Source organism: Pseudoleptotrichia sp., from assembly GCF_057270515.1.
In genome coordinates this window covers 1-57671 of record NZ_DBHIXS010000007.1, presented here as the reverse complement: position 1 = coordinate 57671, position 57671 = coordinate 1, and the positions used below count along the sequence as shown (strand labels likewise).

Genomic DNA, 57671 nt, shown 5'->3' with positions numbered 1-57671 from the left:
AATGATAAAATAAAAGAAGTTCCCTTATAAAGATAAAAAGATGCATTATAGAAATTATATAATATAATAAAAAATATATTTATTCATTTGACAAAATTTCACTCATAAAAAATATTCATTCACTATTGAAAAAATGAAAACTCGCTTTCGCTCAAACAGTTCATTTTTTCTACTGCTCATATCATATTTTTTATTGTTAAATTTTGAAGAACTCATAAATATATTTTTTACATAATTTCATTATAAACTTCTTATGTTTAGGGAACTTCTTTTATTTTGTAACACTATTTCCATAGTTTATCAACACATTTTCCACGTGAAACAAAATTATATTCCACAAAATTATATATCTTAATATTATTTTTTAATTTTTATAGTCTTAATCAAATAATAATACTTACCTTTCCAGTTTCAGCTTAACTGAATCACTGAAAAATCTTCGTCGATTAAAATAATGATACTGTATTATTTCAATTTTAGACTACTCAATTATAATCTTTTCTTTTTTGAAAATCTTTCAGAAAAAGGCAGATACATCAAGAACATAATAAATAACATACTTATAATCAAAACGATAATATATAAACCGAAAGGTTTTATAAAACTCACCATTGGAGCGATATAATCGTTTAAAAACATGGCATTTGTTCCAAATCTCAAATTATAAAAATAAGAAAATAAGAACAGACCTAATAAAACTGCGCATGAACCTATAAATCCTTTAAATGTAATTTTTTCCTTCAAATACACAAATCCATAAATAACTCCTACAAACTCAAGGGCGTGCATAATCATAAAAATATAGACATACACGGGATAATAATAATAGGTTACTCCCGGTAAAACCAAAGCAAAAGCCGCTCCGAAACTTAGAAAATACATCAGATTAAAGAAAAATCCTTTTCTTGTAATTAAAAATATGCCAGCAGCTATAGCCGCAAAATTACATAAATGGATAGGAACCGTATTGTAAACTGGCTCATATTGATACACTATCCTGTATACGGAGTCCAGAAGCTTAAAAAGTAAAATAAAAATACCTAAAAAGACAGAATATTTTTGTAAATTTATATTTTTATACAGTTTCGGAATAAATAAGAGTATTATACATATTACGGCAGATACTATAAAACTGTATAAATGTATCTGACTGAAATATGAAAAGTATAAAGTTTCAGGTTTCAAAATATACCTCCATAAAAAATAATTTAAATTAAAACAAAGGTATTATATCATTTTATTAAATAAAAAACTACCTTTGTACGAAACAAAGGCAGTTAGTAGTTTAAATATAGAAATCTTTTTAATTAAAATCCGAATGAATATCCTAATCCTAAAGTAAGAGTTCCATGGTTAAGGTTGAATTTATCTTCATAACGTGTAAAACCTGTATTAACAGTTCTATTAACTCTCATTGAGTTCCAGTTGTAAGATAAATCAACTACGAAGTTTTTATATTGTATACCTGTTCCGATACCTGTATATAGTCCTCCTTTTATTTTAGCTTCTCCTCTTTCTAAAATATTTCTCCATTTCATGCTTCCTGAGTTAAAAGAATATCCTAAATTAGCTTTAACATAAGGAGTTACTTCTGAAGAGTTTTTAAAATTATATCTTGTAGTTAAATATAAAGGAACTTGATGTATACCTTTTTTCTCAAAAGAACCTTCTTCATTTAACTTGTTGTGTTTGTAGGCAATTCCTCCTCCAAATTCCCAAGCATCTGTTAAGGAAGTTCTGTATTCAGCGGCAAGTTCAAAACCATTTTTTGTAGATTTTTTGTTCAATTCTGCTCCGTCACTGAATCCTCCTTTAAATTTTCCGCTATGAGATAAGTCTGCACCTGCTCTAAGTTCAACAGTGTTAGCTGCCATAGCAACTGAGCTTATTAAAGCTCCTAATAATAATAATTTTTTCATTGATGTTTCCTCCTGTAATAAATAATTTACTAAATGAATTAGGTATATTATAACTCTTTTCAAACGAAAAAGCAATATAAGAAATAAAAATCGACGAAATATTCTAAATAATTTTATAAAACTTGTAATTTGATGATTTTAATTTATATACAATCGATAAGTAAATAAATTTATGATATACGACTTAAGAATTTCTGAAAATAAAAAATTTTTAAATAAGAAAGTTTTGAATAAAAAAGTTTTGATAAACGAAAAAATAAAAGTATATTTTTAATAGATTAATATATAAAATATATTTAATAGCCAGTTATATTTATAATTTTAAAATGATTAATAAATATTAGAAAAAAATTATGAAAAAAAGAGTAATTTTAAATTCAGGCTGTTCATTGTAATAATTCAAAACAAAATAATAAAATATGTTTTAAAAAAGATTTTTAAATATAGATAAATTTTTAAGAAAATTCTAAAATTAGATTTTTTCATTTTGGAAAATATCAAAGAATTGAATAATATAAATTTTATATAATTATCAATAATTTAGCGACGAAATAAAAAAGAAATTAAATAAAAACAGGGATTATAAGCTATTATATAAATTTTTCATTGTTAAATTTTATATATTCATATTATATAAAGGTTCTTTGCGGATTATTGTTCATAAAGATAAGAAAAACGGGTGTAATTGTAAATAATATGTTTGTATATAAAAACATGAAAATAATACTCCAAGTTGTAAAAACAGAGAAAAAGTGTTATAATCTCTATAAATAATTTTATAAAAATTTCTTGAAAAGAGGAATTTATGAAAATTGAGAAAAATACAAAAATATCATTGATTTATATAGTTTTACTTTATTTATTATACAATTTTTTATTTCAGAAATTTGATTATACTATAAGATATCTTATAAACTTTGTATTTTTGGTTCTAATTTTTGTTAAATTTGTATTCGGACAGCTGGATTTTTATGCCGAAAGATTTAGATATAAGGATGTATTTATAAATCTCGGGATAAATGCTATTTTTTCTGTTATAATTTTCGTATTTTTAAGAGATTGGGACATATTCCTGATTTTTGCGATAATTTTTATGTTTGATTTGATATTCAGAAGACTGGTATGTTTAAAATATGTAAAAAAACGGAATGTACTCATTTTCGGCTCAAATCATATTAAAAATAATGTTCAGAAAGATTTGATAAACAGTCCCGATTACCAGTATATCGGTTACATTTCTGACAATAAAAGTAGAGCTACTGAATATTTAATAGGTAGATACGATGATATGGAAAAAATAATACAGGAAAGGGAAATAGATGTTCTTGTAATAGTCAAAGATATAAAAAGTGAAAGTTTTAAAAAATATTTAAAAAGAATATTTGATTTGAAAATAAACGGAATGAAAGTATTGAGCTATGATGAATTTAATGAAAATATACAAAGAAAAATAGATGTAGACAAGATAGATGAAGAATGGCTTTTGGAATCTAACGGATTTGATATATTGAGCAATGAAAGCCAAAGAAATATAAAAAGAGGGCTTGATCTGATTATAGCAATTATTCTTATGATATTGACATTTCCGATATGGATTATAACCGCTTTAATCATAAAAATTGAGTCGCCCGGGCCTGTGATATTTAAGCAGGTTCGTATAGGTGAAAATATGAAAAAGTTTAAAATATACAAATTCCGAAGCATGAAAATCCATGATATGGAAAAATATCCTAAATACACTATGGATAATGATGATAGAGTTACAAAATTCGGAAAATTCATAAGAAAAACAAGAATAGACGAATTGCCTCAACTTTTCTGTATTGTAAAAGGTACGATGAGTTTTGTAGGACCGAGACCTGAATGGGAGCTTTTAGTTGAAGAATACAAAGAAAAAATCCCTTATTATAACTTAAGACATATGATAAAACCCGGAATTACAGGCTGGGCACAAGTTATGTATCCTTACGGAGAATGTATAGAAGATGCTAAAAGAAAACTGGAATACGATTTATATTATCTTAAAAATCAAGACCTAATAATGGATGTTCTGACTGTAATAAAAACGGTAAAAATTGTATTGTTTGGAAAAGGGAAATAATAAATTTGATAAAACGAAATTTCGGAGGAGGAAAAATGAAAGGAATTATTCTTGCAGGAGGAAGCGGAACAAGACTTTATCCCTTGACAAAATCAATTTCAAAACAGATTATGCCTATATATGATAAGCCTATGATTTATTATCCCTTATCTGTTCTTATGTTAGCAAACATAAAGGAAATACTCATAATTTCTACGGAAAGGGATTTACCTGTTTTTAAAGAATTACTTAAAGATGGAAGTGGGTTGGGATTAAAACTTGAATATAAAGTTCAGGAAAAACCCAACGGACTTGCAGAAGCGTTTTTAATAGGAGAAGAGTTTATAGGAAAAGACAACGTCGCCCTTATACTTGGAGATAATATCTTTTACGGAAGCGGATTTACAGGACTCGTAGAAGAAGCGGCAAAATTGAAAAAAGGAGCAATAATATTCGGTTATCCTGTAAAAGATCCAAAAGCTTATGGAGTAGTGGAGTTTGATGAAAATGGAAAAGCTGTTTCATTAGAAGAAAAACCAAAAGAACCTAAATCAAATTATGCAATACCGGGATTATATTTCTATGATAATACAGTTATTGAAAAGGCGAAAAAAGTAAAACCTTCTGCACGGGGAGAGATAGAAATAACTACAGTAAATGAAATGTACTTATCCGAAGGTAAACTTAATGTCAAAAATCTTGGTAGAGGTGTAGCATGGCTTGATACAGGAACTCACGATGCCCTGCTTGAAGCTGCAAATTATGTGGAAGCTATACAGAAAAGACAGGGATTTTATATTGCCTGTATAGAAGAAATTGCCTATACAAAGGGCTGGATAAATAAAGAACAGCTTAAAAAACTCGCAGAACCTATGATGAAAACGGAATATGGGAAATACCTTAAAGATTTAATAAAAGGGGAATAAACCTTGTGGAATACAAAGTAGAAATATTAATGGCGACCTATAATGGAGAAAAATATTTAAAAGAGCAGATAGAATCAATAATAAATCAAAGCTATAACGACTGGACATTATTAATAAGAGATGATAAGTCAAAAGATAATACAGTATCAATTATAGAAGAATATGAAAGAAAAGATAGCAGGATTAAATTATTAAGGGATAAAAAAGAAAATCTTGGATTTGTTAAAAATTTTGAAGAATTACTTAAGAGCTCCCATAAAGAATTTATAATGTTCAGCGACCAGGATGATTATTGGGAAAAAGATAAAATTAAGAATTATATTGAAATTTTGAAAAAAAATGAAAATTTAATACAAAAGCCTTTATTAATTCATTCAAATTCTTTTGTCTGTGATAAAAATTTAAAAATTATGAAACAAAAATTTATTAATTCTTTTAATGCAAGAGAAAAAGAAACAAATTCATATTTTTTTTCCTATATAGTTCAAGGGTCTACAGCCATGATTAATAAAAAGATGAAAGAAGTCAGTATGCCTTTTCTAAAAACGGTAACATTGCATGACAGATATTTTCATTTACTCGCAGAATTTTTTGGAAACAGAATTTTTATAGATAAAAGTCTTATGAAATACAGACAACACACAGACAATAAAATAGGAGCAAAAGGAAATATCCTAAGAAAAATATTGAAAAAGAGATATTTTGACAGTAATGACAGAAAACTGATTTTAGAAATAAAAGAAAAATATAAAGAAAAAATGAAAAAAGAAAAAATAGAGGAAATAAATAAATATTTGAAAATAACAGACATAAAAAGAAGCAGATTTTCAAGATTTATTCTGAGTTTAGATTTTAAAATAAACCTGAAAAAAAGATTGTTTCTTTTATTAAAAGGTTAAATAAGTAACAGAAAGGGAAAATATGAGCAAAAAAAAATTAATTTTTGGGTTATTGTTTCTATTAATGGGAGTAATTTCAAACACGGTAATTATAAAATATTTGGATATTGAGAAAATAGGATACGTAATTTTTCAGCAAATTCTAAAAATATTTTTCTGTTTCATAATTGATATTGTACTGTATGCTATTTTTAAAAAACTGAAAAATATATATTATTTAATAATAGAATTGAAGAATAATAGAAAATTAATTATAAATTTAGCTAAGAATGACTTTAAAACAAAATATGCAGGCTCATATTTGGGAATAATATGGGCATTTGTAAACCCTATTATAACAATTATTGTATATTGGTTTGTTTTTGAATATGGACTGAGAGCCGGATCGCCTATAAAAGGAGTACCTTATGTTTTGTGGCTTATGGCAGGTCTAATCCCTTGGTTTTTTTATTCTGATGGAATAAATAGTGCTACTAACAGTATGTATGAATACAGTTACCTCGTAAAAAAAGTTGTATTTAAAATAAGTATTTTACCGATTGTAAAAATAATTTCAACATTATTTATACAATTAGTCTTTATAACTTTTTTATTTGTAGTCGCATTTATTTATAAAATGTATCCTACAGTATATATGTTGCAGCTGTTTTATTATTTATTCTGTCTATTTTTTATTATTTTGGCTACATCTTATATAACATCGTCAATCATTTTGTTTTTTAAAGATTTAGGACAGCTCATAAATATATTTTTACAAATTGGTATATGGGCAACTCCGATAATGTGGAGTTATAATATAATTCCTGAAAAATATCAGTGGATTGTAAAACTTAACCCGATGCTGTATATTGTTGAAGGATATAGAGATTCTTTTATTAATAATATATGGTTTTGGGAAAAACAGATACAGACAATATATTTCTGGCTTATAAGTTTAAGTCTGTTTTTTATGGGAGCTATAATTTTCAAAAGATTAAAACCACATTTTGCTGATGTTTTATAAGAGAAAGGAGAAAAATGTCAAAAATAGCAATTAGTGTAAGAAATTTAACAAAAATATATAAATTATATGATAGACCGATTGACAGATTAAAAGAAACATTGAGTATTACAAAAAAGAAATATCATAGGGAGCATTATGCATTAAGAGATATTTCTTTTGATGTGAAAGAAGGAGAATCAGTAGGTATAATAGGGACGAACGGGTCAGGAAAATCAACAATATTAAAAATTATTACAGGAGTATTAAACCAGACATCGGGAGAACTGGAAGTTAAAGGTAAAATATCTGCTCTTCTGGAGTTAGGGGCCGGATTTAATTTGGAATATACCGGAATGGAGAATATTTATTTAAACGGAACAATGATGGGTTATACAAAAGAGGAAATAGATAATAAATTAGAGAATATTATTAATTTCGCAGATATAGGAGAATTTATAAACCAACCTGTGAAAACTTATTCTTCAGGAATGTTTGTAAGACTTGCTTTTGCAGTCGCAATTAATATTGATCCTGAAATTTTGATAGTAGATGAAGCATTATCAGTTGGGGATGTATTTTTTCAGGCAAAATGTTATAAAAAATTTCAGGAATTTAGAGATATGGGAAAGACTATAATTTTTGTAAGCCATGATTTGAAAAGTGTTTCAAAATACTGTGATAAGGTTATTTTATTAAATAAAGGTACTTTTATAGAAGAAGGCAATCCTAAAAAAGTAATAGATACATATAAAAAAATACTGGTAAATCAATTTGATAAGGAAATTAAGAACGAAAAAGAGAAAGAAAAAAATGTTGAAAGTAAAATTTCATGGAAATCTAAAATGAATTTAAATTCCAATAAACTGGAATATGGTAATAAAGATGCGGAAATAATCGACTTTGGAATATTGGATGAAAATAATATCCTGACAAATACAGTAAATAAGAATGAAAGTTTTAGAATAAAAATGAAAGTAAAATTCAACAAAAAAATTCAGGAACCTATATTTGCTTTTACAATTAAGGATATTAAGGGAAATGAAATTACAGGTACAAATACAATGATTGAAGAAGTTTACTTTAAAAATCCTGAAAGTAATGACGTAGTAGAAGTTGAATTTGAACAGATAATGAATTTACAGGGAGGGGAATATTTATTATCACTTGGTTGCACGGGATTTAAAGATGGAGATTTTACAGTTTATCACAGATTATATGATGTCTGTTCGATATCAGTAGTATCTTCAAAGGATAGTGTAGGTTTTTATGATATGAATTCAAAAGTTACGGTAGAAATATAAAATATTAGGAGTGGTTATATTGAAAAAAAAGAGTGATTATGAAATTTTAAAAAAATCAAAACTATTTAATAAAAAATTTTATTATAAAAATAATATTGAAATAAAAAATCAAAAAGTGGATCCGATAAAACATTTTTTAGAAAAAGGTTGGAAAGAAGGAAAAAATCCTTCAAATTTATTTGATGTTAATTTTTATTTGAATAATAATAAAGATGTCAAAGAATCAGGGATTAATCCTTTAATTCATTATATAAAATTTGGAAAAAAAGAGAATAGAAAAATATCCAAAGTAGCAGGAAAAGAAAAATTGAGCTATTCAGAGCTATTCAGATTATTAAGGCAGCCATTATTAATAAAAAAATTTTTTTTGATTTGTAAAAATGAAGGGGCAAAAACAGCTTTTGAAAAATTTATAAATAAAGTACAAAAAATAGAAACTAATAAAAAGCAAGAAAATATAATGATTAATATAAATCAGATATTATCAAATATAGGAAAAAATAATATAAAAGAAATACAGCAATTCTATAGTAAAAATCCTTTAGATACTCCAATTGATATTATTATCCCGATTTATAACGGTTATGAATTTTTAGAAAAATTATTTGAAAGTATTCTAAGAAATACAACTCTTCCATATAGATTAATTATAGGAAATGATAATAGTTCGGATGAAAGAATTGTTCCATTTTTAGAAAATTTTACTGCTAATAATAATGGAATAAAAATAATATATGAAAATAATAAAGAAAATTTGGGTTTTGTAAAAAATATTAATAAATTGATTAAACTGGCTAATAATCACTTTGTTATTTTAAATACAGATACGGAATTACCTGATTATTGGCTTGAAAGATTAATGTATCCAATTTTAAGTAATAATAAAATCGCAAGTACAACTCCTTTTACTAATTCCGGAACTATTTGCAGCTTTCCTAATTACTTAGAAAATAATGAAATATATAAGAATTTAAAATTAGAAGAAATAGACAGTTTTTTCAAATATATAGATATAAATAATACAAGGTTGGAGATTCCTACAGGTATTGGTTTTTGTATGGGAATGAATTTTAATGTTGTTAAAGAAATAGGAGTATTTGATGAAATATATGGTAAAGGTTATTGTGAGGAAAATGACTGGTGTCAGAGAGCAATTCAGGCCGGATATAAGAATATTCATGTAACAAATTTATTTGTTTATCATAAGCATGGGGGCTCTTTTTTATCAGAAGATAAGATTAGATATATAGAAAATAATCATAAAATCTTATTAAAGAGATATCCGGACTATGATGAACAAGTTCAAAAAATAATACAAAATAATGATTTGAAAGAAATAAGGGAATTTATAAGACTGTTATTAGATTTTGCTTATAATGAGAATGGAAATATTTTAATTATAGACCATGATTTAGGGGGAGGGGCAAATTTTTATAGAGATCAAAAAATAAAAAATAATCTCAAAAACAAAAAGAAATTAATTTTATTGGAATATAATTATCACACAGATAGTTACAAAATAACTTTCTTTTCAGAAACAATTAAAAAGAAGTATATAGCTGAAAATTATACGGTGTTGTCTAATATATTGGAATATATCTCCATTGAAGAAATATTTATTAATGGACTAGTTTCATTTGTTGATGTTCCCAAAATTTTGGATTATATTATTAAATTAAAAAATAGCGGTAAAGCTAAATTAATCTACCCGGTTCATGATTATTTCAGTATATCTCCTGATTATACTCTATTAGATGAAGGTAATAAATATTCAGGTGTTCCGAATGATCTAAAAAAACACGAGCAATTTTTGAAAAAAAGTACTTATGAATTTAAACTGCTTTGTCAGGAAACAGATATATTTTTATGGAGAGAAAAATGGGGAAATTTTTTAAAAAATTGTGATGAGATTCTCTGTTTTTCACATTCATCAGAAGAAATTATGCTAACTGCCTATCCATTTTTAACTCAAAATTTGGTATATATACCACATGATATAAGTGGGACTTTTGAAGAAATATATTCAAAAAGAAAGAAAAAATCGGAAAAAAGTAAAATTATAGGTGTTTTAGGAAATATTAACTTAGCTAAAGGAAGCTTAGTATTAAAAGAATTGGTGGAGTATATTGACAAGAATAAGTTAGAAATAAAAATAGTCCTTATTGGAAATATAGATAATGAAATAAAATCAGATAATTTTATAAAAACAGGAGGTTATAAAAAAGAAGAAGTTCCTGAATTAATACAAAAATACGAAATCGATGAATTTTTAATTCCTTCAATATGGCCGGAGACATTTTCTTATACAACGGATGAAATTATGCAGTTGGGATATCCTTTGACAGTGTTTGATTTAGGAGCACCGGCAGAAAGAGTAAAAAATTATGCTAAAGGAAGAGTGATTTCATTGGATGAAGATTATTTAAAAATATTGTGTAATCTATAGAAGAATGAGAAAAGAGGTTCTAAATAAATGATAGAAAAAATAGGTAAAGTAAAAATGAACTTAACTTACTATAATGGAATTGATACCTATACAGATGGTGAAGTCGAAGATGAATTACTGGAAATTGTAAAAAAAGAAAATACAGATATAGAAGAAATTATTTCTAAAAGCAATAAATGGCCAGTAATATATCATTTAAGTAGAATTCGTCATAATATACTGGAATGGTATGATTTTGGAGAGAATAAGACAGTTTTAGAAGTTGGTTCAGGTTGTGGAGCAATAACAGGGCTTTTTACTAAAAAAGCTAAAAAAGTTGTAGCTGTTGAAATTTCTAAAAAAAGGTCTTTAATAAATGCTTATAGAAATAAAAATTGTGAAAATTTGGAAATATTTGTTGGGAATTTGAATGATATAAAACTGGAAGAAAAATTTGATTATATAACTTTAATAGGAGTATTTGAATATTCAAGAGGATTTACAGTTTCCGAAAAACCTGAAATAGACTTCTTAAATAAATTAAAACAATATTTGAAACCGGATGGTAAAATAATAATAGCAATTGAGAATAAATTTGGATTGAAATACTGGGCAGGAGCATTAGAAGATCATACAGCTGTATTATTTGACGGTATACAGGGATATTTAAATACAGAAAAAATCGCTACTTATTCAAAAACAGAACTCGAAAATATTTTAAAAGAAGTAGATTTATCAGAATTTAAATTCTATTATCCTTTTCCTGATTATAAAATGCCTAATACGATTTATTCTGAAAAATATTTACCAAAAATAGGAGATTTAAGAGGATTAATTCATAATTATGATATGAAGAGATATGTGTTTTTTGATGAGGGAATAGTGTATGACCAGTTAATAAAAGATAAAAATATAGAAAAATTTTCAAATTCATTTTTAGTTATAGCTGAAAGAAGTAATGAAATAAAAGATATTAAAGGATGGAAAAAATATGGAAACATTATTCGTAAAATATTCCAATATAGAAAGAGATGAAAACTATAGAATAAAAACAGAAATAATAAAGGAAAATGGGGAAAAAAAGGTACTAAAGCAAGCTTTGAATGAGGAAAGTCAGAAACATATTAATGATATCTTCTATAATTATGGAAAATTAAAAAAAGCAAAATTCAAATTAAATTTGGCAAAATGTTACTTGAAAGAAAAAAAGATTTATTTTGAATATGTTGATGGAAATAGACTTGACACAATTGTAATGAAAATTTTTTTTGAAAATGGAAAAGAAAAATTTTTTGAAAAATTAAAAGAAATAAGAGAAATTATTGATGAAAATTGGAATGAGCAAATAGTCAATTTGGATTTAACTTTAGATAATATGATTATGAATAAAGAAGGCATAATAACGGTTATTGATTATGAATGGATATATGAAGGAAAAATAGAAAAAAACTTTGTTTTCTATAGATTATTGGAAGTACTTTATACAAAATACGATGCTTATTTCAGTAGTAAGTTTTCTTTTGAAGAATTACTTGAGAAATTTAATTTAACTGAGAAAGAAATATCGGAACTAAAAAAATTAAATACAGATTTTTATAAAGAAAAATTGACAAAAAAAACAAATCTAAGTATGAAAAAACATGAATTTTTAAATAAAGAAGAATATTTACAAATTTATCATGATTATGGGAATGGGTTTGATGAGTCAAAGTCATTGAGATATGATTACAATTATGAGAATGAAATCAGATTAGAGATTCCAATAAAAGAAGGAATAAAATCAATAAGAATAGATCCGAAAAATAAAGCATTAAATTTAAAAATAAAGAGCAGTATATTTAGAGGAGTAGACGGAAAAGAACAGCAGTTAGATTTTGAATCAAATGCAGTATATAATGATGAAAAAAATTATGTATTTACAACAGAAGACCCGCAAATGTATTTCAGAAATTTGACGAAAGGATTTATAATTTTAACGTTTAAAGAAACAGAATTGGAAGAAATGTTGGAAGATACACTGAAAATAGTAGATAAAAAAGATTTTTTAGAAAGACAGGAATATTTACAAATTTATTATGACTATGGAAATGGATTTGATGAATCAAAGTCATTAAAATATGATTACAATTATGAGAATGAAATCAAATTGGAAATTCCAATAAAAGAGGGAATGAAATCAATAAGAATAGACCCGAAAAATAAAGCATTAAACTTAAGAATAAAGAGCTGTGTATTTAGAGATATAGACGAAAAAGAACAGCAGTTAGATTTTAAGTCAAATGCAGTGTATAATGATAAAAAATATTATATATTTACAACAGAAGATCCTCAAATATATTTTAAAAATTTATCAGAAGGATTGTTAGTTTTAGAATTTAAAGAAGTAGAATTAGGAGAAATGTTAGAAAATGCAATAAAAATAATTGATAAGAGAGAATCTTTAGATAAGCAAAAATACTTACAGATTTATTATGATTATGGAGATGGTTTCAGTGAGGAAAATTCTTCAAAATATGAGTATAATTATTTAAAAGAAATTGAATTAGAAATTCCAGTAAAAAAAGGAATAAAATCATTAAGAATAGATCCAAAAAATGAAGCATTAAACTTAGAAATAAAAAAAAATATTCTTAAAAAGAATAATAAAGAAGAAGAGATTTTGGATTTTGAAACAAATGCAGTATATAGCAATAAAAATTATTATGTATTTACAACAGAAGATCCTCAAATGTATTTTAAAGATTTATCGGAAGGTATGTTAAATTTAATATTTAGAGAAACAAAATTAAAAGAAGTATTTAAATAAAATTATAAATTGTTTGATAATAATCTTGCATAAAAATAACAATTAAAGTACAATAATTAAGAATATGTTTTTTAATTAAAAAATAATAGGCTAACATGGAAAGGAAATATTAGAAATATGAAAAATATAAAAAGATATATGTATATACTATTTTTATTATCTCTATTTATATCTTTTGTTTTTACTTTTTTGTTTTATAATGCTACTCAAAAAGTAGAAAAGATATCAACTGAAAATATTGAGCTATTTAATCCTCGAAATACAAAAATATCTTATAATTATAATATTGAAAAAATTGAAACAATTGAAAATAAATTATTTATAAAAGGCTGGTTATTAGAGAAAGGAAAAAATAACGCTTATATAAATAGGATAATTGTTGTAAAAGATAATAAAAATGATTATTATAAATTATTTACTAAATCAAATGATAGAGAGGATATAAATGATTATTTTGGAAGAAAGTATGATTATAATAATGTAGGTCTAATTGCAAAAGGAAAACTAAGAAAAGATATGGAATATCCTCTTAAAATCTATTTTTTAATTAAAGAAAAAAATAAGAGTATTTTAGTTGATACAAATCAAATAATAGAGAAAAATCAAGGAATTCAAAAAATATCAGTTGAAAATTTTGAAATGCTTAATTTACCAAAAGAAAATGATTTGTTCCCATATACTATTGAAACAACTAAAATAATAGATGATAAACTATTTATAGAAGGTTGGTTGCTAAAAAAAGGAGAAAATAATAATTTTATTTATAAAACAATAGTTATAGAAGATAGTAAAAATAATTATTATAAATTAAATGCAAGAGATAATCTAAGATTGGATGTAGACGAAGCGTTTAATGAAGAATACGATTATAGTAAAGCGGGTATAATTGTAGAAGAAAAATTGAAGAATAATATGGAATATCCTTTTAAAATTTATTTTTTAATTAAGGAAGAGAATAGAAATATATTAATTGATACAGGTCAAAAAATAGAAAGGAAAAAAAATGATAAAAAAGATAATAAATAAGATAAATCTTAATAAATATTATATACTTTTCGCAATTATTATAGGTATTTTTATTATACAATATGACTATAGAGGTGGAGATGATTTATTTTATAAACAAAAAGTATTAAAAATGGGAGTGTTAAATTTTACAAAGACAGAATATTTAAATTGGTCTGGAAGATTATCAATGATAATTATTCCAGCATTAATCAGATATAATCTTTTTGTTTGGAAAATATTGAATGTAGTAGTTTCCTTTCTATTTATAAAAGGTTTTTCATATTATTATAAAGCTACTGTAACAAATGAAAAAAAATTAGAAATAGATAAAATTATTTTAATTTGTTTCTTTTTTATTTTTCCTTATACAATAACATCTTCAGTCGTATGGATGTCTGGGAGTTATCAATATTTATGGGCATTTACAGCTTTTATATATGCGATGTTTCCTTTTTATAAATTAATATTTATTTCTAATAAAATAAATTTTTCTAAATTGAGATGGTGTCTATTTTATTTTGCTATGTTTTGTGCTGCTTATGTTGAGCAAGAATTTTTAATAATTTCTGTATTAGGAACAATGGCAGTCTTTTTTATACTAAAAAATAATAGAATAGAAAATAAAGAAAAAAGAAATATTATATTTTATTATATTTTTTTCATAATAAATTTAATTATTTCCAGACTCTCTCCAGGCTTTAAAAATAGAGTTATTACTGAAATACGATGGTATCCAAATTGGGAAAATATGCCATTTGTTTATAAATTTTATGAAGCTATTAATTTATCTATTAGACATGTATTATTTGGTTCTAATATATTACTATTTGTTTTGATTTTATTTCTAAGTATTTTAATTTATAAAAAATGGGGGAAAAATATAAAAATTTTATTTTTTCCATTAATATATATAATTTTAAAAATAATACCTCTAGATATTTTTAGTAATAATTTAGTAACATGGTATTTTGATTCCAAAAATCTGTATGCAGATAATTCCCAAACACTTTTTATAGAAAAAGCTGTAAAGTTATTTTTATTTGATATATCAAAACCATTTAATGATATCAAAATTCAAGAAATAGAATATATTCCTTCTATAATTTCTTTTCTATTAATTATTTTTATTTCAGTTATAATTTATAATATTTTTGATGACAAAAAGAAGGCTATTTTAAATTTTTTAATATATTGGGCTGGTTTCTTTTCTTTTTATGTAATGGCTTTTATGCCGGCAATTCATGCTATAGGAAGTAGAGCTTTTTTAGTACAGGATTGTCTCATGTTATTTCTAATATCTCAATTATATGTTGAATTATTAAAGTATAAAATTAATGAGAATAAGTATTTTAAGATATTTATCTTTGTTTTAGGAGTTTATTCTTTTCTAATAATATTAAGTTACAGTAATTATTTGAATCAAGCTTATTATTTATAAAAATAGAAAATTTTAGGAGGTTTTAAAAATGAAAGTTGTTTTACTTGCAGGAGGATTTGGTACTAGATTAAGTGAGGAAACTCACTCTATTCCTAAACCTATGTTAGAAATAGGAGGAAAACCTGTATTGTGGCATATAATGAAAATATATTCCCATTATGGATTTAATGAATTTGTTATCTGTTGTGGATATAAAGGATATGTGATTAAAGAATATTTTGCTAACTATTTTTTACATGCCAGTGATGTTACAATAGACATAAAAAATGATAATATTAAAGTTCATAATACAAATTCTGAGCCATGGAAAATAACTCTTGTAGATACTGGACTGGAAACAATGACAGGAGGACGTATAAAAAGAATTCAAAAGTATATTGGAAATGAGCCATTTTTATTAACATATGGTGATGGTGTATCCGATGTAAATATAGAAGAATTAGTAAATTTTCATAAGAATACAGGGAAATTATTGACAGTAACAGCCTATAAACCCCAAGGAAGATTTGGTGCGCTGGATTTAGATGATTTAAATAATGTAAAAAGTTTCCTTGAAAAACCTGCTGGAGATAAAATGTGGATTAATGCTGGGTATTTTGTATGCCAGCCTGAAGTGTTTGATTATATAAAAGATGGCGATCAAACTATTTTTGAAAAAAAACCTCTTGAAGAATTAGCTAAAGATGGAAATATGAATGCATTTAAACATACAGGATTCTGGAAACCTATGGACATATTAAGAGATAATAAAGAGCTGAATGCCATGTGGGATAAAAATGAAGCTCCATGGAAAATATGGGAATAAACTTAGGAGGAAACATGGAACATTTTAACGGAATCTACAGAGGAAAAACAGTTTTAGTGACAGGACATACAGGTTTTAAAGGTTCTTGGCTATCAATATGGTTAAAAGAATTAGGAGCAAATGTTGTCGGATATGCACTTGATCCATACACTCAAAAAGATAATTTTGTTCTTTCGGAATTAGAAAATAAAATAGTTGATATTAGAGGAGATGTGAGAGATAGAAAGCATTTAAAAGAAACTTTCAATAAATATAAACCTGAATTTATATTTCATCTTGCTGCGCAACCATTGGTAAGGCTATCCTATGATAATCCTGTTGAAACATATGAAACAAATGTTATGGGAACTATAAATGTGTTGGAATGTATAAGAGAAACAACTGAAACTAAAATAGGAATAATGATAACAACTGATAAATGCTATGAAAACAAAGAGCAAATATGGGGATATAGAGAAATAGATTCATTAGGTGGATATGACCCGTATTCTTCTTCAAAAGGTGCAGCTGAAATAGCAATAAATTCTTGGAGAAATTCATATTTCAATCCAAAAAATTATAACAAACATGAAAAATCTATTGCAAGTGTGAGAGCCGGAAATGTCATCGGGGGAGGAGACTGGTCATTAGATCGTATAATTCCCGACTGTATAAGGGCTCTTGAAAAAAATGAACCTATAAATATAAGAAATCCAAAAGCTATAAGACCATGGGAACATGTTTTGGAGCCATTAAATGGTTATCTGTTATTAGGGCAAAAAATGTATGAAGAACCGAATAGATACTCAGAAGCATGGAATTTTGGTCCAAATATTGAGGGAATTGTTCCAGTATGGGAAATAGGAGAAAAAATAATAAAAAATTATGGAAAAGGTTCATTAAAAGATATTTCAAATCCAAATGAGGTTCATGAAGCTCAGCTTCTTGCTTTAGATGTCACTAAAGCTAAGTTTAGATTAAATTGGAAACCAAAATGGAATATAGACAAGACAATAGAAAAAACAGTTGAGTGGTATAAAAGATACAATAATGAAGATGTTTATAAGTTGTGTGTAGAGCAGATCAAAAATTTTATTGAAACTTTTTAAAAACTTAAATATAAAAAATTATAAAATTAGAGGTTAGTATGAAAATATCAATGGTTATACCGTGCTATAATGAGGAAGATAATATAATACCAATGTATAATGCTTTAAAAGAGATGTTTGATAAAGATCTTCCTGAATACGAATATGAGATAATATTTATAGATAATAAGTCAAAAGATAGTACGAGAAATAACATTCGTTTATTATGTGAAAAAGATCCATCTATAAAAGCTATTTTTAATATGAAAAATTTTGGACAATTTAATAGTCCATTTTATGGAATGCTTCAAAGTACAGGAGATTGTACTATACATTTTTGTGCTGATTTTCAGGATCCTGTTGAAATGATACCTGTTATGGTTCATGAATGGGAAAAAGGACATAAAGTAATCAGTATGATAAAAGTAAGCAGCAAAGAAAGTAAGATTATGTATTTTTTAAGAACTGTATACTATAAATTGATTAAAGCAATGAGTACAGAAAATCAAATAGAACATTTTACTGGGTTCGGTTTGTATGACAAAAGTTTTATTAAAGTATTAAAAAATTTAAATGATCCTATACCTTTTTTACGAGGATTAGTAGCAGAATATGCTCCAGATCATCTAGAAATAAAATATGAACAACAACGTAGAAAAGCAGGAAAAACATCAAATAATTTTTTCTCTTTATATGATGCTGCAATGCTTAGTTTTACTAGTTATACTAAAGGTGGACTGAGAATAGCGACTTTTTTTGGATTCACAATATCGTTGCTAAGTTTTTTTATTGCCATGATATATTTTATTTTAAAAATTTTTTATTGGAATGACTTCATTGCAGGAAATATACCTATATTAATAGGAGTGTTCTTTTTTGGAGGACTGCAACTATTTTTTACAGGATTATTAGGTGAATATATTATAAGTATGAATACTAGAATTATGGATAGACCTTTAGTAATTGAAGAAGAAAGAATAAATTTTGATGAAAATAAGTGAGGAGAATAATATGAAGGAAATAAAAATTCTTGATTGTACATTAAGAGATGGAGGTTTGGGTTTAGAAGATGCTAATAAAACAGGTATAAAAACTGAGGTTTTCAGTGAACATATGATTGATAAAGCAATTTCATATTTTAGCAAAACTAATTTAGATATTATAGAATTAGGTTCAATTGAGATAACGAATAACGATATGACAAAATATTGTATTTATGAATCTATAGAAGATATTTCAAAAAAAATACCATTAAATCATTCAGAAAATCAAATGTATGTAGCTTTATTCAGAGGACCGGATACTCCAATTGAAGATATACCAGTTTGGAATGAGAACTACTGTAAAGGAATTAGAGTTATTATTAGATATTCAGAATTACAGAAATCTATTGATTTTTGTAAAGCGTTATCTAAAAAAGGATATAAAGTATTTGTACAACCTATGCTTACAATGAGATATACAGAAGATGAATTGAATATGATTATAAAAGCTTCAAATGAGATGAATGCATATGCTCTATATTTTGTAGATAGTTATGGATATATGATTGAGCAAGATGTATATTATTTTTCAAAAAAATATGACAGTAATTTAGATTCAGAAATAAAAATAGGGTTTCATAGTCATAATAATCTAAATTTAGCATTTTCAAATGTAAAATCTTTTGTAAATTATGAAACAGATAGAGATATTATTGTGGATTCCTGTATATTAGGTATGGGACAAGGAGCAGGAAATCTTCAAACAGAAATAATTTCAAATTATTTAAATGAAAATTTTGAAAAAAAATATAATTATGAAATGATATTGAATATCTGTGAGTTAATTGAAAAACTTTCACCAAAACCATTATGGGGTTATACAATATCTACTTTATTGCCTGCAATTCATAAAGTAGCTTATAAATATTCTATTAATTTAAGAGAACGGTATGGATTATCATATGCAGAAATAAATTATTTAATGAAAAATATTCCAGAAGATTTAAGACATAGATATACGCAAGAAAATTTAAATGTGTTATTAAATTTATTAAAGAAAGGTGAATAAATGAAAGTAGCTGATTATTTAGTTGATTATTTAATAGATATGGGAATTACCGATGTTTTTGGAATACCGGGAGGAGTAATTCTTGATTTTGTATATGCACTTAATAATAGAAAGGAGAAAATAAAAACACATCTTTTTTTTCATGAACAAAATGCTGGGTTTGCAGCAATTGGATATGCTCAATCAACTCAGAAAATAGGAGTAGCATTTGCAACTAAAGGGCCTGGAATATTGAATTTAACGACTTCAATAGCAGAAGCTTATTATGATTCAGTTCCTTCACTATTTATAACGGCACATTCATTAGATGATACAGATGATAGAATGAGAACAATTGAAGATCAAGAGATAAATATAGTTCCTATATTTTCAGCAATTACAAAATATTGTGTCAGAATAAATGATATTGATAATTTTCATTCAGAGTTAATTAAAGCTATTCGTTTAGCTACTACAGGTAGAAAAGGACCAGTAGTGATTGACGTATCTTCAAAAATATGGAACAGTGAAGTTTTAAAAAAGAAAGTAGAAACAACAGATATTAAAAATATAGTAAATAATTTCAAAGAAGCAGTTATATCGATAGAAAAAAATCTTAAGGAATCAAAAAGACCTTTATTGCTTATCGGAGATGGAGTAAGACAGGCTGGAGTTGAAAAAGAAATTATTGAATTTTCTAAAAAAAATAATATACCTGTTATTTATAGTAGAGGATGTCAAGATATTATGTCAAATTCAGACTTATCTTTTGGTTATGTGGGAAGTCATGGAGTTAGATATACTAATTATATATTGTCGAAAGCAGATTTGTTAATTAGTTTTGGGAATAGAATATCTTTTCCAATAAAATCAAGGAGCTTTTTGGATATTTTTAATACATGCAGATTGATTAGATGTGATATAGATAAAAATGAATTTATAAGAAAAATACCAAATAGCGAAAATTTTCAGTGTGACATAAAAGATGTTTTAAAAGAAATTCTTAATAAAAAAATACAAAGAAAAAATATATCAGAATGGCTGACTATTTGTAATAAAATAAAAGAAACTCTTCTAAATAGTGATACAAGTTCTCCTATAATGGAGATAGCTTATTTATTGGATAATCTTAAACATACAGGTGTTATAGTTGGAGATGTTGGAAATAATGAATTTTGGTTATCAAGGGCTTACGAGTTTTCTAAAAACGGAAGTAAGATATTATTTTCAAGATCATTTGGAACAATGGGTTGTTCAATAGGAAAGGCAATTGGAGCATATTATGCTTTAAATCAAAATGTTGTTTGTTTTATTGGTGATCAAGGGCTTCAAATGAATCCTCAGGAATTACAATTTATTTCTAATAATAATTTACCAATATGGATTATAGTTATTAATAATAATTCTTCAGGAATGATAAAATCAAGACAGATTAGAAAATATAATTCAGAATTTTTATTAACAACAAAAGAAACAGGTTATAGTGTAGTAGATTTAAAAAAACTTTCTAATACATATAATTTTGAATATGTACAGATTGAAAATATAACAGATATTAATGATAAATTATTGAATTGTGATTATGCAAAACCTTTGTTTGTTAATTTTATTGTTGATGAATCTATTGATTTAGAAATATCTTTACCTATTGGAAATAACTGCAGAGATATGGAACCTAAATTAGATAGAAATATAGACGAAGAATTGAAGAAATTATAGAATTTAGGAGGAAAAAGATGAATTTTTTTTCAGGAAAAACAATTTTAGTAACGGGAGCAACAGGTTTAATAGGTAGTAATTTGATAGATGCTCTTATGAAAATTGAAGGGGTTAAAGTAATTGCACTAAGTTTAACGGAGTCAAAGTTAAAGAAATGTTTTAAAGAATACATTGGAAGAGAAAATTTTAAATATATTGCCAGAGATATCTCGCTTGGATTTGATGATATAGAAGAGAAAATAGATGTTTGTTTTCATGGAGCAGGATCAATGGAGAGATCAGTAATTTTTAATACACCAGTTAATATTATTATGCCAAATTTAATAGGAACTAAGAAATGCTGTGAATTTATGGTTTCACAGTATAAAAATAAAAAAATTAAAGGAAGACTAGTTATATTTTCATCGGTTACTGTTTATGGAAATAATACAAATGAAGATTTAATTGTAAAAGAAGAAGATACAAAATATACGGAAGCATTAGATTCAATTAGTGCATGTTATTCTCAATCAAAAAGAATGATAGAGGTTATAGCACAATCTTATAAAAAACAATTTGACATAGATTTTGTTACAGCTAGGCTTAGTACTGTATATGGAAGCACAAGATTAATACCTAATACAGCATTTTTTGAATTTATCAGAAAAGGAATTAAAGGAGAAAACATATTGATAAACAGTTCCGGTTCTCCTAAAAGAGATAATATTTATATAGATGATGCAATTAGGGCTCTTTTTACAATTTGTGAGAAAGGAATTTCAGGTGAAGCTTATAATATTTCATCAAATCAGGAAAAAGGAAATTATTTAGCAATTGATGAGATAGCAAGTATTATTGCTGAAGTTTCAAATGAATATTATAATAGAACTCTGGATTCGGAAAAAATTTCAGTTATATTAAAAGATAATAATTCTAAAAGGAATCCCGGGCTTATATTAAATAATAAAAAGTTAAAATCTTTAGAATGGAATATAGAAACATCTTTTAGAGAAGGAATTAAAAAGACAATAGAAAATATCAATATAGAAGATTAATTTTTTAAATTTTATTACTATTAGTAAGGTTATTTCTGTGTTGTATTTTTAAATATATAGTAATTGTTATTTATAAAGATAAAAAATCAAAAGAATCAACTTTAATGAGGAAGCAAAATGATAAATTTAATAAAAAAATTACTTTCTAAATATGAAAAATTTATAAAATTTACAATAGTAGGCTTTGGAAATTTATTTATTTCTCTTATTACTTATTACATATTAGTGTTTTTTTCTATCAATTATCAAATAGCTAACATAGGTGGATTTATTACGGGAAGTTTAAATGGATATATCTGGAATAAGATATGGGTATTTAAAAATTCAAAAAGAAGTGTATCTTCTATAATGAAATTTTATTTGGCATATTTAAGTACTTGGTTGTTAAGTGCACTATTATTATATGTCTGGGTAGAGAAAATGAAAATTTCAGATAAAATAGCACCAGTTATAAATGTTTTTATAACTACTCCAATCAACTATTTATTAAATAAATATTGGGTGTTTAATAAAAAATGAATTTATTAAAAATTATGATAATGGAAATTTTTTACTTATCAATTATTTTTGAATGTATTTATTAGGATAAAAAGATAATTGAAAACTGGATTTACTATAGTTTTTTGTATAGTATATTAAAAAGATTATTTTTATTAAAGAAAGGAAATAATTTTGAATAAATATTCTCAAAGCAATAAATTAAAAATACTCATAGCAGGTTCAAACGGACAGTTAGGATATGATTTTAAAAAATTATTTGACAGTTTGAAAATAGAATATATCGCGACTGATTATAAAGAATTGGATATAACAAATAATAATGATTTGGAAAAATTCTTTGAAAAAAATAATAGTTTTACTCACATAATAAATTGTGCGGCATATAATGATGTAGATAGGGCGGAAACGGATGAGAAAGTAAAACTTCTTAATGTTGTTGCTCCATATAAATTAGCTGAATTTGCTAAAAAAATAGATGCAGTTTATGTGACATATTCTACTGATTTTGTATTTGACGGGAATAAAAAAATGCCTTATATAGAAGAAGATACTGCCAATCCGTTGTCAGAATATGGAAAATCAAAATATGAAGGAGAGCAGAAAGTATTAAAAACTTATGATAAATCTTTTATAATCAGAACTTCATGGGTATTTGGAATAGCAAACAATAATTTTAATAAGCAGATAATAAACTGGAGTAAGGCAAAGGATACATTAAATATCGTTGATGATCAGATTTCCGTGCCTACTTATTCAAAAGATCTGGCAGAATTTTCATGGAAACTTATACAGACAGGAAAATATGGACTATATCACATTTCAAACGAGGGTGTTGCAAGTAAATATGAGCAGGCAAAATATGTACTGGAAAAAATAGGATGGAAAGGAACATTGGGGACTGCCAAGACAAAGGATTTCAATTTACCTGCCAAAAGGGCTGAGTATTCCAAATTATCATCAGAAAAGGTAGAGAAACTGCTTGGAGAAAAAATTCCGAGCTGGCAAAGCGGAATTGACAGATTTCTTTTGGAAATGAAAGAAAAAGGAGAGTTGGAATAAGAGTAAGACAAACGGAATAAAACTAAAGACTGGACTTATTTCAGTCTTTTTTGTATAATATAGGAAATTTTAAGTAATATTAGAAATTAATTTTATAAAAAATAACCGAAAATAGAAAAAGGAGAAGCAAATGAAAAAATTATTATTGCTAAGTATTATGTTGCTTATAGGGGGTAACCTGATTTTAGGAGCAACTGCAAAAAAAACAGGAAATTCGACAATGAACAATACAAAGTCAGTTAATTCAAAAAATACAGGAACATCAAAAACAAACACTGCAAAAACAAAAGTTTCAAAGACAGGTACTACGAAATCGTCTACAGGTACGAAGGCAACAGGTTCAGGAAATGCAAAAACAAACAGCTCGGGAACAAATAATTTAGATAAAAATACAAATTTTACAAGATTGGAACCTAATACAGGACCTGCAAATAAAAGGGAGTTGACTCCTGAGGAAATACAGCAGAATACGACTACATCTACACCTGCATCTCCTGAAAACACAGTGCCTGCAACAACGTCCGAAAAACCTGGAAAAAAATCTAAAGAAAAAGCTCCTGAATGGGAACTCGTATGGAGTGATGAGTTTGACGGTAATAATCTTGACAGCTCAAAATGGAGTTACTGGGAAAATGGAGATCCGTGGAAATCAGGAAATTATCTGGATGAAAATGGAAATTTAGTTGATGAATACGGTTTCAAAGCAAAACAATACTATTTGAGAGATAATGTAAAAGTTGAAAATGGGTACCTTGCAATAACGGTAAAAAAAGAAAATGATAAAACAGTAAAAATAAACGGACAGGATAGAAAAATACTCTACAGTTCGGGAGCAGTCCATACTAAAAATAAATTTACTGTGCGTGAAGGTAAAATAGAAATGAGAGCTGCGATGCCTGAAGGAATAGGTACATGGCCTGCATTTTGGACATGGCCTGAAGATTACTCCCAGTCTATAGGTATTCCTGCAAAAGAAGAAATAGACATATTTGAAATATACGGAGATAATCTGAAAAGAGTAACAGGGACGGCTCATGCTTTAAAATCGGATAATACATATGCTTCATTTATAGGAAACGATTTAAGAATTAAAAAGAATGAAGATTTGACAAGATATAATACTTATGCTGTAGAATGGGATAGTAAAGAGATAAAGTGGTTATTCAATGGAAGAATATACAAAAGGTTGAATATGAAAAAAGTAGCAAAACTTAGCGAAAATATATTCAAATTACCTCATTTTTTGATGATTAATGTGGCATTACAGGATAAAACGGGAGAAGATGAAAATGTTAAATTTCCTACGGAAATGAAAGTTGATTATGTAAGAGTATATAAGAAAAAATAGAAATTTTGAAGATAGGAGAACAGTTATGGGATTGAAAAGAATAAGAAAAGCAGTAATTCCGGCAGCAGGACTGGGAACGAGAGTTCTACCTGCCACAAAAGCACAACCTAAGGAAATGCTTGTAATTGTTGATAAACCTGCTTTGCAATATTTAATTGAAGAGCTTGTAGAATCAGGAATAGAAGAAATATTAATTATTACCGGAAGAAATAAGACATCTATAGAAAACCATTTTGACTACTCCTTTGAATTGGAAAAAACATTGGAAGAAAAAGGGAAAAAAGAGTTGCTGAAAACTGTAAATGATATATCAAAAATGTCCAATATATATTACGTCAGACAAAAAAATCCTCTGGGATTAGGTCATGCTATCGGATGTGCGGAAGCTTTTATTGGAAATGAGCCTTTCGTAGTCTTATTAGGAGATGATATAATATATACGGATTCATCCCGAGGAGAAATTCCCGTAGCAAAACAGCTTATCGATAAATACGAGGAATTGAATGGCGGAACTATATTGGGGGTGCAGGAAGTCCCTAAAAAAGAAGTAAATAAATATGGAATTATAAATCCGTCAGGAAAAATAGATGATTTAACAGTAGAAGTTGAAAATTTTATTGAAAAACCTTCTGTAGAAGAAGCACCGAGCAGGCTTGCAGCACTGGGAAGATATGTGTTGGAGCCGGAAATATTTGAATTTTTAAAAAAAACTAAACCTGGAAAAGGCGGAGAGATTCAATTAACAGATGCCATAATTGATATGAAAAACAGTGGAAATAGGCTATATGCATATAATTTTAAAGGGCTCAGATATGATACAGGAGACAAATTCGGAATGTTGAAAGCCAATGTAGAGTTTGGACTCAGACATCCTGAATTGAAAGATAAAACAAAAGAATATCTGATAAAATTAATAAAAGAATTGTAAATTAAGAGAACTAAGAGTAAAAAGAAAAAATTCAGGAGGATTTCAAATGAAAACGTATTTGGTAACAGGAGCAGCAGGATTTATAGGTGCGAATTATTTAAAGTATATTTTAAAGAAATATGAGGACAAAGAAGAAATTAAAGTTATAGTTGTGGATGCATTGACTTATGCGGGAAATTTAGGAACTATTAGAGAAGAACTGAAAGACTCGAGAGTAAAATTTGAAAAAGTGGACATTAGAGACAGAAAAGAAATAGAAAGAATTTTTTCTGAAAATGATATAGATTATGTAGTAAATTTTGCTGCCGAATCCCATGTGGACAGGTCTATTGAAAACCCTCAAATATTCCTTGAAACAAATATTCTCGGAACACAGAATTTGTTAGAAAATGCTAAGAAAGCGTGGACAGCAGGAAAAGGAGAAAATGGCTATCCTGTCTATAAAAAGGGAGTAAAATATTTGCAGGTTTCCACTGACGAAGTTTATGGAAGTCTGTCAAAAGACTATGATGAAGCAATAAATTTAGTAATTGAAGACAGCGAAGTCAAAAAAGTTGTAAAAAACAGAACAAATTTAAAAACTTACGGAGATAAATTTTTTACTGAAAAAACTTCTTTAGACCCAAGAAGTCCGTATTCTGCATCAAAAGCAGGAGCAGACCATATAGTTCTGGCATATGGGGAAACATATGAACTTCCCATAAATATAACAAGATGTTCAAATAATTACGGACCTTATCATTTTCCTGAAAAATTAATTCCGCTTATGATAAAGAATGTCCTTGAAGGGAAAAAACTTCCCGTTTACGGAAAAGGCGACAATGTGAGAGACTGGATTTATGTCGAGGATCACTGTAAAGGGATTGACCTTGTATTGAGGAAAGGGAAAGAAAATGAGGTATATAATATAGGCGGATTTAATGAGGAGCAGAATATAAATATCGTAAAAATGATAATTGATATACTGAAAAAAGAAATTTCAAACAATGACGATTATAAAAAGATATTGAAAACAGATATAAATAATATAAATTATGACCTAATAACATACGTTCAGGATAGGCTTGGGCATGATACGAGATATGCCATAGACCCTTCAAAAATAGCAAAAGATTTGGGTTGGTATCCTGAAACTGATTTTGAAACGGGAATAAGAAAAACGATAAAATGGTATCTTGAAAATCAGGAATGGGTAAATGAAGTAGTTTCAGGAGATTATCAGAAATATTATAAACAGATGTATGGGGGTAAATAAAATGAATAATTTTACTGTAAAAACTACCCCGATAAAGGACCTCGTAATAATAGAAACTAAAGTTTTCGGTGATTCGAGAGGCTTTTTTATGGAAACATATAATCAGAAATCTTTTGAAGAACTGGGACTGACGATGAAATTTGTTCAGGATAATCATTCCAAGTCAAAAAAAGGCGTTTTGAGAGGGTTGCATTTTCAGACAAGAAATACTCAAGGTAAGCTCGTAAGAGTGATAAGAGGGCGTGTTTTTGACGTTGCAGTGGACTTAAGAAAAGAAAGTGAGACCTACGGGCAATGGTATGGAATAGAACTGTCAGCTGAAAATAAATTAATGTTTTACGTTCCTGAGGGATTTGCCCATGGATTTTTAACATTGGATGATGATACTGAGTTTGTCTACAGATGTACAGATTTATATTCTCCTGAATATGACAGCGGTATTTTGTGGAATGATGAAACGCTCAATATAGACTGGAAATTTGAAGAATTTGGAATAAATCGAGAAGAACTGACAATTTCTGAAAAAGACCGGAAACAGCAGAAATTCGACTTCAATAAAAATTATTTTGAATAATTCACAAATATAATTTTATATAGGGTCTTGCTTTTTGAATTTTTTGTACTATAATTATAATGTAAAGATAAATTTGAATACAAGTAATGTTTCATTTAAAATAATATCAAAATCAGTTTTGCGGATAAATAAGTTTTTAAAAAATTTGATTATAAAATTTAAAGGAGCTGGTATTTATGACTTTTTCAGAAGCATTTACTGCTATAAGAGAAGACGGAGCAAAAGCTATGAGATTACCTAAATGGAACAACGATGTGAGAGTAAAGGTTCAAAATCTTGACGGGACATTATGCAATACTCATCCTTATTTATATGTAGAGAGCAGATTTGGGAGAGTACCTTGGATACCTAATTATGTAGAAATGTTTTCTAAAGATTGGGAAATAGTTTAGTTGAAAATAAAAATAAAGGAGCTGTTTTGGAAATAAAATTTATTATTTTTAAAACAGCTCTTTTTTTAATATTGTGTAGATTATTTAAAAAAATGTTGCAATTACGAGAATAATAATGCTTACAATGACAACTATTAAAAGCAGTTTAGCTATAAACTTAATCCATACTAATATATCTATACGGGCAATAGCGAGAGCACCCATTACTACTCCTGATGTAGGAGTAAATAAGTTTAATACTCCCGATGCGGCCTGAAAAGCAGTAATGACCAGATGAGTTCTTACGTTCACAAATTCAGCCATAGGGCCTAAAAGACCCATTGTAGCTCCTGCAAGGCTCGATGTTCCGGGAATGAGAAAAGACATAGGCAAGTAAAATAAATAAGTCAGTGAAATGAACAGCTGTGGAGAAAGTCCTCTCAGTCCTACTTCACCCCAGTGTAAAATGGTAGCAGTAATCAGACCGTCATTCATAATTATCTGTATACCACGGGAAACGGCACAAATCAGTGCGACACCTGTCAAATCTGCCGAACCTTTTAAAAATACATTTATAAACTGTTCTTCGGACATACCGTAAACCACACCTATCAAAACGGAAGCAACAAAGAATAACATTGTGATTTCAGAAAAGTACCATGTTCCGAAAGGGGCAGAATGTCTGAAAAAGCCTCCGACAACAGGTAAACCGAGAAGAAAATCATTGAAGTTTTCAAATATTTTTATACCGAAATCTCCCCACGGAATTAGACTGAGTATCATAATAAAGAATGTCATAATGAAAATCATTAGTACAGCAAACTGTTTTTTAGTCATTGTTGCAGAGTTTTCAGGAATTTTAAAATATTCGAGATCTTCTTTTCTCTGAGAGAAAACATAAGATTTTTCAGGATTTTTTTCAATTTTGACAGCATATTTATAAACATATAAAATTGAAATTATAACCATAACTACTAAAAATACAAGACGCCATATAATACCGTCTGCAATGCTTACACCCGCTGTGTCTGACGCAACTCCTGTAGCAAAAGGATTTACAGTTGATGCAAGACATCCAATCTGAGAACCGACAAGGATGACCGCGACTGCGGTAATAGAGTCAAAACCTACTCCAATCATTATAGGAATAAGAAGAGGATAAAAAGCGATAGTTTCTTCCGCCATTCCGTAAGTCGTTCCTCCAATGGCAAATAATATCATAAGTAAAGGGATTAGTCTTTTTTCTTTTCCTCTATTTTTTCTGATTACGGAAGCAATTCCTATATCTAAAGCTCCGGTTTCGGTAATTACACCTAAAAATCCTCCGATTATAAGGATGAAGAATGCTACACCTATCGAGCCTGTTGTAAGTTTATTTCCAATCAGTCCGTATACGGGAGCCATAAAAATGTCATATATTCCCTGAGGATTTGACTGTACAGTTTTATAGGTTCCTGCTATCAGCTGACCCGACTGATTTTTTTCATATTCTCCTGCCGGAATAATCCATGTGAGAATAGCCAGTATAATGATAAGAATATACAAAACTGTATATGAAGAAGGCATTTTAAAACCTTTCTTTTTTTTCTGTTCCATGATTTTTACCTCCTATATTTTCTATATTTTTTAGCCATTAAATTTAAATAATAGATTAACTGATATAATAATTAAAAATATGAATATATTTATTATCCTTATATAAAAACATGTTTATAGTATAAAGTATTTAAATTTTGAAATTTAAGTTATTAAAAAATTTTTTAAAATGAATATTCTACAATTTAAGTATAATATGATTTTTTGTTTTGTCAATAGTTCAAGTCATAATAAAAATATCACTTGAATATTATTTCCTAATATGATAAAAATATATATAAAAAATATATAAATTGAAAGGATAGGTGAGTATATATGGAAGAATTGAAAGAATTATTATCAGAAAAATATTTAAAAATAGGAGTATACTATAAAGAAACCTTTAAAGTGTTTGGAAAAATATTAAAGGAAGAAAAGAAGTATATCCTATATTTATCATTAGTAGCAACTTTGGCTTCTTTGAATATTTTTTTTGTTTTGCCCGCAGGGCTCAAAATTTTAGATACAATAAAAACGATAGTTATATTCTCGGTTTTAAATGCTTCTTATTATCTGTTATATAGAAAAATAATTTATAAAATAGAAGGAGAAAAAAATTTAGAATTTAAAAAAGTAATTTCTAAAATAGTTGTTTTAGGAATTATAATAACTATTTTAGAAATATATATATTAGATGAAACTTTTATTGGAAAAAATTCTTTTAATGCAGAAATAATAATAGCGGGATGTTTTGTATATATTTCTGAATTTTTATATTTTTCTCCTTTATATATTTCAAGAAATATAAATTTTATCGAAGCTCTAAATTATAACTTTAATTTAAATAAGGGAAACAGAATAAGAATGTGGATTTCACTTTTTCCATTGATATTATTTATGCAAGCAGTATCAGCAGGTACAATTTTTATATTTGAAAATTTAATAATAGTAACGGGAGAAAAGATTATTGTATTTATATTTAGCCTTTTTATATCGAAATTAATCGAAGTTACAGTAATGATTTTAATTAGTATAATGATGAGCATTGTTTATCTCAATGTTGAGTATATGGACAGAAAGAAGATTGAAAATAACGGTAATCTTGAAGAATAAAAAATAAAATAATGATACAGCAGAAAATCAAGTAGATAGAATATAATAGAGGATATAAGTAGATATTAACTGTATGATTATGCTATAATATGTTGAAATAAAGCAAATGATAAAAACTTGTAAATAAGGAGTAATTATGTATGATATAACTGCGAGTATAGTAGTTTATAATACAAAAAAAGAAGAACTGAAAAAAGCTATAGGTTCATTTTTGAATACGGATTTAAAAGTAAAATTATGGATTTCGGATAATTCTCCTACGGATAACCTTGAAAAAGAGTTGGATACCTTGCTGACTGAATGTGAAAAAGAATATGATATAAAGAATATAAAAGATAAAGTCGAATATATATTTAATAATCATAACGGAGGCTATGGCTGGGGACATAATAAAATAATGGAAAAACTGATGAATTTGAAGAATTTTCCTGAAAATAATTTGTTTAACAATACCGATACAAAAGATAATAATTTACAGGATATAAAAACAGTTTCAAAATCATTGGAAAAAGATAACATTTATAAGAATTCCTCTAATCCGAAAAATATCGAAAGACTTTCAAAGTATCATTTAATATTAAATCCTGATATATATTTTGAAAAAGGAACGTTGGAAAAATTATTTTATTATATGGAAAACAATAAAAATACAGGTCAGATTATGCCAGCTGTTAAATATCCTGACGGAGAAAAGCAGTATCTGTGTAAATTAATTCCTACTCCTGCCAACCTTATATTCAGAAGATTTCTTCCTTTCAGGAAAATAAAGGAGAAAATGGATTATGACTATGAAATGAAGTGGAGCGGATACGATAAAATAATGGAAGTACCCATACTGTCGGGATGTTTTATGTTTTTTAGGACAGAAAATCTGATTTCCCTAAAAGGTTTTGATGAAAGATACTTTATGTATCTGGAGGACTATGACTTAAGCAGGAGAATGAATGAAATCAGCGAAACAGTATTTTATCCTGATGCGGAAATAGTTCATAATCATGCAAAAGAATCCTATAAAAGCAGAAAAATGACGATAATTCATATGAAATCTGCAATAAAATATTTCAATAAATGGGGCTGGATTTTCGATAAAAAAAGAAGAAAGACAAATAAACTTATAAAAGAAAAATTTATAAAAAGTAATAATTATAAAAAATAATAAAAGTATTTCAAAAAGTTTAATTTTAAAAATAAAATCTGAATTAGAAAATATAAAATCAAATAATATAGTTTTTATATTTAAATTTAGCTCTTAAAATGATTTTGTCATAAAATAGATATTAAAAATAGAAAATAATAAAAAATAGATATAAAGTAAACAAAAAATAGAGGAAATTGAAATGAAAATATTAATAATTCATACGGCATTTATAGGAGATATAGTCCTTTCTACGCCGTTAATACAGAAAATAAAGGATATTTATCCAAATTCGGAAATAGACTATCTGACATTGCCGGGAAATAAAAGCATTATAAGCAATAATCCCAATTTGAGAAAGATAATACTTTATGATAAAAAAGTAGGAGATAGAGGGATAAAAGGCTTTCTAAAAGTATTAAAAATAATAAAAAACAATAAATATGATATGGCTGTCATACCACACAGATTTATACGTTCCATATTGCTCGCAAAATTGGCAGGAATAAAAAAAATAATCGGCTTTGATGTGGCAACGGGTTCATTCCTGCTGACTGATAAAAGACACTACGATATGACTAAACATGAGGTCGAAAGACTTCTTGACCTCATTGATTATAGAGGAGAAAGAGTTTCTCTAAGGATTTATCCTTCAAGAGAAGACAGTGAAAAAATAGATAAAATTTTAGACGGAAAATCCTACAAAAATCTCATTACAATAGCTCCGGGAAGCCAGAGACCTGAAAAAATATGGCCTATAAAAAAATATGACGAACTTATAAAAATGCTTTCGGGAAATAGTGCTAACCTGATTGCAGTAACAGGAGGAAAAGCTGAAAAAGGTCTATTACTCAAGTCTGTAAATATTGAAAATGTGATAGACTTAAGAGGTGAAATTTCCTTGCTTGAGTTTGCAGCATTACTTTCAAAATCTGATATAATAATAAGCAATGACAGTGCGCCTGTCCATATAGGAAGTGCTTTTGAAAAACCTTTTATTATAGGGATTTTTGGACCGGGTAAAAGAGCTTTAGGTTTTTTTCCATGGACTGAGAAAAGTGTTGTCATTGAAGACAATGACTTCTATGAAAACAGTATAACTGCTGTTCCTGAAAAGCAGCATACCTATTCAAAAGACTATTATAAAGGAATACCCGAAATAACAGTTGACAGGGTATATAAAGAAGTTATAAAAAGACTTGAAAACAAAAATGAAAAATAGAAAATAAAAGAATAATAAGAGCAGCCTATTATATAGAGAAAATTTTGATAAAAACCGTATGTGGAAATAGAAGAATAAAATAAAAGTAATTTTGCTAAGATTATTAAGATAATTAAATAGATTGGAAAAAGATGAAAAATAATGAAATAAAATTTTCAGATTCAAAATTATTTGAAATTAATAAAAAATTGAATAACAGACCTTGGAAATATATTTATAAAGAATTAATGCCGAAATTTTTATATAGAAAAATTCAGAAAGAAGCAGATTTTTTACAGCAGGCCAAAGTTGCTGAAACTTGGGATTTAATGATAGAAAAATATTTGAATTGGGAAATATCCAAAAATTATGAAAAACATAGAAAATGTGAGATATGTGAGACAGAAATAATATCAGAAATATCCGAAATGTCGGAAAATTTTAAATCTGATAATAATTCAGAAATTTTTAAAATTAGACTTCTACCTCAAAAAAATCTTGAAAAAAAGAAAATTATATGGCAATATTGGGGTCAGGGCTGGAAGTACGAGGAACTTCCCGACATTGTAAAACTCTGTTATAAATCTATAGAAAAATATAAAGGAGATTACACGGTTATTCGTCTGGACAATAAAAACCTCTGCGAATATGTCTCTTTTCCAGAATTTGTTAAAGAAAAACTGAAAAACGGAAATATGAGTTATACTCATTTTAGTGATTTGTTGAGGCTGGGACTGCTGAATCTGTATGGCGGCGTATGGCTTGATGCTACGATTTTACTGACAGCTCCCTTGAATGATTATATAGGATTTAATTCAGAAGAAAAAGAATATTTTATATTTCAGCGTACAGATGAGGAAAAAGAACATAAAAAATGGGAAAAAATAAACAGTGATTATTTTTCATGGGATAAAAGAAATAAAGTGAAAATGTTAAGCAGCATTATCTTTTCTGAAAAAAATAATAAAATAATCCGTATTTTACTTGAATTAATGCTTATTTTCTGGAAAAACGAAAATAAAATACCTCATTATTTCTTTTTTCAGATACTGTATACTGAATTGACTGATAATTATTTAAAAGAAGAGAAATGTAAAACAGTATCGGATATATTGCCGCATATTCTTTTCAGCAAATGGAATGATGAGTTTTCCGAAAAAGAGCTTAATGAAATTACTGATAAAATAAATATTCATAAACTGACACAGAAAGGGATATCAAAAGAAAACTGTATATCAGGGTCATTTTATGATTATTTCAATAAGATATTTGAAATTTAAAAAACGGAGATAGACTGATGAAAAAGAAACAGCCCGAAGAAAGAGAGCCGATAGGAATAGTTTCAGCTTTTTTTGATATAGGCAGGGGAGAAATAGGAGAAGGATATCCTGATTATCTAAGAAGAACGAATGACACTTATTTTGAATATTTTTCAAATCTTGCAACTCTTGAAAATAAAATGGTAATATTTACTTCAGAAGAATACAGGAACGATATTCTAAAAATAAGAAAAGGAAAACCTACGAAAATAATAATAGTCGATTTAAAGAAAAAGTTCAGGAGACAGATAGAAGCGATAGGAAAGATACAGCAAAGTGAGGAATTTAAAAGCAGGGTAAATAAAGATATGCTCGTAAATATAGAATACTGGTCGCCTGAATATGTGCTTATAAACAATCTGAAAACATATTTTGTCAATTATGCGATAAGAAAAAATCTGTTTTCGGAAGAATTAGTTTCATGGGTAGATTTTGGCTATGTCAGGGATAAGGAAACCTTAAATAATATCGACTGCTGGAAATATCCTTTTGATAAAACGAAGATACATTTTTTCACAATAAGAAGAAAACACCCTCTAAATACAATGGAAGATGTTCATAGTGCCATTTTCAATAATGCCGTATATATTATCGGCGGAGCTGTAGTGGGAAGTCATGAAAAATGGAAAGAATTTTATAGACTGCTCAAAAATAATCAGAATGAGCTTTTAAAACAAAATATTATTGATGATGACCAAGGCCTTTATATGATGAGTATATTTAAAAAACCTGAATTATTTAAACTGAATTATCTTGGAAAAGACAGATGGTTTTGGCTATTCAGAAAATATGATGAAACATCGAAAGTGAGTTTTTGGGATAAAATTAAGGATATGATAATCTAAAAAGACAGTTTTGAAAATCATATGAAAAGAAATTGCTGAAAGAAATTATCAGAAACTAAGTATAAACTGATTTAAAGGAGAAAAAATGGTATCAAACAGGATTTTAATATTATTTCCTTATGAAATAAATATAAATAACGGAGGCCCGTCGGGCTTTCTTGCTCATAATCTGCTTGATAAACCGAGAGATTGTTTTATATTGTCTCAGGATATTGTAAAAACTCATCCTGAAAAAATTACTAAAAAAATTGATTATCTTACAAAAAGAATTTTATTTTTATGGAAAAATAAGAGAAAAGATAAGAGAAAGCTTAAAGAAGAATTTTTTTATAAATATTATTTTGAGAAAATAAAAGCAGAAAACTATAAATATATATTTTTTCATGAAACGGTTCATCTTGAAAGGTTCAGGAAATATATATCCAAAAAACAGATTATTATATTACAGTCCCATTCTCCTGAAATTCCGTCCGTTGAGTATAGAAACTGGGCACCTTTAAATACAGAGGAGATTTCTTTCAGGGAAAAAGCTGAAAGAGAAGCTTTCAGGAGAGCGGATGTTATAGTCTTTCCAAATGAAGAATGTATTTCCATTTATGAAACTCTCATAACAGATAAAAGCAAAATAAAGTATATTTTGAGTGGAGCCAAGAAAAATTATAATAATGATGAACAGAATAATTATAAACTTCCTGAAGATAAAATAAATCTGATGTATATCGGAAGAAGAAATAAGATAAAAGGATTTGACATAGTTCTCGAAACTTTTAGAAAAGTCAGGGAGAAAAGAAAAGACATAAATCTGATAATAATAGGAAATGGTGAAAAAATAGAAGAAGAAGGGATAATTGATATAGGCTTTTCAAAAAATCCTATAGGCTGGTACAATTCCGCAGATTATCTGATTAATGCAAACAGGCAGAGCTATTTTGATTTATCGATAATCGAAGCACTGACAACGGGAATTCCTATAATAATGTCGGATAATTTTGGACATAGCTATTATAAAGGAAAGTCTTCTTTAATAAAAACTTTTGATGTAAAAAGTCCTGATGAACTATATAAAATACTCACAGGAGATTTGAAAAAAAGAGATTATGAAAAGACTGAAAATATAGAGTTATATGAAAATAATCTGACAGACGATTGTTATTATGAAAGGTTTAAAAAATTTGCCGAAGAAATTATGTATACTGAAAAATAAGAAAACAGGAGAAAAATGTGAAGTACGATTATTTAATAGTGGGAGCAGGATTGTTTGGTTCTATATTTGCCCATGAAGCAAAGAAAAGAGGTAAAAAATCCCTTGTAATAGATAAAAGAAATCATACAGGCGGAAATACATATTGTGAAAATATGAAAGATATAAATGTACATAAATACGGAGCTCATATATTTCATACGGATAAAAAAGAAATATGGGATTATTTGGGACAGTTCTGTACTTTTAATAATTATATAAATTCTCCTATTGCAAACTACAGGGGAGAAATATATAATCTTCCTTTTAATATGAATACTTTCAATAAACTGTGGGGAGTTGTAACTCCCGAACAGGCAAAAAAAGAGATAGAAAAACAGATAAGGAAGTCGGGAATAACGAAACCCGAAAATCTAGAAGAACAGGCAATTTCATTAGTAGGGAAAGATATATATGAAAAGCTTGTAAAGGGGTACACTGAAAAACAGTGGGGAAGAAAAGCGTCAGAATTACCTGCTTTCATAATAAAAAGACTTCCCGTGAGATATACTTATGATAATAACTATTTTAATGATAAGTATCAGGGAATACCTGAAAACGGCTATAACGTGATTTTTGATAAACTGCTTGAAGGAATAGATATAAAACTGAATACTGATTTTTTTGAAAATAGAAAAGAATTATTGAAAAAAGCTGAAAAAATCGTATTTACAGGAATGATAGACCAGTATTTTGAATACAGATATGGTGTGCTGGAATATAGAAGCTTGAGATTTGAACATGAAATACATGACACGGATAACTATCAGGGAAATGCAGTAGTAAATTACTGTGAAAGAGAAATTCCTTATACAAGAATAATAGAGCATAAACATTTTGAATTTGGAAAGCAGCCGAACACGGTTATTACAAAAGAATATCCTGAAGAATGGAAAGAAGGGAATGAGCCGTATTATCCCGTGAATGACGACAAAAATAACGAAATATTCAGAAAATATAAAAAGTTGGCTGAAAATGAAAAAAATGTAATTTTTGGAGGACGACTGGCTGATTATAAATATTATGATATGTGTAATGTAATTGAAAAGGTTCTGGAAGCTGTAAAAATAGAATTGGAGTAAATAGAATAAAAAGCGGAGTTATCTATTTTATAGAAAAGCCCGCTTTTTATTTTATAATTGCAGTTTTATTTTAATTTTAGAGTAAAAATATCAAAAATCCTCAAATATCGATACATTGTTACTCAATTGCTCGAATTTTAAAATAGGTTCGTTATATTATTTGCTTCTATATATTTTCTTTCTGTAACTTTTTATACATAAAGTTCAGAATAACAAGAATTGCAGCGAAAATAAAAATCATCGGCTTCTTGTTAAGGTTAAACTCTGTCAGTCCCTGTATCAGATAAGCTATATAGGAAGATTTCAGCCCTGCTTCAAGAGCTGTATAAGCAGAAAAACCGGTATCTTTAAGCTTATAATAGTTAAGTTTTATTAATCTTGAAGGAATAACAATAAGGAAAAAATAAATTAAAACAAAAATTCCTGTAATTCCATAGTTTGCAAGATTGTGTAAGTACATATTATGAGTATTTGTAATCCCGACAGGGTCGAGACCATAATATTCCTCTATATAGTTTATTACTCCTTTTTCCTGAAAATGCTTCATATTAAAAATAATTCTTTCTTTTGTAGACATACCTAATATCGGGCTTTTTTTGAAAGAGGATATTGCGGCATCCCAAAACATTATACGCAGATTGCTCGACGGATCCTGTCTGTACTTGACGATATACTGAAGTCTTTCGGTAATGGAAGACGGCAGAAAGAAAAGACCGCCTGCACATAAAGCAAAAAATCCTAAAATATATTTTTTATTTTTCATATATAAAATATAAATTATCGGTAAAAACAGAGCTATATAAACTATTTTTGAACGGTTTACAATGATTATAAACAAATCGAGTAAGAAAATAATGAGTAAAATAACTTTTATCGTCATATCTTTTTTCTTATTTTCGTTTTTGTAAAATAAAATAAATGAAAGCAGGAATAACAGTAAAATAGACATAATATTTACGAAATCCTGTGTCTGAAGCTCAAAAAACACTCTCGGATATTCAAAACCTTTGGGATTAGCCCATTCATCGTATATTTTTATAAAAATTCCTAATGTTATAACCAAAGAGATAGTTCCGCCAATGAGAAAAGACTTTATAAAAGCCCATAATCTTTTTTCCGTATTTATAAAATAAACTAACGGGAAAAATATAAGCCAGTATAAATAATGGATTGCATCTACTCTTGAAGCTATCCCTCCGCTAAAAAGAGAAATAATAAAAGGTGAAATGATAAAAATCATTAATCCTACAGTCAATCTTTTATCAATCAGAGATTTAAAATTATTTCTGTTTTCCTTGGATAGCATACTTAGCAGAAAAATAAACAGAATTATATAACTGAGGGTCTGTTCTCCTTTATAAGATAGAAACAGCACAACAGGAAATAAAAGCGTCAATACATATCCTGTCAGATTTAATTTTTTCATATTCGGTCTCCTGTTTTATTTGATTTTCGAAAATTTTTCTTCCTTAATTTTAACATATAAAAGATATTTTTGGAACATTTATTTAATTTTATGGTATAATATATAAAAACAATCTAAAAAACGAGAGAGGATAAAAATGTCAGCTCTAAAGTTAAGTATAATAATACCTGTATACAACGTCGAAAAATATCTGGAAAAATGTCTAAATTCATTATGCGGACTAAAAATAGAAAACGAAATAATAATAATAAATGACGGAACAAAGGACAGTTCCCTTGAGATAGCTGAAAAGTTTAAAAAAAATCATAAAAATGAAAATGTATTAATAATATCTCAGGAAAATCAGGGATTGAGCGAAGCCAGAAATAATGGTATGAAAATAGCTAAAGGAGAATACATTTCTTTTATAGACAGTGATGATTTTGTCGATACGGGAAATTATGAAAAATTTGTAAATGAAGTTATAAAAGATAATGTGGATATCGGTATAGGAAGATATAAAAAGATTATCGAAAAGACAGAAGGGGACACACAAAGTTTGGAGTGTATTACTGAAATCAGGAATTATAATAAGGGAGAAATAAGAACAGGGAAAGAATATTTTGATATAATGTACAGGAATGATATGCATGGGCCTGAAGTATGGGACGATGTATTCAGGAGAGAATTTCTGCTGGAAAATAATATTTTTTTCAAAAAAGGAAGAATGCATGAAGATGAAATTTTTACTGCCGAAACTCTTCTTAAAGCTAAAAAAGTAAGATTTTACAGCATTTATTACTATAATTATTTACAGCGTGAAAAAAGTATTATGTCGACAAAATCTTTAAAAAATTATCTGGATATGGAAAAAAATATAAATGAAATTTATAATTTTATGCTTGCTGAAACGGATGAAAAGACAAAAAAACTTTTAGAAGATGAAATTCATAGATTATACAAAATTGTAATAAAACACTCGGGAGAATATAAAAAAGAAAATAGGATTTTTAGAAAAAATTATAGGAAATTTATAGCTGAACATAGCGAAAATAAGCTGAAGAGATTATTTATAAGAATAAAAAAAAGTATAAAGAAAAAAATAAAATTTTGAATGTCGCGGGAAAATATCAAACGAGAAAATATATTCATTAGAGTATTTACAATTGGCTGTTTAAAAATATGGATAAAATTATGAATAAGTTGAGAAGGAGTTTTAAATGAAATTAAGTATTATAATACCTGTATATAATACGGAAGATTATATAAGGCAATGTATTGAAAGTGTGCTGAATATAAAAAATATACAGACTGAAATAGTTGTCGTAAATGACGGTTCCACTGATAGATCATTAGCTATACTTGAAGAATATGCTGAAAAAAACAATAATATAAAAATTATAACACAAGAAAATCAAGGAGCAAGTGCAGCCAGAAATACCGGTATAAGAGTCTGTACAGGGGATTATATATATTTTCTTGACAGTGATGACTGGATTGATACAGATTCCTTTGAAAAAATAATAGAAGAGCTGGAAAGCGGTTATAAAAGCAACAATGAAATAGATGTCGTAGTAGGCAAAGAAAAAGCTTACAGTGAATTTACAAAAGAAGAAATTCTTGATGAAAGGATACCTGTAGAATTAGTTGACAGAATAATGTCAGGAAAAGAATATATGATAAAGTCCATAAAAGGAAAGTTCTGGAATGTAAGACTCCCGATATATCTATATAGGAAAAAACTGTTGAAGGATAATAATATATATTTTCCTGTAGGAAGAAAATCTAATGAAGATGAAGTGTTTTCCATTGATGTATTCTATCATGCTAAAAATTTGAAGATTACTGATAAGATATTCGGTTATTACAGGGCAAGAAGTGGAAGTATAATGTCGGTGCTGAATATAAGGCATTCGGAAGATATTTTTGAAAATGCGAAAGAATTAATTGAACGATACAAAAATGAAAAAGATATTGAAATAAAAAAAATAATATTTTACATGATAAAAAGATATTATAAAAGCTCAATGAAGAAAGCGGTCCAGTGTGAAAGACAGGATGTATTTGATAAAATATACAGCCAATTCAGGAAAGATTGCAGAGAATATCTATTTAAAATAAAGTCTAAAAAATTTGAAAATTTAGAGTTGTATATAATATATTACACAAAAGGAATATATTATACAGGAGGAAATTTTTTAAAGAAATGTAGAAATAAGTTTATAACGAAAAGAGGGTAAATATATGACTCAGATACCTAAAAAACTTCATTATGTCTGGATAGGAGACAGTGAGAAGCCTGAGATTTTTAATAAATGTCTGAAATCATGGCAAGAGAAAATGCCTGATTATGAGATTATTGAAATAAATAAAGAAAACTTTGATTTAGATGATCATATAGCAAGAAATAAATTTTTAAGAGAATGTTACAAAAGAAAACTTTGGGCATATATTGCGGATTATGTCAGAATTCATTATTTATATGAAAATGGAGGAATTTATCTTGATACGGATATGGAAATAGTGAAAGATTTTTCTTCTCTATTTGAAAATGAAAATATAGAATTTTTTACAGGATATGAAAGTGATGACGGAATAGGAATGGGACTTTTCGGAGTTTCTGCCAAAAGTAAATTTCTGGAAAAAATGATAAAATTTTATGATGATGAAATTTATAAAAGTCCTTTATTTACACTGCCTCAAATAACAAAATACATACTTAAAAATGATTTTTCATTTGATTTTTCAAAAAATGAAATAAGAGATGAAAAGAATGGAATATGTATATATAAGAAAGAATATTTTTATCCTTTTTTGCCAAAAGAAAAATTTGATGAAAGTATAGTAACTGAAAATACATACGCTATTCACTGGTGGCACCATTCATGGAAAGGGAGCAGACCGTTTCTGTTTTTAAAGACTAAACATCTAAAAGGAATAAAAAAATATATAAAGAAAATAGGAATATATTTTCAAATAATAAGAGATGATTTTAGAAAACAAAAAGTTTAAAATTAAATCGAGGGGAAAAGTTATATGAAGTTATCAGTAGGAATAATAACATACAATGAAGAAAACAGGATAGGAAAAACTCTGGATTCCATAAAAGAAATAGCGGATGAAATAATAGTTGTAGATAGCGAAAGCTCGGACAGAACAGTCAAAATAGCTGAAGCTAAGGGGGCTAAAGTTTTTATCGAAAAATGGAAAGGATACGGACCTCAGAAAAATTCTGTCCTTGAAAAATGTAATGGAGACTGGATACTATTAATAGATGCTGATGAAGTCGTGTCTTTGGAGCTGAAAAAAAGAATAAAAGAAATAATAAACGGAAGTTCGGAAACCGATGTATATAAAATAAAATTAAGAAATATATGCTTTGGAAAAGAAATAAAATACGGTGGTTGGGATGATTATGTTATAAGGCTTTGGAAAAAAGGAAAAATCAGAATAAGCGACAGGGAAGTACATGAAAAATACGAAATAGACAAAAACAGTAAGACTGAAAAAATAAAAGAACTCATAATACATTATACTTATGATAATATTGAACAGTTTCTTGAAAAGCTCAACAGATATACTTCTCAAAGTGCTACCCAGTATATAAAAGAAAGTAAAAAATCAGGAATTTTAAAAATTTATTCAAAAATGCTTTTCAGATTTATAAGGATGTATATTCTGCAACTTGGATTTATGGACGGTTATGAGGGATATTTACTGGCTAAATACAGTTCTGTCTATACAATGACCAAATATACAAAATTAAGGGAACAATATTTTAAAACATTAGGGAAAGAGACATCACTCATTGTAACGACATATAACTGGCCTGAAGCTCTGGAGATATGTCTGAACAGCGTTTTGAGCCAGACAGTCATTCCTAAGGAAATAATAATAGCAGATGACGGCTCAAAACAGGAAACAGCGGATTTAGTTCAGAAAATAAAAGAAAGTAATCCAAATATTGAAATAATACATTCGTGGCAGGAAGACGACGGTTTCAGACTTTCAATGTCAAGAAATAAAGCTATAAGAAAAGCAAAAGGAAAATATGTTATAATAATAGACGGGGATTTGATTTTAGAAAGACATTTTATACAGGATCATATTGAGAACATGGAGAACGGATATTTTATACAAGGTTCAAGAGTAATAATATCAGAAGAAAAATCAAAAGAAATATTAGGTGGTAAATTACCTGCATTTCCAAATATATTATTTGAAAAAGGATATAAAAATAAAGCGAACACAATAAGAAATAAATTACTCTCAAAAATATTTACTAAGAAAGATAAAAAATTATCCGGAATAAGAGGATGTAATATGTCATTTTTCAAAGAAGATTTAGTAAAAGTAAACGGTTTTGAAGAAAAAATTCAGGGCTGGGGGCGTGAAGACAGCGAAATAGCGGTCAGACTATTCAATAGCGGTATAGGAAAGAAAAGAGTGAAATTTAATGCTCTGACTTATCATATTTACCATAAGGAAAATGACAGGAGCGGACTTGCGGAAAATGACGAATTTCTGGCAGAAGTCATAAAGCAGAAAAAGAAAAAAGCGGAGAAAGGGTTGGACAGTTATGAAGGATGTTAGTTTGGTAATAACGAGCTGTGGCAGATTTGACTTACTTGAAAAGACATTGGACAGCTTTTTCAGATATAATACTTATCCGATAAAAAAAGTAATAATAACCGAGGACAGCACAGAGGGCAAAAAATTGAAAAAACTTGTATCAAAATATAAAAATCAGGATTTTAAGTTAATTATAAATGAAACAAGAATAGGACAGATAAAGTCCATAGATAAAGCCTATAAGGAAGTGGATACCGAATATGTATTTCACTGTGAAGATGATTGGGAATTTTTAAGAGAAGGATTTATAGAAAAATCTATGAATATGCTCATAGAAGATCCTAAAATAGCGGTTGTAGGACTGCGATCCAGAGAGGACTGTACAGGTATTCCTATTTCAAAAGAAAATTATGTCACTCCTGACGGAGAAGAATACTTTGAGATACTCGAAAATGTATTTACATATAACCCGGGACTTAGAAGAAAAGATGTGTGTGATTTGTTCGGTTCCCATGAAAAGCTTGAAGGAAAATTGTGGGAGGATGAGCTGTCAAGGTTTTACAAGGAAAGGGGATTTAAAATGATTTCTTTTGTAAATCCTTTTGTAAGGCATATTGGATATAAAAGACACGTTCATTTTAGCAAAAGAGGAAAAAACAGTGTTCTGGATTTCAAAATAGACAGAATGATAAAGAAAATAAGATATACGTTTTTGAAATTATTCGGAAAGGTAAAATAACAAACTACTAAGAAAGGATAAAGACTATGGAAAAAGTTACTCTGGTAATAACAAGTTGCGGCAGATTTGATTTGCTTAAGAGAACATTAGATAGTTTCTTTGAAAAAAATACTTATCCGATAGAAAAAATAATAATAACTGAAGACAGTACAGAAGGAAAGAAACTGGAAAATCTTATTTCCCAGTATGAAAATCAGGAAAATAAGCCTAATTTCCACCTGATAATAAATGAAGTTAGAGAAGGTCAGTTAAAATCCATAGATAAAGCCTATAAGGAAGTGGATACTGAATATATATTCCATTGTGAAGATGATTGGGAATTTTTAAAAGGAAATTTTATAGAAAAGTCAATGAAACTTCTTAAAGAAAATCCGAAATTATTAACAGTAGGACTGAGAAGTAAAAAGGATTTCAAAGAAGGATTTTTTAAGAAAGAGGAATATATTTCCAAAGACGGAGAAAAATTTTACGAAGTAAAGGATGAAATTTTTACTTATAATCCCGGACTTAGAAGAAAATCAGACAATGATTTGTTCGGTTCCCATGAAAAATTAAAAGATAAACTTTATGAAATAGCTTTATCAAAATTCTATAAAGAAAGACACTACAGAACGATATATTTTAAGGAAAAATATGTAGAACATATTGGAGATAAAAGACATGTTCATTTCAGCAGAAGAGGAAAAAACAGTGTTTTGGATTTCAAAATAGACAGAATGATAAAGAAAATAAGATATACGTTTTTGAAATTATTCGGAAAGGTAAAATAAAATGTATCTGTTAAGAATGGTTCTGCCATTAATGGGATTGATTGTTATCCCGATTCTGATTTATTTATACTATAAATATCAGAAAAAAGAGATAATATGCCTGATGTATCATAATGTTTTCACGGAAAAAACAGAGGGAATAATATCAGAAGAAGAATTTGAGAAACATATGGAGTATATAAAAAATATAAAAACATATAAAATGGAAGAACTTGAAAAAATGAATTATATCCTTGATAAAGACAGTATACTTGTAACATTTGATGACGGTTATAAAAATAATTACACAAAAGCTTTTCCTATTTTAAAAAAATATAATATAAAAGCTACGATATTCCTCAATACAAAATATATTGAAAACGACATTGATTATATGAGTTGGAATGAGATAAAGGAAATGTATAATAGCGGACTGGTAGATTTTCAGCTGCACACTCATTCCCATTATCCGATTATAAGAAAGCCTGAAATAAAAGGTTTTTTTGGGAAAAATGAGGGAGATTTTGTAAAAAGGGAATATTTCTCTATTTTCAGGGAAGGACTTTCCAAAAAAGAAAAATCTGAAACAGACGATTTCAGAGATTTAGATTTCACAGGATTGCCTGTATTTAAAATAAGAAGTCAGATTGCTATAAGGGGATTAAAATTAAAAGAAAAATTTATGGATAAATACAGGGAAATTATAAATACCGAAGATTTTAGAAATAAATCAATAAAAGAAAAAAAGAAATTTTTAAATAAATTATTTAAAGCAGGGAAGAATGAATTTTTTGAAGAAATTTCAAATGAAGAATTTGATAAAAAGGTAGAATTTGAAATAAGTGAAAATAAAAGACTGATAGAAGAAAAATTAGATAAAAAAGCGGAATATCTTTCATATCCGTGGGGACACAGATACAAAGGAAATATTGAGAAAATAAAAAAATTAGGAATAAAAGCCTTTGTTATGACTACTGATAAAACAAATAATATAAAAATAAATCCTGAAAAAATATTTCGTGTAAATGGAGATAAAATAAAGGATTATAATATATTTAGAAAAAAGATAGACTCCGTATACAGATAGAATGATAGAGGAAAGGAATAGGAAATGAAATTACTGAAAAGTGAAGATTTATCAACTTTGAAAAAACTGAAAAAGTATATAAAAAGATATTATTTCTTAATTATTTTTAATATGCTTCTTTCTATGGTGTCATCAGCAGTTTCGGTTTCTCCGTTAGTTCTTGTACAGAGGCTGGTTGATCAAGGAATTTTAGGAAGTAATCAGAAAGATATAATATATGCTTCAGGTGGTATGATATGTCTTGCCGTAGTAGGGGCAGTTTTGATTTATTGGAACGGAATACTTTCAGTCATTATATCATCATCAATTTATAAAAATATAACTGATGATTTATATACTAAAATACAGTCATTGGATATGGAATATTTTTCAATGACAAAAGTAGGGGAATTAATGACAAAAGTATTAAACGACCCGAGTAATGTAAATTCTTTAATTATAGAAAGTTTTAATCTTTTTTCTGAAGCATTTAGGGCTGTTGTCTGTTTAGGAATAGCTTTTTATGTGGACTGGAAATTGACCCTCGGAGTTCTTATCGTAGCTCCTATTCTGCTTGTTACAGTAAAAAAATATTCGAGCAAATTGAAAAAAGCAGGAAAAGCAAGACAGGAAGCAACAGGAACATTAAATTCAAAATTACAGGAAACATTATCGGGAATAAGAGTTATTAAAGCTTTTGCTATGGAAAAAGAAGAAATAAGAGATTTTAAGAAAAAAAGCAAAGAATTGAAAAAGGTGGCATTAAAAAGTGCAAAGTATATCTCGAAATCAAGTGCAATCTCCGAAGCTCTTAATTATATAATGGTAGCAATGCTTCTTATGTTCGGTGGTTTCAGAGTACTAAGAGGAAATCATTTTACAGCAGGGGATTTTATAGCTATAGTAGGAGCCATATCGTCAATGTATACTCCTGTAAAAAGAGCAATAAGCAGATATAATGAAATAAGTACAAATATCCCGTCAATAGGCAGAATATTTGAAATTCTCGATGAAACTCCGGATATAACGGATAAAGAAAACTGTGTTGAATTTGAAGAATTTAAGGACAATATAATTTTTGAAAATGTAGACTTTCACTATAAAGATAATGATGAGAAAATATTAAAAAATATAAATTTAGTTGCAAAAAAAGGAGAAACGATTGCTCTTGTCGGAAATTCAGGCGGGGGGAAATCTACGCTGGTAAATCTGATACCGAGATTTTTTGATGTCAGCAGCGGTTCTGTAGAAATAGACGGCATAAACGTAAAAGACTATGAAATAAAAAGTTTAAGAAAAAAAATAGGTATTGTTCCACAGGAAACTTTTCTGTTTGGAGGTACAATACTCGAAAATATAAGATACGGTAATCATCATGCAACAGTTGAGGAAGTAATAGAAGCTGCAAAAAAAGCTAATGCCCATGAATTTATAGAAAAACTCGAAGAGAGTTATGAAACGGAAATAGGAGAAAGAGGGATAAAGTTGTCCGGCGGACAGAAACAGAGAATATCCATTGCAAGAGCCATACTTGAAAATCCTCAGATACTTATACTGGATGAAGCAACGAGTGCTTTGGATAATGAATCTGAACAGCTTGTACAGGATGCGTTGGAAAAACTGATGAAAGGAAAGACAACGTTTGTTATCGCTCATAGGCTTTCGACGATAATCAACAGTGATAAAATAGTAGTAATACAACAGGGAGAAATAAAAGAAACGGGAACTCATGAAGAACTGATTGAAAAAGCGGGGATTTATGAGGCACTATATAGAAAAAGCTTTAAAAATTAAGTAAATAGGAAAATAAGAAACTGTCTCAAAAATAGAATGTATATAAAATATAATTTTTATACTGTTTTTATAGAATTTCTGTTTGAGGCATTTTTTATTGTAAAAGATTTCATTGAGATTTTTTTATTTCTATCAAAGTCAGTATTAATGGAGATATTTATAATATGAATATAACATTCTACTTACAAATGAAGTATGAAATATTATATCAAAAAAATGCTTTTTAATATAAATGAGAAGAAAGAGTATACTATGAACAGGGAAAACAATATTAATAGAACTTCTATAATACAAAAAGTATGAAAAAAGTATAGAAAAAGTACAGAATATAAAAAATAAAAATAACTATATAACAAAATATACAAAAGAAATTTAAATAATAAAAAATTCAGAAAAGTATGAATTTAGGAAGAAACTAAACAAACGAAAATTTTAAAAAATAACAGTGTAATGGAAAATTAAAATAATAATCTAATTAAATTCAAAAGAAATAATGATATATTTGTTCGTACAAATAAAAAGGGAAAATTTAGATAGAAATTTCAAATAAAGTCTGTATCAAAAAAATGAAATAAATTTAAAATAACAAAAATAAAATAATGGAGGAATAGAAAATATGAAAAATTTAAAAAAGATATTATTATTTTTAGGAGCAGTCTCTCTTGTGGCATTTGGAGCGACAAACTTCAGAAAATCGGATAAAAAAGAAACGGCAGAAAATAATGTAACTACATCTGTAGAAGAAACAACTGAAAATAAATCAGAAGAAGCTGTAATGGAAACAGCTGAAAATGCTGAAAATGTTTTCGAAAATGAGAACAGTAATAAAAATAATATTGAGATTGCAGCGAATACTGTAAGAAAACCGAATAAAAAAGACGAACAAAAAACACAGTCCAAAGCTCAGAAAAAAGAGAAAGACGATACACAAAACAAGCAACAGGCACAGGAGGCAAAAAAAGGAGAAGTAAAAAAACCTGTAGTTACTCAGCCTGAAAAAAAACAGGAAACAAAAACTACGACTACCGAAACTAAAGAAAAAGAAAGAGCGACTTCAAGTAAATAAGGAAAAAGCAAGTTGAGAGGAGCTTGTAATGGGTAATCTTTATAAAGTGCAAAACAGATTTCTTTTTCATTCCAATATTAAAATAAAAATACCTGACAGATACGAAGAAAAGATTTTTGATGAGTTTTTTTCAGTTCTGGAAGAAGTGAATAGAAAATATAATTCGTATTCAAAAAATTCTTTCATTGACAAAATAAATAAAAATGCAGGTAATTTTGTGGAAGTAGATAATGAAACAGTAGAAATGCTCGAAAAGATAAAATATTTTTCAGACATATTGGGAGGAGAATACGATATTACTGTGATGCCTCTCATAAGACTTTGGGGCTTTTATAAAAAAAATCTCAAATCCGTTCCCGATGAAAAAGAAATACAAAAAACAAAAGAACTTGTCAATTATAGAAAAATAGAAATAGACAAAAAAAATAACAGAGTGAAAATAAGTGCCGGTCAGGAAATTATAACCGGCTCTTTTATCAAGTCCTATGCGATTGATAAACTGGCTAAACTGATGAGAGGGAAAGGCATAACGGATGCCGTTATAAATGCAGGAGGAAGCAGTATTCTTTCTATAAATGACAAGGGAAATGAGGATAACGGAGAAAATCAGTCACTCGGGATTATAATTGAAAATCCTCTGCCTGACAGAGAAATTGAAAAAAATGATAAAGGTTATGCAATCAAAATAACGGATAATATATATAAAGGCAGTGATAAATATAATGATTTATTTGATATAGAAATCTCAAATGAAGCATATTCCACATCAAATCAAATAAATACTTATGTTGAAATAAACGGAAAAAAATATGGTCATATAATAAGTCCTAAAACAGGGTATCCCGGTAAAAACAGGCAAATAGGAATAGTAACCGAAAGTGCTTTTGTCGGAGATATAATTTCTACAGGATTATTTAATCGAACGCCTGAAAAATTTCAGGAAATAATAAAAATCCTTTCAAAAGAAATGAAAGTAGAAGGCTATCTTATAGATGACAGTGGAAATATACATTATTCGGAAAAATTTTTAAATTATGTGGAGATTTAAAATTTTTCAAATAAATAAATATATTTTTATGTTATTTTTATCCGAATTTTTCACTTTTAAAATCAAGAAAATATAAATATTACGGAGAGAAAATAAAAGAAAAAACGAAAGAGAGAATAAATGAATAATATTGTAAATGAGAAAATGAAAATTGATTCAATGAAACATATAACTAAAAAGATGAAATTATCAGTAATAGATGATTCTGAAATTTTTTATATTCCTTTAGCTCAACATATAGGACAGATTTCAAAAGAAACAGTAAAAAAGGGAGATTATGTAAAACAGTATGAAAAAATCGGAGAAATACAGGGAAATGTTTCTGCCGCTGTACATTCTCCCGTTTCAGGAACAGTAGAGGATGTCATAGAAAATCCTGTTGCTAACGGAAATATTGTAAAAACATTAAAAATAAGAAACGACTTTAAATATGACAGCATAAAGTTAGAAAAAAGGGAAATGGAAAACCTTGATAAATATACAAAAGAAGAAATTCTTTCGGCAATAAAAGATAGCGGTATAGTAGGAGAAGGAGGGGCACAGTTTCCTACTCATGTAAAATATAATATCGGAAATAAAAAAGTAGACACTTTTATTTTAAACGGTTCTGAATGTGAACCTTATCTGACTGCCGACTATACTGTTATGAATGAATGGACGGAAGAATTTTTTGACGGAATAAAAATTGTTGAAAAATTACTTAATCCTAAAGAAATTGTAATAGGAATAGAAGAAGAAAATGAAGAACTTTTTGAAAAATTTTCCGAAACTGCAAAAAGAAAGAATATGACTAATATCAAAACTCAAATACTGCCGTCGGCATATCCTCAGGGGAGCGAACTGCAACTCATAAAGGCGGTAACAGGAAAAGAAATAAGAAAAGGGACACTCCCTATAGATGCGGGAGTAATAGTAAGCAATGTAGGAACAGTGAAATCAGTCTATGACGCATTTATTGAGGGAAAGCCTCTGATTGAGAGGATTGTAACAGTATCAGGTGAAAAAACGGAAAAAAGAGGAAATTTTTTGCTGAAAATAGGAACGCCACTAAGCCATATTTTAGAGAAAATAAATCCTGAAAAGGAAGCAAAAATAATTTTTGGCGGGCCTATGATGGGAGAAGAAGTAAAAGATATGAATGTGCCTGTTATAAAAGGAACTTCCGGAATACTGTTTTTATCTTCTGCTATAAACAATGTCGAGAGAAATAACTGTATTTCATGCGGATATTGTGTAGATGTATGCCCAATGGGCTTAATGCCGATGAAATTTGAGGAGATGTACAGAAAAGGTAAGTACAGAAAACTTGTAAAGCTCAACCTCGATATGTGTATAGAATGCGGAGCCTGTGAGTATTCCTGTCCGTCGAGAGTTCCTCTTATAAAGAGTATAAAAGAGGAGAAAAATGAATTAAGAAAAATGAGAGAAAAGGGGGAAATAAAATAATGGAAAAAATATTGACTGCAAAAAATTATACTCCACATATAAGAGTGAACGACAGTGTTGCAAAAGTAATGTCCGATGTGGTTTTGGCGTTGCTTCCCTCAATGATTGCAGCATATGCTGTATATGGAATGGCTCCTGTCCTTGTGATTATGACATCTGTAGCAAGTGCGTTAGTTTCGGAATGGCTTTTTTCCATAGTATTTTTCAAAAAATATAGTTCAATAACTGATGTTTCGGGAGTTGTAACAGGTATACTTTTAGGAATGACATTAGCTCCTTTCACTCCTCTATATGTAGTAGCTTTTGGAGCTTCGGCGGCTGTCATATTCGGAAAATTGATATACGGCGGATTGGGGAGAAATATGTTTAATCCTGCCCTTATAGGACGGGAATTTATGACAGTATTTTTTCCTGCGGTTATGTCATCAGGTGCTATCTGGTATAGCGAAACGGCACTAAAAGTTTCAGGAATAAAATTTTTTGCTTATTTGGGAGATATTCCTTTATTTAATTATCTTGACAGAACAATATTAAATCCGTCAGGAGCAATAGGAGAATTTTCCGTATTCTTTCTTGCGGCAGGAGGGCTTTATCTACTCATAAAAGACAGAATATCATGGCATATACCTGTTTCAATGTTTCTTGTTGTATTTTTGGAACTGTTTCTGATGAATATAATTATAGGAGCCGATATAAATCTCTCTATGGGAGGACTGCTGCTCGGAGGAATATATATGGCGACGGATATGCCTTCGAGTCTGTCAAATCCTATGGGGAAAATATATTACGGGATAATGACGGGTATAGCTGTCATTATATGCTGGTCGCAAAATATAAGATTTGAGACATTATCATATTCAATTCTGACTTTAAATGCTTTTACTCAACCTATAAACTATATATTTAGACCGAAAGTGTTCGGTATGGGAAATATGACGGGAGAAAAAATTATAAAAGGAGCAGGGCTCACAGGGATTATCGTGATAACGGTATTTATACTTACCTTTCTCCATAATGCGGGACTTGTTTCATACCTGCTCTATATCTATATTTTTTACACTGTAATAAAATTAATATTGTCAAACGAGATAAAATAGTATATTATAAATATGTTTTTAAATAATATATTTTGAATGATTTAAAAATAACATTTTGAAAAATTTGAAATTTTATAATTAAAAATGAGAATTAAAACAGGAAATAGAAAAGAAAGTGATTTAAAAAATGAATAACTTAAAGTTTTTAGAAATAGTAGACGGAAACATTCTAAAATCTGAAAACAAAATCTACCGAGGAGCAATTCCTTGGGTTTTGTTGTGTTCGGACGAAAAAAAGATAATATATGTATCGACTTCCAATAGAAATCTGGAAAATTATTATGAAATGATAGAAGACTATAAAACCGATAAAAAAAGTATATCTGTTTTTGAGAATATATCCAATAACAAGGAAGATCTGACGGGAATAAATATAGAACTGCTGAATATCCTTAAAAACAGACAGGAATTTATATTATTCCTAAATTTACAGATAACATTGGACGTATTTTTTGAAAAAGTAAATCTTCTTTATTTTAAAATAGGAGAAAGCTATAAATTTTCCGATATTATCGGATTTCTTACTGAAAACGGTTATTTACAGTCATATCTTATAGAGAAAAAAGGAGAATTCAGCAGAAGAGGAGATATTATAGATATTTTTCCGCCTAATGCAGAAAATCCTGTAAGGCTCGAATTTTTTGATGATGAATTGGAAAGTATAAGAGAATTTGACATAGAAACCCAAAAATCGATTAACAGAAAAGAAGAAATAAAAATATTCGGGAATATATTGTCGGGAAATAACTATGAGCTTGTAGAACTGATAGAGGAACTGAAAAAAGAAGATGTGATAATTGTACTCGAAAATGAGGAACTTCTGAATTATAAAATGGAAGAGTTTATCCTGATTGACAGGGATAGGGAAAACACTTACAGAAAAAGATATGAAAATCTGAAAAAGAAAAGTCTTATCATAGAAACATCAAATTTCAGTGAAGAACAGTCGGAAATATTTAAGGATAAAGAAAAACTGGAAAAATTGTCACAAAAAAAAGATATTCATATATATACAAAAAATTATGAAAAAAAGCTGAAAGAATATGGAGATAACAGTAAGATAGATATTATTAACCGTGAGCTTTTTGAAGGATTTATAATAGGAGATACTTTCATACTTACAGACAGGGAGCTCGACGGATATATTTACGAGAAGAAAAGAAAAAGCAATAAAGCCATAAAATATAAAAAAGTAAATCAAATACTGATAGACGACTATGTCATTCATGTTCAGTACGGAGTGGGTATATACAAAGGGATAGAAACAATCGAAGATAGGGATTATCTGAAAATAAAATATGCCGATGAAGATATACTTTATATTCCCGTGGAAAAACTCGACAGACTTGAAAAATATATTTCTTATGGTGAAGAACCTAAACTATATAAACTGGGAACGAGAGGATTTAAAAGAAAAAGGCAGAAGCTGGCTGAAGATATTGAAAAATTTGCAGCTGAGTTAATAAAAATTCAGGCTCAAAGACAGAGTCAGAATGGATTTGTCTATGGAAAAGACACTGTCTGGCAGGAAGAATTTGAAGCACAGTTTCCGTTTGAGGAGACTGAAGACCAGAAAAAGGCGATAAAAGACGTGAAACAGGATATGGAAGGGCCTTATATAATGGACAGGATAGTATGCGGAGATGTAGGATACGGAAAAACCGAAGTGGCAATGAGAGCAGCATTTAAAGCAGTGGAAAACTCAAGACAAGTGGCTCTTATAGCACCTACTACCGTTTTGGCGGAACAACATTATAAAAGATTTAAACAGAGATATGAAAATTATCCCGTTACAATAGAAAATTTGTCAAGGCTTACCCAAAGTAGGTCAAAAGAAATACTGAAAAATATAAAAACAGGAATTATCGACTTGGTTATCGGAACTCACAGGCTGTTAAGTGAAGATGTGGAGTTCAATAACTTAGGACTGCTCATAATAGATGAGGAACAGAAATTTGGCGTAAAAGCAAAAGAAACGATAAAGAAAAAGCGTCAAAAAGTGGATGTTCTTACTCTTACTGCTACTCCCATACCGAGAACACTGAATATGGCTCTGTTGGGAATAAGGGAAATATCAGTAATAGACACACCGCCTACAAATAGACTGCCTATCATTACAGAAGTGATAAACTGGGAAGAAGAAGTTGTTAAAACTGCCATATTAAAGGAACTTTCAAGAGACGGACAGGTGTTTTATATTTATAATGATGTGAAAAGCATGAAGTATAAAATAGAGGAATTGAAAAAAATATTGCCTGATTTTGTAAAAATAGAATTTATCCACGGACAACTTTTACCTAAGGAGATTAAAGATAAAATACGAAGATTTGAGCAGGGAGAATTTGATATACTTCTTGCTTCCACAATTATTGAAAATGGAATAGATATACCCAATGCCAATACCATTTTGATAGAAAATTTCAATGCTCTCGGACTTTCACAGGTGTATCAGCTTAGAGGACGTGTAGGAAGGAGCAACAGACAGGGATATTGCTATCTTCTGAAAACAAGGACGGCTACTAAAAAAGGTCAGAAAAAAGAAGAAAGTATGCAAAAAGTCGAAGGGATAAAGTCAGGAGGTTTTCAGATTTCAATGGAAGATCTGAAAATAAGAGGAGCGGGAGAAATATTAGGAGAAAAGCAGCACGGTACGATAGAAACTTTTGGATACGACCTTTATCTAAAAATGCTGAATGAAGAAATAAAAAGGCAGAAAGGTGAATACAGGGAAAAAACCGAAAATGTGGAAATAATTCTGAAAGAAAAAGGATTTATTCCTGAAAATTATATTGAAAAAGAAGAAAGGCTGAATATATATAAGAGATTTGCCATATTAGAAGATTTTAGAGAGCTGAATGACCTTGTAAGTGAAATAGAAGACAGATTTGGGAAAATACCTCAGGAAATGAAAAAATTTATAATAAATATAAAATTTAAAATATTTGCTGAAATGAACAGTATACAGACAATAGAAGAAAGAAAAAATACTTACAGATTTTCATTTGTGGAAAATGTTTCTGAAGAAATAATGTCTGAACTGGAAAAAAATCTTGAAATGAAAGAAATTGTTCAGGTTCCTATTTTTGAAGAGAGCAAAAAAGAAATAATAGAAGAAACCTTTATAATAAAAGAAACCGATAAAAAAGAATTTCTCAAATATCTGAACAACAGATAATATCGAAATAACATCAAAGAAAGTAAAATATAATTTTAATAGTTTATAATTTTTCGGATAAAAATAAAAAATAGGAACAATAAATAATGAAAGGAAGAAAAGAAAAATCTTATGAAAAGAACAGTATATCTAATAATATTGTGTATAACAATATTTTCCAATGTATTATCTGTAGAAACCGAAAAAAATTCTATGAAATTTCCGAAACAGATAAAAAATATAACGGCCATAACAGAGGTATTCGGAACAGGGCAAAAACTGACAGGGATAGTTGTAGAATATAATGTTGACATTAAAAATGATAACTTAAAAAATACCGTATATAACGTTGCTGACAGGACGATAACAAGAATTTATACGAATAATAAAGCTGAAAAATCAGCTAAAGGGAAAAATGGTAAGTATGTAATAATTGAACTATCTGAAAAAGATGAAAAAGCCCAACTGTTTATAAAAGCTAATAATATACTTCCCGCAAAAATAACATTATCTCAAAACGAAGATATCAAAACAGTTTCGGGGAAAATAATAAAGGCTGATAAGACAGAATTTACAAATAATAAAATAAAAAATCTTGTAGTAGATGATTTCAGACAATTTGAATATAAAGACCCTAAAACGGGAGTAACTTTGAAATATAATTTATACATACCGAAAAATTACAGTAAAAATAAAAGATATCCGTTAGTTCTGTTTATGCACGATGCGGGACCTCTAAGTGAAAACACAAAGGTTACACTGCTTCAGGGAAATGGTGCAATAGTCTGGGCAACTCCCGAAGAACAGGCAAAACACGAAGCTTTTATTTTAGCACCGCAATATTCAAAAAAAGTAGTGGAAGATGACGGAAGTATAACATCTGATTTGGAAGCTACCGTAAATCTGATAAAAGATTATGTAGTAAAAAACTACAGTGTCGACACGGATAGAATGTATACTACAGGACAGTCCATGGGCGGGATGATGTCCATTGTTATGAACTTTAAGTATCTCGATTTATTTGCAGCAACATATTTTGTAGCTTGTCAGTGGGATGCCTCGCTCACCGCTCCTATGGCAAAAAATAAAATGTGGACGGTAGTTTCCACAGGAGATATGAAAGCTTATCCGGGTTGGAATGCAATTACCGAAGTATTGTCCAAAAATGGAGGTGTTGTTGTAAAAGATACTTGGAGAGGGGACTATACTTCTGAACAGTTCAGTCAATCAGTAAAAAAAGTGCTGGATAAAAATCCTGAAGCAAATATAAAATATACTGTAATTGAAAAGGGAACTCTACCTAGTTTGCAGCAGGGAAATCCCGGCTCCGAACATATGGCTACATGGAAAACGGCTTATAATATTGAGGGAATAAGAGATTGGTTATTTAAACAGAAAAAATAAGATAAAGTTTCTATTTTATACAATATTACAGCAAGTTCAATTAATCGAATAAAAAACTCTAAAAGCTTTAAAAAATAAGCGAAAAGAAAAACAAAAGAAAAAAACAAAAGATAAATAGGACAGAAAGAATACAATATATAGTATT

General features: G+C 28.1%; 49 protein-coding genes (1 of these 49 running past the window's edge). 45 read left to right on the top strand and 4 right to left on the bottom strand.

The genetic code is table 11. The features are described from left to right. Positions 1–13 carry the 3' end of a tRNA uridine-5-carboxymethylaminomethyl(34) synthesis enzyme MnmG gene (mnmG, locus tag ACO5J6_RS06730; RefSeq protein WP_485642928.1) on the top strand. 1898 nt of this gene lie to the left of the window's left edge, so 13 of the gene's 1911 nt are visible here — the last part of the coding sequence; its start codon lies off the left edge, out of view; its stop codon occupies positions 11–13. Between the two features lie 476 nt (positions 14–489). On the opposite strand, the gene ACO5J6_RS06725 is transcribed toward mnmG, so the two are convergent. Both ACO5J6_RS06725 and ACO5J6_RS06720 read right to left on the bottom strand, forming a co-directional pair. After that, positions 490–1185, bottom strand: a complete 696-nt coding sequence (locus tag ACO5J6_RS06725) for a TMEM164-related integral membrane acyltransferase (protein WP_485642927.1) — start codon at positions 1183–1185, stop codon at positions 490–492. Between the two features lie 122 nt (positions 1186–1307). Beyond that, positions 1308–1919, bottom strand: a complete 612-nt coding sequence (locus ACO5J6_RS06720) for an outer membrane beta-barrel protein (RefSeq protein ID WP_485642925.1) — start codon at positions 1917–1919, stop codon at positions 1308–1310. Between the two features lie 805 nt (positions 1920–2724). Here ACO5J6_RS06720 and ACO5J6_RS06715 point away from each other — a divergent pair. The 23 genes from ACO5J6_RS06715 (at position 2725) to ACO5J6_RS06605 (ending at position 28497) form a co-directional block, all read left to right on the top strand. Further along, positions 2725–4020 carry an exopolysaccharide biosynthesis polyprenyl glycosylphosphotransferase gene (locus ACO5J6_RS06715; RefSeq protein ID WP_485642924.1) on the top strand — a complete coding sequence of 432 codons (1296 nt, stop codon included), beginning with the start codon at positions 2725–2727 and terminating at the stop codon, positions 4018–4020. A 35-nt stretch (positions 4021–4055) separates the two neighbouring features. Continuing rightward, positions 4056–4925: a glucose-1-phosphate thymidylyltransferase RfbA gene (rfbA, locus tag ACO5J6_RS06710; protein WP_485642922.1), complete on the top strand. Its 870-nt coding sequence runs from the start codon at positions 4056–4058 to the stop codon at positions 4923–4925. A 5-nt stretch (positions 4926–4930) separates the two neighbouring features. Continuing rightward, positions 4931–5824, top strand: coding sequence for a glycosyltransferase family 2 protein (locus tag ACO5J6_RS06705; protein ID WP_485642920.1), 894 nt, complete (start codon positions 4931–4933; stop codon positions 5822–5824). 22 nt (positions 5825–5846) lie between these two features. Further along, positions 5847–6827 carry an ABC transporter permease gene (locus tag ACO5J6_RS06700; RefSeq protein ID WP_485642918.1) on the top strand — a complete coding sequence of 327 codons (981 nt, stop codon included), beginning with the start codon at positions 5847–5849 and terminating at the stop codon, positions 6825–6827. Between the two features lie 14 nt (positions 6828–6841). Then, positions 6842–8107 carry an ABC transporter ATP-binding protein gene (locus ACO5J6_RS06695; RefSeq protein WP_485642917.1) on the top strand — a complete coding sequence of 422 codons (1266 nt, stop codon included), beginning with the start codon at positions 6842–6844 and terminating at the stop codon, positions 8105–8107. 19 nt (positions 8108–8126) lie between these two features. After that, positions 8127–10553: a glycosyltransferase family 2 protein gene (locus ACO5J6_RS06690; RefSeq protein WP_485642915.1), complete on the top strand. Its 2427-nt coding sequence runs from the start codon at positions 8127–8129 to the stop codon at positions 10551–10553. A gap of 27 nt (positions 10554–10580) precedes the next feature. After that, positions 10581–11567 (top strand): class I SAM-dependent methyltransferase, encoded by a 987-nt coding sequence (locus ACO5J6_RS06685; RefSeq protein ID WP_485642913.1) that lies wholly within the window; start codon positions 10581–10583, stop codon positions 11565–11567. Next, entirely contained in the window at positions 11524–13338 is a 1815-nt protein-coding gene (locus tag ACO5J6_RS06680) for a hypothetical protein (RefSeq protein WP_485642911.1), read from the top strand. The genes ACO5J6_RS06685 and ACO5J6_RS06680 overlap by 44 nt, the downstream gene beginning before the upstream one ends. A 117-nt stretch (positions 13339–13455) precedes the next feature. Next, positions 13456–14364 (top strand): hypothetical protein, encoded by a 909-nt coding sequence (locus tag ACO5J6_RS06675; protein ID WP_485642909.1) that lies wholly within the window; start codon positions 13456–13458, stop codon positions 14362–14364. Next, positions 14342–15784 carry a DUF6056 family protein gene (locus ACO5J6_RS06670; protein ID WP_485642907.1) on the top strand — a complete coding sequence of 481 codons (1443 nt, stop codon included), beginning with the start codon at positions 14342–14344 and terminating at the stop codon, positions 15782–15784. Before ACO5J6_RS06675 ends, ACO5J6_RS06670 begins: the two co-directional genes overlap by 23 nt. Before the next feature lie 28 nt (positions 15785–15812). Next, a complete protein-coding gene (rfbF, locus tag ACO5J6_RS06665) occupies positions 15813–16589 on the top strand; it encodes a glucose-1-phosphate cytidylyltransferase (RefSeq protein WP_485642905.1) in 777 nt (258 codons plus the stop codon). Positions 16590–16603: 14 nt separating this feature from the next. After that, a complete protein-coding gene (gene rfbG, locus ACO5J6_RS06660) occupies positions 16604–17677 on the top strand; it encodes a CDP-glucose 4,6-dehydratase (protein WP_485642903.1) in 1074 nt (357 codons plus the stop codon). A 38-nt stretch (positions 17678–17715) separates the two neighbouring features. Then, positions 17716–18657, top strand: a complete 942-nt coding sequence (locus tag ACO5J6_RS06655) for a glycosyltransferase family 2 protein (RefSeq protein WP_485642902.1) — start codon at positions 17716–17718, stop codon at positions 18655–18657. 10 nt (positions 18658–18667) lie between these two features. Beyond that, positions 18668–19708, top strand: coding sequence for a beta/alpha barrel domain-containing protein (locus tag ACO5J6_RS06650; RefSeq protein ID WP_485642900.1), 1041 nt, complete (start codon positions 18668–18670; stop codon positions 19706–19708). After that, entirely contained in the window at positions 19709–21406 is a 1698-nt protein-coding gene (locus ACO5J6_RS06645) for a thiamine pyrophosphate-binding protein (RefSeq protein ID WP_485642898.1), read from the top strand. It begins immediately after the preceding gene. A 17-nt stretch (positions 21407–21423) separates the two neighbouring features. Then, positions 21424–22440, top strand: a complete 1017-nt coding sequence (locus tag ACO5J6_RS06640; protein ID WP_485642896.1) for an NAD-dependent epimerase/dehydratase family protein — start codon at positions 21424–21426, stop codon at positions 22438–22440. Positions 22441–22557: 117 nt separating this feature from the next. Further along, positions 22558–22959, top strand: coding sequence for a GtrA family protein (locus ACO5J6_RS06635; protein ID WP_485642894.1), 402 nt, complete (start codon positions 22558–22560; stop codon positions 22957–22959). Positions 22960–23112: 153 nt separating this feature from the next. After that, positions 23113–24000, top strand: coding sequence for a dTDP-4-dehydrorhamnose reductase (gene rfbD, locus ACO5J6_RS06630; protein WP_485642892.1), 888 nt, complete (start codon positions 23113–23115; stop codon positions 23998–24000). 130 nt (positions 24001–24130) lie between these two features. Beyond that, positions 24131–25348 (top strand): glycoside hydrolase family 16 protein, encoded by a 1218-nt coding sequence (locus ACO5J6_RS06625; RefSeq protein ID WP_485642890.1) that lies wholly within the window; start codon positions 24131–24133, stop codon positions 25346–25348. 25 nt (positions 25349–25373) lie between these two features. Further along, positions 25374–26276 (top strand): UTP--glucose-1-phosphate uridylyltransferase GalU, encoded by a 903-nt coding sequence (galU, locus tag ACO5J6_RS06620; RefSeq protein ID WP_485642888.1) that lies wholly within the window; start codon positions 25374–25376, stop codon positions 26274–26276. 46 nt (positions 26277–26322) lie between these two features. After that, positions 26323–27531, top strand: a complete 1209-nt coding sequence (locus ACO5J6_RS06615) for a dTDP-glucose 4,6-dehydratase (RefSeq protein ID WP_485642886.1) — start codon at positions 26323–26325, stop codon at positions 27529–27531. 1 nt (position 27532) lies between these two features. Further along, the gene (gene rfbC, locus ACO5J6_RS06610; protein ID WP_485642884.1) at positions 27533–28105 is read left to right on the top strand and encodes a dTDP-4-dehydrorhamnose 3,5-epimerase; all 573 of its coding nucleotides are present in this window, start codon (positions 27533–27535) and stop codon (positions 28103–28105) included. A 176-nt stretch (positions 28106–28281) separates the two neighbouring features. Continuing rightward, on the top strand, positions 28282–28497 hold the full coding sequence (locus ACO5J6_RS06605) for a Thoeris anti-defense Tad2 family protein (RefSeq protein ID WP_485642882.1): 216 nt from the start codon (positions 28282–28284) through the stop codon (positions 28495–28497). A gap of 84 nt (positions 28498–28581) precedes the next feature. Here ACO5J6_RS06605 and ACO5J6_RS06600 read toward each other — a convergent pair whose 3' ends face one another. Beyond that, the gene (locus ACO5J6_RS06600) at positions 28582–30072 is read right to left on the bottom strand and encodes a YfcC family protein (RefSeq protein WP_485642880.1); all 1491 of its coding nucleotides are present in this window, start codon (positions 30070–30072) and stop codon (positions 28582–28584) included. Positions 30073–30387: 315 nt separating this feature from the next. On the opposite strand from ACO5J6_RS06600, the gene ACO5J6_RS06595 reads away from it, so the two are divergent. From ACO5J6_RS06595 to glf, 7 genes are all read left to right on the top strand, one after another. After that, positions 30388–31164: a hypothetical protein gene (locus ACO5J6_RS06595; RefSeq protein ID WP_485642879.1), complete on the top strand. Its 777-nt coding sequence runs from the start codon at positions 30388–30390 to the stop codon at positions 31162–31164. Between the two features lie 136 nt (positions 31165–31300). After that, positions 31301–32320 carry a glycosyltransferase family protein gene (locus ACO5J6_RS06590; protein WP_485642877.1) on the top strand — a complete coding sequence of 340 codons (1020 nt, stop codon included), beginning with the start codon at positions 31301–31303 and terminating at the stop codon, positions 32318–32320. A gap of 181 nt (positions 32321–32501) precedes the next feature. Then, on the top strand, positions 32502–33521 hold the full coding sequence (locus tag ACO5J6_RS06585) for a glycosyltransferase family 9 protein (protein ID WP_485642875.1): 1020 nt from the start codon (positions 32502–32504) through the stop codon (positions 33519–33521). A 131-nt stretch (positions 33522–33652) separates the two neighbouring features. Continuing rightward, the gene (locus ACO5J6_RS06580; RefSeq protein WP_485642874.1) at positions 33653–34780 is read left to right on the top strand and encodes a capsular polysaccharide synthesis protein; all 1128 of its coding nucleotides are present in this window, start codon (positions 33653–33655) and stop codon (positions 34778–34780) included. A gap of 17 nt (positions 34781–34797) precedes the next feature. Beyond that, positions 34798–35664 carry a WlaTC/HtrL family glycosyltransferase gene (locus ACO5J6_RS06575; protein WP_485642872.1) on the top strand — a complete coding sequence of 289 codons (867 nt, stop codon included), beginning with the start codon at positions 34798–34800 and terminating at the stop codon, positions 35662–35664. An 85-nt stretch (positions 35665–35749) separates the two neighbouring features. Next, positions 35750–36868, top strand: a complete 1119-nt coding sequence (locus ACO5J6_RS06570) for a glycosyltransferase family 4 protein (protein WP_485642870.1) — start codon at positions 35750–35752, stop codon at positions 36866–36868. 17 nt (positions 36869–36885) lie between these two features. Continuing rightward, complete coding sequence (gene glf / locus ACO5J6_RS06565) at positions 36886–37986, top strand: UDP-galactopyranose mutase (protein ID WP_485642869.1); 1101 nt, start codon at positions 36886–36888, stop codon at positions 37984–37986. Positions 37987–38152: 166 nt separating this feature from the next. Here glf and ACO5J6_RS06560 read toward each other — a convergent pair whose 3' ends face one another. Continuing rightward, on the bottom strand, positions 38153–39412 hold the full coding sequence (locus ACO5J6_RS06560) for an O-antigen ligase family protein (RefSeq protein ID WP_485642868.1): 1260 nt from the start codon (positions 39410–39412) through the stop codon (positions 38153–38155). Positions 39413–39548: 136 nt separating this feature from the next. Between ACO5J6_RS06560 and ACO5J6_RS06555 the strand changes: the two genes are divergently transcribed. The 14 genes from ACO5J6_RS06555 to ACO5J6_RS06490 all read left to right on the top strand — a co-directional run bounded on the left by ACO5J6_RS06555 (position 39549) and on the right by ACO5J6_RS06490 (position 57526). Beyond that, the gene (locus ACO5J6_RS06555; RefSeq protein ID WP_485642867.1) at positions 39549–40505 is read left to right on the top strand and encodes a glycosyltransferase; all 957 of its coding nucleotides are present in this window, start codon (positions 39549–39551) and stop codon (positions 40503–40505) included. Between the two features lie 106 nt (positions 40506–40611). Further along, positions 40612–41631 carry a glycosyltransferase gene (locus ACO5J6_RS06550; protein WP_485642866.1) on the top strand — a complete coding sequence of 340 codons (1020 nt, stop codon included), beginning with the start codon at positions 40612–40614 and terminating at the stop codon, positions 41629–41631. Positions 41632–41635: 4 nt separating this feature from the next. After that, the gene (locus ACO5J6_RS06545; protein WP_485642865.1) at positions 41636–42403 is read left to right on the top strand and encodes a glycosyltransferase family 32 protein; all 768 of its coding nucleotides are present in this window, start codon (positions 41636–41638) and stop codon (positions 42401–42403) included. 24 nt (positions 42404–42427) lie between these two features. Continuing rightward, positions 42428–43984 carry a glycosyltransferase family 2 protein gene (locus tag ACO5J6_RS06540; RefSeq protein WP_485642864.1) on the top strand — a complete coding sequence of 519 codons (1557 nt, stop codon included), beginning with the start codon at positions 42428–42430 and terminating at the stop codon, positions 43982–43984. Continuing rightward, on the top strand, positions 43971–44702 hold the full coding sequence (locus tag ACO5J6_RS06535) for a glycosyltransferase (protein WP_485642863.1): 732 nt from the start codon (positions 43971–43973) through the stop codon (positions 44700–44702). Before ACO5J6_RS06540 ends, ACO5J6_RS06535 begins: the two co-directional genes overlap by 14 nt. Before the next feature lie 26 nt (positions 44703–44728). Further along, a complete protein-coding gene (locus ACO5J6_RS06530) occupies positions 44729–45472 on the top strand; it encodes a glycosyltransferase (RefSeq protein ID WP_485642862.1) in 744 nt (247 codons plus the stop codon). Between the two features lies 1 nt (position 45473). Then, a complete protein-coding gene (locus ACO5J6_RS06525; RefSeq protein WP_485642861.1) occupies positions 45474–46538 on the top strand; it encodes a polysaccharide deacetylase family protein in 1065 nt (354 codons plus the stop codon). A gap of 24 nt (positions 46539–46562) precedes the next feature. After that, on the top strand, positions 46563–48311 hold the full coding sequence (locus tag ACO5J6_RS06520; protein ID WP_485642860.1) for an ABC transporter ATP-binding protein: 1749 nt from the start codon (positions 46563–46565) through the stop codon (positions 48309–48311). Between the two features lie 616 nt (positions 48312–48927). Further along, positions 48928–49377 (top strand): hypothetical protein, encoded by a 450-nt coding sequence (locus ACO5J6_RS06515; RefSeq protein ID WP_485642859.1) that lies wholly within the window; start codon positions 48928–48930, stop codon positions 49375–49377. A 28-nt stretch (positions 49378–49405) separates the two neighbouring features. After that, on the top strand, positions 49406–50425 hold the full coding sequence (locus ACO5J6_RS06510) for an FAD:protein FMN transferase (protein WP_485642858.1): 1020 nt from the start codon (positions 49406–49408) through the stop codon (positions 50423–50425). A 120-nt stretch (positions 50426–50545) separates the two neighbouring features. Next, a complete protein-coding gene (gene rsxC, locus ACO5J6_RS06505) occupies positions 50546–51871 on the top strand; it encodes an electron transport complex subunit RsxC (protein WP_485642857.1) in 1326 nt (441 codons plus the stop codon). After that, a complete protein-coding gene (locus tag ACO5J6_RS06500) occupies positions 51871–52968 on the top strand; it encodes an RnfABCDGE type electron transport complex subunit D (RefSeq protein WP_485642856.1) in 1098 nt (365 codons plus the stop codon). Before rsxC ends, ACO5J6_RS06500 begins: the two co-directional genes overlap by 1 nt. 127 nt (positions 52969–53095) lie before the next feature. After that, the gene (gene mfd, locus ACO5J6_RS06495) at positions 53096–56143 is read left to right on the top strand and encodes a transcription-repair coupling factor (RefSeq protein ID WP_485642855.1); all 3048 of its coding nucleotides are present in this window, start codon (positions 53096–53098) and stop codon (positions 56141–56143) included. A gap of 111 nt (positions 56144–56254) precedes the next feature. Next, complete coding sequence (locus ACO5J6_RS06490) at positions 56255–57526, top strand: alpha/beta hydrolase-fold protein (RefSeq protein ID WP_485642854.1); 1272 nt, start codon at positions 56255–56257, stop codon at positions 57524–57526. Positions 57527–57671: the final 145 nt, after the last annotated feature.

Excerpts from the sequence above, each read along its gene's own strand:
- ACO5J6_RS06590 (WP_485642877.1), top strand. The coding sequence starts at position 31,301 with ATGTATGATATAACTGCGAGTATAGTAGTTTATAATACAAAAAAAGAA.
- ACO5J6_RS06490 (WP_485642854.1), top strand. The coding sequence starts at position 56,255 with ATGAAAAGAACAGTATATCTAATAATATTGTGTATAACAATATTTTCC.
- ACO5J6_RS06515 (WP_485642859.1), top strand. The coding sequence starts at position 48,928 with ATGAAAAATTTAAAAAAGATATTATTATTTTTAGGAGCAGTCTCTCTT.
- ACO5J6_RS06540 (WP_485642864.1), top strand. The coding sequence starts at position 42,428 with ATGAAGTTATCAGTAGGAATAATAACATACAATGAAGAAAACAGGATA.
- ACO5J6_RS06685 (WP_485642913.1), top strand. The coding sequence starts at position 10,581 with ATGATAGAAAAAATAGGTAAAGTAAAAATGAACTTAACTTACTATAAT.
- mfd (WP_485642855.1), top strand. The coding sequence starts at position 53,096 with ATGAATAACTTAAAGTTTTTAGAAATAGTAGACGGAAACATTCTAAAA.
- rsxC (WP_485642857.1), top strand. The coding sequence starts at position 50,546 with ATGAATAATATTGTAAATGAGAAAATGAAAATTGATTCAATGAAACAT.
- ACO5J6_RS06550 (WP_485642866.1), top strand. The coding sequence starts at position 40,612 with ATGAAATTAAGTATTATAATACCTGTATATAATACGGAAGATTATATA.
- ACO5J6_RS06525 (WP_485642861.1), top strand. The coding sequence starts at position 45,474 with ATGTATCTGTTAAGAATGGTTCTGCCATTAATGGGATTGATTGTTATC.
- ACO5J6_RS06715 (WP_485642924.1), top strand. The coding sequence starts at position 2,725 with ATGAAAATTGAGAAAAATACAAAAATATCATTGATTTATATAGTTTTA.
- ACO5J6_RS06650 (WP_485642900.1), top strand. The coding sequence starts at position 18,668 with ATGAAGGAAATAAAAATTCTTGATTGTACATTAAGAGATGGAGGTTTG.
- ACO5J6_RS06535 (WP_485642863.1), top strand. The coding sequence starts at position 43,971 with ATGAAGGATGTTAGTTTGGTAATAACGAGCTGTGGCAGATTTGACTTA.
- galU (WP_485642888.1), top strand. The coding sequence starts at position 25,374 with ATGGGATTGAAAAGAATAAGAAAAGCAGTAATTCCGGCAGCAGGACTG.
- ACO5J6_RS06640 (WP_485642896.1), top strand. The coding sequence starts at position 21,424 with ATGAATTTTTTTTCAGGAAAAACAATTTTAGTAACGGGAGCAACAGGT.
- ACO5J6_RS06635 (WP_485642894.1), top strand. The coding sequence starts at position 22,558 with ATGATAAATTTAATAAAAAAATTACTTTCTAAATATGAAAAATTTATA.
- ACO5J6_RS06625 (WP_485642890.1), top strand. The coding sequence starts at position 24,131 with ATGAAAAAATTATTATTGCTAAGTATTATGTTGCTTATAGGGGGTAAC.
- ACO5J6_RS06570 (WP_485642870.1), top strand. The coding sequence starts at position 35,750 with ATGGTATCAAACAGGATTTTAATATTATTTCCTTATGAAATAAATATA.
- ACO5J6_RS06560 (WP_485642868.1), bottom strand. The coding sequence starts at position 39,412 with ATGAAAAAATTAAATCTGACAGGATATGTATTGACGCTTTTATTTCCT.
- ACO5J6_RS06670 (WP_485642907.1), top strand. The coding sequence starts at position 14,342 with ATGATAAAAAAGATAATAAATAAGATAAATCTTAATAAATATTATATA.
- ACO5J6_RS06585 (WP_485642875.1), top strand. The coding sequence starts at position 32,502 with ATGAAAATATTAATAATTCATACGGCATTTATAGGAGATATAGTCCTT.
- ACO5J6_RS06700 (WP_485642918.1), top strand. The coding sequence starts at position 5,847 with ATGAGCAAAAAAAAATTAATTTTTGGGTTATTGTTTCTATTAATGGGA.
- ACO5J6_RS06580 (WP_485642874.1), top strand. The coding sequence starts at position 33,653 with ATGAAAAATAATGAAATAAAATTTTCAGATTCAAAATTATTTGAAATT.
- ACO5J6_RS06615 (WP_485642886.1), top strand. The coding sequence starts at position 26,323 with ATGAAAACGTATTTGGTAACAGGAGCAGCAGGATTTATAGGTGCGAAT.
- ACO5J6_RS06605 (WP_485642882.1), top strand. The coding sequence starts at position 28,282 with ATGACTTTTTCAGAAGCATTTACTGCTATAAGAGAAGACGGAGCAAAA.
- ACO5J6_RS06655 (WP_485642902.1), top strand. The coding sequence starts at position 17,716 with ATGAAAATATCAATGGTTATACCGTGCTATAATGAGGAAGATAATATA.
- ACO5J6_RS06600 (WP_485642880.1), bottom strand. The coding sequence starts at position 30,072 with ATGGAACAGAAAAAAAAGAAAGGTTTTAAAATGCCTTCTTCATATACA.
- ACO5J6_RS06545 (WP_485642865.1), top strand. The coding sequence starts at position 41,636 with ATGACTCAGATACCTAAAAAACTTCATTATGTCTGGATAGGAGACAGT.
- ACO5J6_RS06530 (WP_485642862.1), top strand. The coding sequence starts at position 44,729 with ATGGAAAAAGTTACTCTGGTAATAACAAGTTGCGGCAGATTTGATTTG.
- ACO5J6_RS06595 (WP_485642879.1), top strand. The coding sequence starts at position 30,388 with ATGGAAGAATTGAAAGAATTATTATCAGAAAAATATTTAAAAATAGGA.
- ACO5J6_RS06720 (WP_485642925.1), bottom strand. The coding sequence starts at position 1,919 with ATGAAAAAATTATTATTATTAGGAGCTTTAATAAGCTCAGTTGCTATG.
- rfbG (WP_485642903.1), top strand. The coding sequence starts at position 16,604 with ATGGAACATTTTAACGGAATCTACAGAGGAAAAACAGTTTTAGTGACA.
- ACO5J6_RS06645 (WP_485642898.1), top strand. The coding sequence starts at position 19,709 with ATGAAAGTAGCTGATTATTTAGTTGATTATTTAATAGATATGGGAATT.
- ACO5J6_RS06675 (WP_485642909.1), top strand. The coding sequence starts at position 13,456 with ATGAAAAATATAAAAAGATATATGTATATACTATTTTTATTATCTCTA.
- rfbC (WP_485642884.1), top strand. The coding sequence starts at position 27,533 with ATGAATAATTTTACTGTAAAAACTACCCCGATAAAGGACCTCGTAATA.
- ACO5J6_RS06555 (WP_485642867.1), top strand. The coding sequence starts at position 39,549 with ATGTCAGCTCTAAAGTTAAGTATAATAATACCTGTATACAACGTCGAA.
- ACO5J6_RS06575 (WP_485642872.1), top strand. The coding sequence starts at position 34,798 with ATGAAAAAGAAACAGCCCGAAGAAAGAGAGCCGATAGGAATAGTTTCA.
- ACO5J6_RS06510 (WP_485642858.1), top strand. The coding sequence starts at position 49,406 with ATGGGTAATCTTTATAAAGTGCAAAACAGATTTCTTTTTCATTCCAAT.
- rfbF (WP_485642905.1), top strand. The coding sequence starts at position 15,813 with ATGAAAGTTGTTTTACTTGCAGGAGGATTTGGTACTAGATTAAGTGAG.
- ACO5J6_RS06500 (WP_485642856.1), top strand. The coding sequence starts at position 51,871 with ATGGAAAAAATATTGACTGCAAAAAATTATACTCCACATATAAGAGTG.
- rfbA (WP_485642922.1), top strand. The coding sequence starts at position 4,056 with ATGAAAGGAATTATTCTTGCAGGAGGAAGCGGAACAAGACTTTATCCC.
- ACO5J6_RS06680 (WP_485642911.1), top strand. The coding sequence starts at position 11,524 with ATGGAAACATTATTCGTAAAATATTCCAATATAGAAAGAGATGAAAAC.
- ACO5J6_RS06695 (WP_485642917.1), top strand. The coding sequence starts at position 6,842 with ATGTCAAAAATAGCAATTAGTGTAAGAAATTTAACAAAAATATATAAA.
- ACO5J6_RS06520 (WP_485642860.1), top strand. The coding sequence starts at position 46,563 with ATGAAATTACTGAAAAGTGAAGATTTATCAACTTTGAAAAAACTGAAA.